Here is a 52130-nt window from a genome sequence, read left to right as displayed (position 1 = left end):
ATAGAATGTGGCTTTTTCGTTTTAACTGTCGCTTTATAATTTTCAGGCGAGTACTTACTGAGGCTGAGTAGTGTTAGCTTGACTCGCGGCAAATTTTTGCACTAATTTATTCGTTGGGTAGAGAAGTACAGTCTGTTTTAACAGTATCGCTGATTCTTCTTTTTTACCTAATTTTGCTAAGGCGCGACTCCAATTAATATAAATATTTGCTCTTGGTGTTTTTTGTGAAATCTCTGCAGCCCAATCCATATAGTGATTCAGCTCTGCTATATCGTTATTGTATATCGCGATTTGCAAGCGATACATCATAGTGTTGAACTCTAATCGTGTGATCCAAGCGACTGGATTGACGACTTTTGTCAGTGGCGTTATATTACTGCGATCACTGCGCTCATATTGGGTTAACAATTTATTCGTATGCAATGTCGTTAGCATAAATAACCCCGTAACTAAGGGGATAAATAATGCTAAGGTACGCAATAAAAAGGTGTAACTAAATTTGATTGTTTTGGTATTGCTATAACGACTGCAGATATACCAAACCAAGGTTAAGAATACCACCCAATGCACGACGGCATGATAAAACGGATATTCTGTCTGGCTATGTAAAACCAATGGAAATACCAGTCCTAATAACGCCATCGCTTGCCATAATGGCTGCTTGACGATAATACGTAAGAAACCAATCATTAATAACGCGATCCCAGCTAATGCAACAAGGCCACCTTCGATACCCCAATATAATAATTCATTATGTGGGTGGTCAAGATTTTCTGGTGATCCAGGTAATGCCAGCCCTTGGCTCAGTGCTTGGCTGTACGAATTGAGATACGCGACTTCAAAGCTACCGTAACCCCAACCGAGGAAAGGTTTCTCTAACCACATAGCTAACCCATGTAGATAGATAGGCACGCGTGCGCCTGGATCTGTTAGCGCGGCTGCAGAACGCGCTACTTTGTTTGCGGTTTCTAACGAGTAAGCACCAATGGCAACAGCGATAACACTACAAACTAACCAAATTAACAGACTTTCTGATTGTTCAGACTCCCGTAATTGTTGCCACACCCAAGGTAACATGAGCGCCGGTGCAATTAATAATGATAGGTAACCAGTTCGAGATTGCAGCAATACAACGGGAATAATGGCCATGAAAGTGGTGATATAGCAAAATAGACGTTTCTTTTTTTCATCCAATTTAGTTTGTGTCAGCAGGTATAAAGCGAGGGCAATACCTGTTGTTAAAAATGAAGCAGAGACATTGGGTTGTTGAAAAATACCATAGGGACGATTGGCGCTTTTATGATAACCAAGGGTATTATTAACCGGTAGCAAATAGTATTGGACGAGACTAAACAGTGCCTCGATAAATACGGCGCCTAAAATTAAATATAATAGCGTCAGGCGTTGTTGCTGAGCAAGCTGTAATTGCTGCAGAGCAACAAAAAACAGTAAACCACCGACTAAACCAAATAAGCGGGTATAACTGAGACCAGCAACGATAGGGTCGGCATATAATACCGGTAGTAGCATGACTAGCGTGGCAGCGATAAACAGTAAGCTCATTTGGGAGTAAACCAGTTTCGCTTGTAATGTCGCTTGCCACAAACCAATGCCGATTAAGGTTGAAATAAACATCCAACCAATCGCATTAAAAGGCAAGTGCAGTCCTGAACCGCCGCCGTTATGTTGAAAATAATGCATCCCGATCAACATATACACGGCGAACGTAATGAAAAATCCTTTTTTCAATGTTGTTAGATTCATACTATGACTCTTTGTTGATATTATTCTGTTAGTTGAAAGTACTCAGTTGTTTTGCGCGTTCTAACATGGGTTTTAGAAAACGTGCAGTATGACTGTCTGGATGTTCAGATACGGTTTCCGGTGTTCCGGCGACAAGAATCTCACCACCGCCGCTGCCACCTTCTGGACCGAGATCGATCACCCAATCTGCTGTCTTCACGACATCAAGGTTATGCTCAATAATGACGATAGTATTACCGTGATCGCGTAAGCGATGTAATACTTTCATGAGTAATTTAATATCATGAAAATGCAAACCTGTCGTTGGTTCGTCTAAGATATACAAAGTTTGGCCTGTATCGCGTTTTGATAACTCTTTCGCTAGTTTCACGCGTTGTGCTTCACCACCAGATAACGTCGTCGCAGACTGACCGAGGCGTATGTAAGACAGACCTACATCCATTAAGGTTTGTAACTTACGTGCGATAGGTGGGATTGGTGCAAAGAAGGTATTCGCTTCTTCGACGGTCATATTTAATACTTCGTGAATATTTTTGCCTTTGTAGCGGACTTCTAATGTTTCACGGTTATAACGTTGGCTTTTGCAGTTGTCACAAGGGACATAAACATCAGGTAAGAAGTGCATTTCTACTTTAATTAGACCATCACCTTGGCAAGCTTCACAGCGACCGCCTTTCACGTTAAAACTAAATCGACCTGGTTTATAACCACGCGAACGTGCTTCTTGTGTTCCGGCAAAGATCTCGCGGATAGCGGTGAAAATACCAGTATAAGTTGCAGGGTTAGAACGCGGGGTTCGGCCGATTGGACTTTGATCAATGTCGACAACTTTATCAAGCTGATCTAAACCTTCAATGGAGGTGTAAGGTGAAGGGACTGTCACCGTTGCGCCGTTCAATTCAATATGCGCGATCTTAAAGAAGGTATCATTAATGAGGGTTGATTTACCTGAACCTGACACACCTGTTACACAGGTCATTACGCCAACTGGCACGGACAAATCAACATTTTTAAGGTTGTTGCCGCTTGCTCCTTTTAAATGAACCCATTTGTCGGTTAATGGTGTACGTTGCGCTGGGATCTCAATTGCTTTACGACCACTGAGATAATCGGCGGTCAGTGAGTTTTCACTTTTCAAGATATCATCCACGTTACCTCGTGCCACGATCTCGCCACCATGCACACCAGCACCTGGACCAATATCTAGGACATAATCGGCCGCACGGATCGCATCTTCATCGTGTTCAACCACTATCACTGTATTGCCAAGATCACGTAGATGGATCAGGGTTTGTAATAAGCGTTCATTATCTCGTTGGTGCAAACCGATCGAAGGTTCATCGAGCACGTACATCACGCCAACCAGACCAGCACCAATTTGGCTAGCAAGACGAATACGCTGTGCTTCACCGCCAGATAGCGTTTCGGCGCTGCGCTCTAGGCTTAAATAATTCAGACCTACATTGACTAAGAAGCCAAGACGATCACCAATCTCTTTAAGGATCTTTTCGGCTATCTGGCCTTTTTGACCTGGTAGCGCCATTTTGGAAAAGAATTCGAATGCTTCACCTATGGCCATATGCGACACTTCTGGTAAGGTGGTTTCTTGAATGTAAACGTGGCGAGCTTCTTGACGTAGACGAGAACCTGAACAGGTCTCGCAAGACTTAGTGGTTAAGTATTTACCAAGTTCTTCACGTACCGCATTCGATTCGGTTTCTTTGTAACGGCGCTGCATATTCGGAATGATGCCTTCGAAAGCGTGGCAGCGAACGACGATATCACCGCGATCATTCACATAGTTAAATTCAATTTCTTGCTCGCCACTGCCTTGCAGAATATAACCTTGTACTTCACTGGCTAATGAATTAAATGGTTTAGTCAAATCAAACTTGTAGTGTTTCGCCAGTGAGCTGAGCATTTGGAAGTAATAAAAATTACGTTTATCCCAACCACGGATCGCGCCACCTGAGAGGCTCAGATCAGCATTAATGATAACACGATCGTGATCAAAGTATTGTTGAACACCAAGCCCATCACAGGTATGACAAGCACCTGCTGGATTGTTGAATGAGAAGATCCTTGGTTCAAGCTCTGCCATGCTGTAACCACAATGGGGGCAAGCAAAGTTAGCTGAAAAGACGATCGGTTCTGCATCGCTTTCATCCATATCGACAATGTAAGCGGTGCCGCCTGATAAGTTTAGTGCGGTTTCAAAAGACTCGGATAGACGTAATTGTAGATCATCACGAACTTTAAAACGATCGATGACAACTTCAATGGTGTGCTTTTTATGTAGATCTAAAGCTGGCGGATCGGATAGATCGCAGACTTCACCATCGATGCGTGCTCGTATATAACCTTGACTGGCTAAGCCCGCCAGCGTTTTAACATGCTCACCTTTACGTTCTTTCACGATCGGCGCGAGCAGCATAAGTTTACGCCCGGTCTCTAATTCCAACACATGATCTACCATTTGGGTAATGGTTTGCGCCGCTAAAGGTGCATTATGGGTTGGACAGCGTGGTTCTCCAACCCGAGCAAATAATAAGCGTAAGTAATCATAAATTTCGGTAATGGTACCGACTGTGGAGCGTGGGTTATGTGATGTGGATTTTTGCTCGATAGAGATCGCTGGTGACAAACCTTCAATATGATCGACATCGGGCTTTTCCATCAAAGATAAAAACTGTCGGGCGTAAGCAGAAAGCGATTCTACATAACGGCGTTGACCTTCTGCATAAAGCGTATCAAATGCTAATGACGATTTACCAGAACCCGACAACCCTGTGATTACAATCAGCTTATCACGAGGTAGTTCAACATTGATATCTTTAAGGTTATGGGTGCGTGCGCCCCGAACAATGATTTGATCCATACATAACTCACACTACATAAAATAATCAATCAGTATCGCATATTAGGACTTGTTAGGCATTACTTTAGAAGAAACTCTCTTCAATATTAAGAATGTCGTCAGGCGCAAGGTGGTGGGCAGGGGTAACCTTAAGTGTCTGGCTAAGATCGCTGTTATTAGACAGCATAATAGATTGTTTTGCTGCCCGCTCAGTGAAACCGCCTGCCAGTGCGATTGCTTGATCAACTGTTAACCCTGGTCTAAACGGGTATCCACCTGGGCGTTTTACTTCGCCTTTAATGTAAAACTGGCGGAAAGTCGCGATACTGACCATAACTTTAGGTGAGATTAAATAAGGCCCTTTTAAGCCAAGATAAATTTTTTGTTTGACCTCTGCTGGGGTTAAACCAGCGACTTTAATTTCACCGAGGTAGGGATAATCGATACTACCTGATGTATCAACTAATATGGACATGCTTAGATCGGCTTCGCCGTAGACCTTAATAGACAGTTCATCGCCGGCACCAAGTTTATAATTGTGGTGTTGTTCGTGTGCTCTGGTAGGACTCGCTAACAAGATTATAATGATGAAAATGGCGTGATGTAAGTGTGTGCAGCTTTTCATTTTAAATACTCCTTTCATTTAAAATACGAGGGAACTGGTTAATCCATAACTATTTTTGTCGTAGCCCAAGTGAGCTTCCGAAGATGATTTACTTTGATGTTCATAACTAAGACCAAATGCAAGCCAATACCTTAATTGATAAGACAGCATGATATTGATGGTATTGCTATTATCTTCACGAGTACTGTATTGGTATGTTTCATTGAGATGTTGATAAGCTAATGAACTCGATAAATTATAACGCCAAGTGTGCTTCCAGCTTATTGACTTTCGATTTGCTTCTATACTGTCTGTCCCTGTGACGGCATTGATGATCTTTTGACTGGCGTTGATATTGAAGATGGAATATGTTTTTGGACGCCAATTAATACCAATATCCCAGCTTGGGTTAGCTTGAGATTCTCGATGACTGTCGGCGAAATTAATTTTCTCATACCCTATTTTTACAATACCTTGCGTTTTACCACTTATGTCCCAGTGTATACCGGTATACAGCAGGCTATTATTACTGTCTTTTTTATTCGCGGTGCCTTGGTAATTGGTTACGCGATTACTGATATCAAGCAATAAATTTAAGCTAGCTCCGATGTGATAGTCAAAAGCGAGGCCGTAGTCATATTCGTCGAAATCAGCCATGGGTGTGTAGCTCGAGTTGTCCTCGTCGTAGCGTTTATTGTTAAAACTAAACCTAGGTTTGAGTCTGGCTTGTGAAGATTGACTGCCATAAACATAATTTAATGCAATTTGCTGGGTGTAAAACTTAGTGGGCGCAGTTACTTGCTTATTACCTTCTGATATTCCTGTATTGACGGTATCATGGCCAAGATTAAATTGGTATGAAATAGCAATTTGATGACGGCTATTGGATATTCGTCTAAGCGCAACTTGCAACTGATGATCGGTATAATTATTATCAGAGTTTTCACTATATAAGCTTTGCTGTCCCTCGTAATCGAAAGCAAACTCGGTGTTATATTTTTGTCCTTCAATGCGTAATGCCGGCATTATTTCAACCAAGTTAGAGGCCTGCTGATTATTTTTGGTGTTGGTAATATTATCGTCGTGTTTATAATTGATTGAAAGACTGGAGATCACGTTAAACCCAAGTTCTGAACTTGTCTCTAGACTTAGCCCTGATGCGGTCACTCGTGAACTTAATAGGGATAAGATTAATGTGAAGGACACTGTTAGTAATAAATATTTTAAGATTTTCATTGATTATGAAGCACGGCTATGAGGCTATGCAGTTTCCTTTTGGTACTGGTACTGATAGCGTTTATCATTTTTTAATGACTCTTGGTTTAGTATGATGCCATCGGTACAGACACCATGCTTCGCCAGTAATTTGATTGTACTGTTAAGTTCGCCAATCTTGGAGTTGTTTGAACGGGCCACTAGAATGTTAAAATCAGACTGTTGTCCGATAATTAGCGCGTCACTGACTAACTGACTAGGTGGTGAATCAATAATAATATAATCATATTGCGATCTTAAAATAGTCAGGCAACTGGCAAAGCGAGTTGAACTCAGTAAGTTGGATGGGCTTTCGGTTAACTCTCCAGCCGAGAGTACAGCCAAATTTGTTTGCTGATCACGCAATATATAGCTATTCAAACTGCCCCCTTTACTGAGAATATCAGCCAGCCCAGGTTGGCTATTTGGTATCCCCATTTTTCTTCTTACTGAGGGTCTACGCAAATCAGCCTCTAGAATAATAGTTCTGTGGGTTTGTGCTAATGCCATCGCGAGATAAATCGCAGATGTACTTTTACCTTCGCCTACGGTGTTGGAGCTGATCATGATGACTTGTAGTTTTTTGGCTCTAGCGGATAACTGCAATGATGTACGTAAACTTTGCGCGGCTTCAAAAATTATCTTATTGCCAATAAATAATTGCTGTGGGGATTGTTGATAGAATTTTTTATCAATCGCTTTAAAATTGGGGAGTGAGCCAAGTAATGGCGCTGGTAGATTCGTGATATTGTCTTGATTCACAAAAAATAGCGCCTGTAGTAGAGCATGCGCGACTAACAACATCAATGTTAATAAGATCACGAGCACTAAGATCAATGAGCGTTTGGGTTTAAAAGGGGATAAAGGCGTTTTAGCGATATCGATGATCGTGGCTGTAGATAGGTTAAGATTGTTGGTGAGGTTTGTTTCTTTCAAACGCATTAAAAACATATTATACAGTTCATTGCTTGAGGTTAATTCTCGATTGAGTTCTTTATAACGTGCTTTTTGTTTTATTAGGGTACGGTGTTCTGCTTTTTTACTTTCTAATACGGCGATTACGGCGGATTCATTTTGTTCAAGTAAGCTGAGGTTTTTTTTAAACCCGAGTGCGAGTTGCTGTAAGGCATTTTGGGCATTCTCTTCTGCAGCGCTGAGCTGTGCATTTGCCTGAATCATTTTGTCGTGTTGTGGACCATAGCGTTTGGATAATTCGGCGATATTGTGCCTTGCTTGGGTGTACTCATTTCTTAATTCAATTATCACTGCGTGATTGGATAATGCCTTAATTGAGGTTGAGGTTAGCAAGTTCAAATTTTCCGATTGACTTATTTGCTGATATAGGGTTTGCGCGCTAATTAATTCACTTCTAATTGTGTTTAATTTAGTGGTGAAGTTCTGTAATTCTGTTGCAGTGAAATTATCAATGCCACTATCATCAATTAAATTTTCCTGTTGAAGAAAATGAGTGAGATTACTCTCTGCTGTATCCAAGTTATCTTTGAGTGCTTGCACCCCTTCTTTAAGCCAGAGAGATGCGGCAACTGTCTGTTGGACTCGAAAATCACGGTTATGCTGGATGTACACATCGGCATAGGTATTCGCGATTAAAGCTGCTAATTCTGGCACGTTATGCTCATAACTGATGGTGAGTAACTGGGTATTGTTAATGAGTGATACGTTCATTGCTGATTTTATCTGGCCAATAAAAGCGTGTGGATTTATTGGTTTTATTTGTACCTGCTTGGTGGCTGGTGATACAAAATGAATGATGTTATCGAGTATCAAACTTAATTTACTATTCGGTTTATCTCTTGTGTAAGCAGGGTGTTGAGACAAATTGAGTTTAGTGATGACTTTTTCGGTTATCACGTCAGAACGTAAAATCTCAACTTGAGTTTGGAAGTCATCTTTGCTGTTTATATCGTTTTGTAATAGACCTTGGATGGCAATTGGCTTTGCTTGGTGTGTTTGTAACTGTAAAACTGTGCTGGCTTTATAGATAGGAGGAAGGTCAGAAATAAAGATCGCAGCAATAACACTAACAATAGTAGTGATAATACAGATCCGTAAAAACGAGCGCCTAATTATATTAAAGAGATGCGTAAGATCTATTTCGTCTTGGCCTCCCTGTGGGAATCCACTATGCGTGTCATATTTTTGCTCCACTTAAGATCCTTTGAATGGTAAGCCGTAAGGCTACGTATTCATACTTTTCCATTATATGAGTATTAGAGTATTAAAACTACGATATATATTTAACAGATAAAGGAAGAATAATAAGTGAACCAAGTCACAAAATTGGTAGTTTGAAGGTTTGAATCCATATTCTAGATGGATTTAAACCTTATTTAGTCTAAAGATTTTAGTTTAAGCGGGTTTATTAGATAAGATTTTCTTTTGCCCATGATACTGCTTGTAGGCGATTTTTTACTTTGATCTTTTTAAATACATTATATAAATGTGACTTGATTGTGTGCTCACTGACATAAAGTGCATCGGCTATCTCTAAATTTGATGAGCCCGTCATTAGCTGGCGTAATATCTCTTGTTCACGCGTTGTGAGTTCTGGCTTTTTGTCTAGATCAACGGCTTTGTTAGAGCGGTAAATGGAGATCAATGAACTGAGTGTACGTCGTGGCATCCAGAATTCACCTTCGGTGATCTTTTCTATGCCTTTGCAAACTACATCGAGTTCATCACGTTTATTAAATACGCCGAATATAGATGGCCAAGTGGAAATGTTTTCCATCGTGGTATCATCACTCAAATTAATTAAGGCTAAGCGAAACATACCATGGTATTGCTTTAATTTGTTTTTTAGCTGCTCTTGTGAGATTGCACTGAGATTGTCTGTATCAACGAGTAATAATAAATTGTCATCAATTGAGATACGTTCAACTTCGGCAACTTCACGTAACTGCTGTACCGGTATATCGAGCTTAGCTCTTAAACAAGAGACTAAAGTGGCAACTTGTAGACTCGGCTGAGACAGCAATACTACATTTGGGTAATCCGACATATGACTAAATCCTTTAGTTTGTGTGGTGATATCCATATCCATGCTAAATAGCATTATAAAACGGTTAAACTTAGCTAATGACTTAATTAAAGTGTTAATTTTAATACCTAAGTTCGATACGGCTTGATACTAAAGTATTAACTGATAGTGGAAGTCGCAAGCTAATCCCTTTGGAAAATAGCAATGTTAACCAGTTGTTCGTTAATACTTAACATATCGGTGTGCTATAAATGAGTCAAGTTCGCATTTAGTTTTATCTCGGCTCATACTTTATTCTTTAGCTATATTAGTGGTTTAATATTGGATCTTATTTTAATTATCATTGCGTTAAGTATTAATTTCGGTGTTTTATTTCAACCTATTTAGTTAATTCGGTATTTTACGGTTATTTTCGTTTTTTGTTAATGCTAAAGCATGGTGGACATTTATTGTGGCTGTTTTAAATGATTTTTATTTTCAGCTTAGATGATGTGTTAATATGGCGCCGTAAATATTGAGAGGTTGATGGATTAATTATGGATAATGTAGCTTTATCTAAATTAGAGCAAAAGACAGCGGTGTCATTAGCATTGGTATTTGGTTTAAGAATGCTGGGATTATTTATGATCATGCCCGTTTTTGCCATTTATGGGCGTGACTTGATTGGCTATTCGCCATTGTGGGTGGGGATCGTGATTGGTGCTTATGGATTAACCCAAGCCATATTGCAAATACCGATGGGACAGTTGTCCGATCGGATTGGTCGTAAACCGGTTATTATTGCGGGTTTAGGCTTATTTTGTTTAGGCTGTATTGTCGCTGGTCTTGCAGATTCGGTTTATGGCGTTGCTTTTGGGCGGGTATTACAAGGCACAGGGGCTGTTGCCAGTGCGATTCTTGCGTTAGCTGCTGATATTACCCGTGAACAACAGCGACCGAAAGTGATGGCCGTGATTGGTATGTGTATTGGACTTTCGTTTGCTTTTTCGCTGGTGGCTGGACCTGTATTAGCGCAGTGGATTGGTCTTAAAGGCATTTTCTTTGTAACCGCAGTACTTGCCATTATAGGTATACTTGTTGTGCATTTTATTGTGCCGAATGCAATATCCAAAGCACCTGCAGGCGATGCGAGTACCAATCGTGATAAATTAAGAGCAATGTTACGTGATCCGCAGCTATTACGTTTAGATGCCGGTATCTTTTTGCTACATTTAACCTTGACCGCTGTGTTTGTATCATTGCCATTTGAATTAGAATCGGCTGGGCTAGTTGGTGAGCACCACTGGTGGATATATTTCCCTGCTTTACTGTTATCATTTGTATTCATGGTACCAATGTTAATTATTGCAGCAAATAAGAAAATGAATAAACAATTTTTCTTATTTGCGATTGCATTAATGGGCCTTGCACTTTGTATTATGGGATTTGCAAATGGCAACTTATGGCTCTTTGCACTTGCTATTTTGTTGTATTTTACCGCATTTAACTTTTTGGAAGCCTCTTTACCCGCCATGATTTCGATGTCGGCACCGGCTGGCGCAAAAGGCTCGGCAATGGGGATCTACTCTACATCACAATTTGCAGGTGCATTTTGTGGTGGTATTATAGCTGGTAGCTTGTATTCTCAATTGGGGTCACAAGGTCTCTTTTTTATCATTGCTGCGGTAATGATAGTATGGTTTGTAATTTCTTTGGGGCTAGAAAATGTCGGGCAAGTGAAGGCTCATACAATTTCTGTTACTATCGCCAACCAAAGAGAAGCTGAATTAATCGCCGAAAAGCTAATATCGCTTTCCGGTATTAATGAAGCTGTAGTAGTATTAGAAGAGCAGGTTGCTTATTTAAAAGCGACCAAAGATTTTGAAATAGACCAGGCTTTGAACCTGGTTCGTGAACAGCACAGGAGCTAGCATGGCCAGTCGTGGCGTAAATAAAGTAATTATTCTTGGTAATTTAGGTAATGATCCTGAAATCCGCTCATTCCCAAATGGTGGCGCGGTTGCCAATCTAACGATTGCGACAAGTGAATCATGGCGTGATAAGCAAACTGGTGAACAGCGTGAAAAAACCGAATGGCACCGCGTTGCGGTATTCGGTAAACTCGCTGAAATTGCAGGTGAATATTTACGTAAAGGATCTCAGGTATATATTGAAGGCGCATTACAAACACGTAAATGGCAAGATCAAAATGGCCAAGATCGTTTTACAACAGAAGTTGTAGTACAAGGTTTTAACGGTGTAATGCAAATGATTGGTTCGCGTCAAGGCGGTCAACAGCAGCAGGGTGGCGGTTATAATAATAGTAACCAACAACCACAACAGCAGAACCAAAATGCCGGTTGGGGTCAGCCACAACAGCCAGCAGCGGCACCACAACAACAAGGTGGTTATAACCAGCAGCCACAGCAACAACAGGCACCGCAACAGCAAAGCTATGCTCCTAAACAGCAAGCTCCTGCTCCAGCGCCTCAACAACAAGCACCGCAGCAAGGTTTTAACGAACCGTCTGCAGACTTTGATGATGATATTCCGTTCTAGCATCGTCATTACTTGATTGCTTAAACAGATTATATAAGGCCCCGATTTTTCGGGGTTTTTTTGTATTTATCGTTATGTTTAACCCCGATAATTATTTATATTTTTTGTCCTATTTGTCCTATTTGTCCTATTTGTTCTTTTTATTCTGTTAATGCCACACGTGATTAGTTTTTTATATGTTATTAAAAGCAGAATGCAGTAGAATAATTAACTATATCGGCATTATATTGTCGTTATCATAATTTGTGTTTCATAATGAGATTCTGATATAGGGATGTATAGGAATATATGAAGTTTACCAACCAACTGATTGGTTTTATTATTGTGTGCGTGCTGTCATCGATTGGTGTGGTATTGCTGGGAGGCGGCGTTAGTTTACGTGGTCTTGCGATTGAGACTCAAAAGCAAAATATCTCGCGATTGATCGATGTGATGGATGAGCAACTGGCAATGGAAGACAGTGAACCCCGTTTTGCATTCTGGCTACCCGAGTTATTACGTGCGCATTCAGTATTACAACTGACAGTCGAAAAAAATGGCATTGTCAGTTACGACTTTGATGGACGAACGGCAGATGTTGGGGACGATACTCCTTTTCTCAAAGAGTATCATTTCGATTTAAAAGCGAATAGTGACTTTAAAGCGAAAATTATTATGCTTTCACCCTACTATGCGATGGAATACCCACCTGAATTATTTACTGGGGTAAGCACGGGTTTACTCATTGCTTTATTTGGTTTAGTCATTGCTATCTGGTTGCTTAAAAAAGGCATGTATGGCGCTGAATTACTCTCTACACGCAGTTATCAAATTCTCAACGGTGATCATATTAAAGTGGCTGTTGGCTCGGGAGCTGAATGGCCAAAAGCAACCAGTCGTGCGTTTGATAAATTAATTGCAGACTTGGAAGATACTAAACAAGAGCGCAGTCGTTTTGATTCTTATATGCGTACTAACGCGTTTGTTGATGCCTCAACTGGTATTGGTAATCGTGATTTCCTTTTAAATCAATTAGAAGCCATGTTATCTGATCCTGGGGTTATCGCTGGCACGATTATAAAAATAGAACTCTATGAATTATCGCAATTAAATTATAACCATGGTGTGGCAAGTGTTGATGAAATGGTTAAATCGGTCTGTGAACTGCTAAGTAAGTTTGTGGAGCGTTTTATTGGCTCTGTACTTGCTCGTTATCGTGGCGATCAATTTATTATTTTATTGCCTCGGATCACAGGCTCTGAATCTGAAATTGTGATGAAGCAGTTGTACAAGTTACTCACTCGAATCAGTTTGTTTACGCCGGTGGATTGTGATGAATTATTTTATACTGGTGTCGCAATTTATAATTATGCTGAACGCACAGAAGAAGTATTAGAAAACGTCGATCAGGCATTAAAGATTGCGGTATTACAAGGCTGCTCTGGTTGGTTCTTGTACGAACAAGAAGAGCAAACACCAGTTTATGCCAAAGGTACTGTCAGATGGCGTGGACTGTTTGATCGAACCTTCAAAAATAATGCATTCTATTATGAGCAACAACTCATTTTAAGCATGGAAGATAAGCTGGTATTAGGTTATGAAATCTACCCAAGGTTAAAAGACGAGAATGATGAATGGGTTCATGCAGGTGTCTTTTTACCAATGGCAGAAAAATGTGGGGTACTTAAACGCATTGATCGGCTAACCGTAGAGCGGGCAATCTCGAACCTAGAGCAAGGTGAACCTATTTCTTGTGGACTAAACTTAGATATTCAGAGTTATTTGGATAAGCGTTTTATGCGCGCTGTTTACCTCGATATTATCCGCTTGCCGGTGAGGTTACGCGCGATGCTGCATTTTGAAATCCATGAATATCAAATTAATCGTAATTTAGAGATGTTATTAGAGCCCGTTAAAAATCTAAAAGCACTAGGCTGTTGCATCGTTGTGGATATGGTTGGTCAAGATGTGGTTGATTCGTCTTATATTAAGAAATTAGATGTCGACGTTATCAAAATTCACCACAGTTTAGTACGTGATTTACATAAACGTCAAATTAATCAACTGGCTATTAGCAGTATTCTTGGTGGTACAATTAATTTGTCTACTATTGTTATTGCGGTTGGTGTGGAATCGAAGGGTGAGTGGGATGTATTAAATAAACTCGGAGTCTATGGTGCTCAAGGTTATTTTTGTAATAAAGTCAGTCTATTGAATGAGTCGTGAGGGACTTTAGTGTGATACTTTCGTTATTTAGGTATGATATTATAGTGCTAATATCACACTTTGCTTACTACTTAATCGCGATTAAAGTATGATAGTCATTGTTTAATTTATAAGCCATTATTCATTTATTTAGGTGCAACAGAATTTTTATGCGTATACCCTGGTTAAAAAATCGAAATATACCAACAAAACTGGGTATTTTCATTGCTAAACAGCGTGTCGATATCTGTGCATTATCGACAGATCATGAGGCGATATCAGTACTTGATTCAAGCGCATTTGGTGATTTTTCTGAACTTGTTAAAACACTGAGTGACATGATCTCGAAACACAACTTGCAGGCATCAACTTGTCATGTTGTGTTATCAAATCAACAGTATCAATTATTACAGATTGATAAGCCAAGTGTCCCTGATAATGAAATTGCCAGTACATTGCCTTTCATTGCGAAAGAATTTATTAACGAGTCTATTGATTCCGTGGTATTCGATTATTTTTCGGTACCCAATCAAAATAAGATTAACCTCGTTTATTGTGCGAAAAGTCTCGTAGAATTAATTGTTACAGCAACACAGCAAGCAAAGCTTGAACTGCTTACTATTGGTATTGAGGAATTAGCGACGGCAAACTTATTTAGTACCAGCGCCGATGAGAATCGAAAAAGTACACAAATGTTAATTACTCAGCAGGATTATCAAGAAGTAAATTTGACGATTATCCACGATAACCAGGTTTATTTCTCGCGCCGTTTACGTGGCTTTTCTCGATTACGCGATTTAAAAGAACATCAGCTTGATACTTCGCTGTTAGATAACTTTAGCTTAGAGATTCAACGCTCAGCCGACTTTGCGGTGAGCCAATTGAAATTACCGGAAGTGAAAGAAATTAATTTAGCATTACCGAGTTCTAGCTTAGAGCCGCTAATTACACGTTTGCAGCTTAATTTTACTATCCCTGTTATTTCATTAAAGCATGCCTATATTAGTGAACATATTGATACTGGTTTCTTACCTGCCATTGGCGGCGCTTTGGAAAAATTGTGATGAAAAATAGCGTAAATTTATATACTCAGGCGTTTAAGCCAAAAAAAGAATATTTAACATTAATGCAAGCGGTGGTAGCTATTACTAGTGCGCTTGTGGTGATGTTAGCACTTGTTTATATGGCTGAAAATGACAGGGCTGTATTAGAGCAAAAAGTTAAACTGGCAAAAAATCAATTAATTGAACAAGAAGCCGAAGTTGCTGATTTATCTAATCAAGTATCACTGCATGTTCAAAATCCGGCGTTAATCCAACAATTAACTCTGTTACAAACACGTTTACAATATCGTGATGAATTATTGGTGCAGCTATCAGATTTATCATTAGTACAATCAAGTGGTTTTGCTATTTTAATGTCTGATTTAGCACTGCAACGCGATAGGGATATTCGTTTAAATCAAATACGATTATCCGGTGATCGTATGACACTAACGGGGATTGCAAGAACACATGAAGCGATACCTCGTTGGATCCGTAAATTCTCACAGGGTAAATCATTACAAGGTCGAGAATTTAACTTATTAAATATTAATCGAAATAGTGATGATGTGATTGCATTCACCTTAACTAACCAACTCGTAGCGGAGGTAAGTGAATGATGCAGCAACATTGGCAGACAATGAAAGCTAAGTTTACTTTATTATCAATGCGTGAGCGTTCATTGCTGGTAGGCTCGCTGTTGATCGCGATTGTTTATCTTGTTTATAGTTTGTGGTTAGAACCTGTTTATTTACAAAACCAGAAGTCACAATCAAAACTTACTTCTTTGCAGCAGCAGCAACAACAATATGAATTTGATAAAGCAGAATTATTGCAAGCATTAGCGAGTGATCCAAATAAAATTGTTCAGTTACGTATTGCGCGTGCTGAATCCGAATTTAACAAGGCAAATGGTAAATTAACCGATTTAACGGCCGACTTAATTAACTCAAATCAAATGGCTTTGGTATTGGGTGATGTATTAAGCCGTGCCAAGAACGTAAAGTTGATATCGATTGAGTCATTGCCTGTGACGACCCTAACCGGTAATAATAACGCGCTTGATAAGGTCGAGGAAAAGGCTAAACCTAAATTTTCGAATGCAAGCGGGCAAGATCTGAATGCGGATAAGATCATTAAGAGTGATGAAATATCGAAAAATATTGATGCGGCGTTGGCTAATTCCGAAACACCGATAACCGTCACTGATGACTCGGAAGTATTACTTTATCGACATGGTTTACGTATCACCATGACGGGATCATTTTTTAATATTCAAGCCTATTTAACGCAGATTGAACAGTTACCCAAGAAATTCTATTGGGAGGTCTTTGATTATCAGATACAAGACTATCCAACCGCGCAGGTAGTGATGGAGATTTATACCTTGAGTATTAATAAGGAGTTTATTCGTGGTTAAATTATTACTGCCAATATTCATTTTATTGAGTGCTGGTATCGCGCAAGCGGGACAAGGTGTTATTAACGGTAATGTACTCGATGATCCAACGGGTCCTTGGGGGGCGATAGAGCCTGTCATTCGCCGTCAAGCTAAAGCAAAAGTAAGTATTCCGACCTTACAGGCTATCTTTGTGCGTGATCATACATATATTGCAATCATGAATGACAAAGAGGTGCAAGTGGGAAGCTGGATTTCAGGTTTCAAAGTACGTCGTATCACCACTGATTTTGTGTATTTTGTACGTAATGATAAAGAATTTAGATTGTCATTATTTGGCAGTAAAATTAAACATTAAGGCTCAAATTTAATTATGAACAAGTTGTATCTTGCTATTATTTTAGGTGTATTTTTAACGGGTTGTGAAACAACACGTAGTTCACTTGAGCCTGTAGTCATTAAAGAATCAATTCAAGCAGAGCTTGATCGTGCAGACGCTCAATCACAAACTTGGACTGTACCTGATGATGTCAATGCTGAACTGTTACCAGGATTTGACGGTAATGACAGTTTGAATACACCTGTTATCGAACCACGTATGGACGTTGCTGCTAAATCAGTATCTGCACGCCAGTTTTTTGGGTCCCTGTTAAAGGGCACTAAATATAATCTTATTGTGAGTCCAGACGTGTCGGGCCGTATCACTGTGGCATTAAATGATGTCACGATTGCCGAAACGATGGACGCTGTTGCAGATATGTATGGTTATGATATTCAACGTCAAGGTAATACCTATCGGATAAATGGTGCGGGACTGCGTACCGAAATTATCCCTATGAACTACTTATTGATGAAGCGTAATGGCTTATCAAACAGTTCGATCAGTTCAGGCTATTTAACTGATAGCGGCTCGTCGAGCAGCAGCTCGTCAGATGATAACGACGACTCATCAGATGATTCATCATCGTCGTCATCAAGCAGCGCAGGTACCGAAATATCGACGCAAACAGATACGGATTATTGGGCCGAATTAGAAAATACATTACTGGGCCTAACGGCAAATGAACAAAATACCCAAGTTGTAATTAGTCCGCAAGCGGGTTTGGTGACCGTTTACGGTTATCCGAAAGATATTCGTAAGATAAAAGACTTTTTAACTAAAGCAGAGGAACATTTACAGCGTCAGGTATTGCTTGAAGTGAAGATCATGGAGGTAACGTTGAATGACGGCTACGAACAAGGTATTGATTGGAATGTAAATAATTCGAAAGTTGCAACTGATTCATCGTTTAATTTTAGTGTTAAAGATATAACTGATATTGCTTCTGGTGGCGGTGTATTAACGTTGGCGGGTAACGATTTTAGTGCTGCAATTAAGTTATTAAAGACGCAAGGTGATGTGAACGTTTTATCTAGCCCACGCGTTACAGCGCTTAATAATCAGAAAGCGGTGATTAAAGTTGGTCGTGATGAATATTTTGTAACGGGTTATAGCACGACGACATCAACAGAAAGTAATACCGTAGATCAAGATGTTGACCTTACACCCTTCTTCTCTGGTATCGCCCTCGATGTAACGCCGCAAATTGATAGTGATGGTGGTGTATTATTACACGTTCATCCATCAATTATTGAAGTGACTGATTCGATTAAAACGATCTCAGGTTCAAAGGATATTGTACTTCCGTTGGCAAAAAGTGACGTGCGTGAAACGGATACCGTTGTGAAAGCTAAAAGCGGTGAGATCATTGTGATTGGTGGTTTGATGAAAACCGCGAATAAAGATTTGGTGTCGAAAGTACCTTTCTTGGGTGATATTCCTTGGTTAGGTGAACTCTTTACTCATCGTTCGCAATCAGTACAAAAAACAGAGTTAATCATTTTAATTAAACCTGTAGTCGTTGACCAAAATACATGGCGCTTAGAGTTGGAACGTTCGGCTGAATTACTTGAACAGTGGTACCCAACAGAACAAAAAAATGAGAAAGGCTAATGTATAACGCGCATTTTGGTTTGACGGAAGTGCCATTTGGCTTGACGCCAAATACGCAGTTTTATCACCCCTTGGTTCCGCACTTTGAAGCATTACAGGTTCTGACCACTGCACTTGCAAGTGGTGAAGGTTTTATCAAAGTGACGGGGGAAGTCGGTACGGGTAAGACGCTTATCTGTCGTAAATTACTTAATGAGCTAGGCGATGACTATGTGATTGCTTATTTACCTAATCCGTATTTAACACCCAATGAAATGCGTGCTGCGGTTGCCAGTGAACTCGGTATTGATGCTAGTTTGGATCAACACAAATTAACAGAAGCGCTTAACCATCAATTAATTTCGTTGTCGGCAGAAGCAAAACAAGTCGTCTTGTTGATTGATGAAGCGCAAATGCTGCCCCATGAAACTTTAGAAGCGTTGCGTTTAATCAGTAACTTAGAAACTGAAAGTAAGAAGTTAATGCAAGTTGTGTTGTTTGGCCAACCTGAGTTAGATACACGATTAAAACAAGATAACTTACGTCAATTACGCCAACGTATTACCTTTTCGTACCAACTTCGCCCGTTACTTATTAATGAAACGGCGAGTTATGTTGAACATCGTCTTACTGTGTCTGGCTATCGTGGTGCGTCTTTATTCGAACCTCGCGCATTACGCATGTTACACCAAGCAAGTGGAGGTATACCAAGGTTAATCAATGTGTTAGCACATAAGTGTTTGATGTTAAGCTATGGTTTGAACGATCACAAGGTCAGTGTCGCATTGGTTAAACTTGCCATTAAAGATACCGAAAGTGCAATTCAGCGACGTAATTTACGTTTGCCGATTTTAGCCGGTGTGCTTGTTATTGAAGTGATATTAGTTATTTGGTGGTTTGGAGAATCAATGCTGTGAGTGTTATTAATCAAATGCTGCAGGGGCTAGATAAAGGTGCCCAGCAACAACAAAGACAAGCTGAGCAAAGTGGGGTAGTCATTGTTGCGGCGTCAGCACGTAATAATAACGTCATTATTTGCTTATTTGTCGCAATTGTAATGATGGGGTTACTTGCTGCTTATTTGTTTGTCCAAAAACAAAATACGACTGTTTTAGTCGCTCCGGTTGTGAACGCGGCTGTATTACCTGGCAGAACAGAAAAAGCACGCATAAAACCTGAGCAAGTGCAGACAGTTGCGCGTGTAAATACAAATCATCACGACGTAAATGAAAAAGTGATCGCGAATCACTTACTCGAAAAACCGGTCGTTGTTAGCCCTGTCGTAAAGAAAGTAATGGTTAGTACGGCGCAACCAATCGCATTGCCTGTTACGCCGATTACTAAGGTTATTCATATTGAACCCAAAGCGGCAACTCCCGCAAAGCTTAAGCCAACCACTGAAATACAAAGCGTTGCGATCTCAGTTAACAATGACGCTGAGAAAGAAAATATAATTTCAATTAAAGCAATTACCCGTACACCTGTACAACAAGCTCAGTTATATGCGAAAAAAGCAGAAGCGGCATTACTTTATGGTGATAAGGTGCGTGCCAAGCACCTATTTAGCAAAGTGTTGACGTTGGACAAGCAACATGATTTATCTCGAGAAAAATTAGCCGCGATCTTATACGGTGAGCAACGAACGGAATCGGCAGTAACCTTGTTACAAGAAGGTTTAAGTGTATCGCCTGCATACACAAATTTTCGCCTAATGTTAGCGCGTATTTATTTAAAGAATAAAAATAAACAACAAGCTTATTATTATCTTAAGCCACACAAGCCAGAGATTGACGGTAATGTCGATTATTACGCCATGCTTGCAGGTTTAGCACAAAGTTTAGATGATTTAGATACTGCATTAATTGCGTATAAGCAATTGACCAACTATGAACCAAACCGGGCTAAATGGTGGTTAGGACTGGGGATTTCTGCCGACAAAGCGCAGCAAGTCCGATTAGCATTAACGGCTTATCACACCGCACAAAATATGGGGCAGCTATCTGCTTCTTCACGTAATTATATTAATGCGCGTATTGCCCAGTTGGAGAAACCGTAATGGCACAATTGAAATTAAAACAACGATTGGGTGATTTACTTGTTGGTGAGAACATTATCAGTGAAGCGCAACTTGGTTTAGCACTCAAAGAGCAACGTAGTAGTGGCGGAAAGTTAGGTTCGACACTGATCAACTTAGATTTTATTACCGAAGAGCAGCTGCTTAGCTTTTTATCTCGACAGTTAAATATTCCGTTTTTAGATATTTCGGCATTAAATATTCCACAGCAGACTGTACTGAAATTACCGGAAGTACATGCGCGTCGTCATCGTGCTTTAGTCGTTAAATCTGAAGATAATCATTTAACGGTGGCATTGAGTGATCCTGCTGACCTTTATGCCGTCGAAGCAATATCAAATCTACTTTCTCTTTATCAGCTAGATTTTGCTATTGTCAGAGAAAGTCAATTATTACCTGCGTATGACCGTTTATATCGTCGAACTAAAGATATTGAAGCATTTGCTGGTCAACTCGAAGATGAACATCGACCAACACAAGAGTTCGATATATTTCGCGATGTAGATGATGCATCTAACGAAGCAACCGTAGTTAAGTTTCTTAATTCAGTATTTGAAGATGCGGTGCAAGTCGGGGCATCAGATATTCACATTGAACCGGATGAAAAAGCATTACGTATTCGTTTACGTGTTGATGGTGTTCTACAAGAAAATATTCTTAATGAAGTCGCGATCGTACCGGCATTGGTATTACGACTCAAATTAATGGCTGGTTTGGATATTTCTGAAAAACGTTTACCGCAAGATGGTCGTTTTAATTTAAACGTGCGTAATCAATCGATTGATGTGCGGATGTCAACCATGCCGGTGCAGTATGGTGAATCAGTTGTTATGCGTTTACTTAATCAAGATGCGGGGGTTTTCCAGTTAGAAAGTACTGGGATGCCAGCAGAGTTAATTAAACGTTTACGTAGTTTGATCCGTCGTCCCCATGGCATGGTATTGGTGACTGGACCTACGGGGAGTGGTAAAACAACCACGTTATATGCGGCTTTAAGTGAACTTAACGAACCTGGTAAAAAGATTATTACAGTGGAAGACCCTGTTGAATACCGTTTACCACGGATCAGCCAAGTGCAGGTTAACCCTAAGATAGGTTTGGACTTTGCCCATATTTTGCGTACTTGCTTACGTCAAGATCCTGATATTCTATTAGTGGGTGAAATGCGTGACAAAGAGACTGCTGAAATTGGTCTGCGTGGAGCACTAACGGGTCACATGGTGTTATCAACGCTGCATACCAATGATGCAATTACTTGTGCATTACGATTAATGGATATGGGCGCGCCAGGTTATTTAATTGGCGCTGCATTACGTGCTGTGGTTGCCCAACGCTTAGTACGTAAATTATGTAGTCAATGTAAAAGCACCCATGATCTGGCTAGTAGTGAGCAATATTGCTTAGAAAAAATAGCCAAAGAACCACTGAGTAACGCCCATTTTTATCGCAGTGTGGGCTGTCAAAGTTGTAACTATACGGGTTATCGTGGCCGTATCGGTGTATTTGAATTATTAGAACTTAATGATGCAATGTGCGATGCATTGCGACGTGAAGCTCCTGATGAGTTTGCTGTTGAAGCACGTAAGACTAAATATTATCGACCACTTGTACTTTCGGCGTTGGATTTTGCGAAACAGGGTTTAACCTCTATCGAGGAAGTATTAAAGTTGGCTGATGAGCTTAGTCTCGATGACAGAAGCAGTGAAGATGATGCCAGCCAAGATGAATATAATACTGAACATGTGATTGTCAGTGACGTATTAACGTCTGAGACCTTCGGCGCTAATATTGCAGAAAATATTAGAGAGTTAGACAAAGTCGATAGCGGTGATATTGAAAAGATTTTACGCTTGGCTGAAGTGGTTAGGGCATTGGAGCGTAGTGGGCAGTGAATAGAACCGTAGTGGACAGTAAATAAGACTATTAAGGTTAGCAAATGCCAAATTTTAGTTATAAAGGCCGGGATATCCAAGGCAATGCTGTTTCGGGACAGCAGGAAGCACAAAATCAAGATGTGCTTGTTGAAGCATTAATGCGTAAAGGGATCACGCCCACGTCAATTAATGTATCGACTGGTAACCGAGATATTGATTTTAGCCAATTGTTTACACGGAAAGTCCCGCTTGAAGAGCTGGTTATTTTTGCGCGTCAGATGTATTCGTTAACCCGTGCTGGTATTCCTATGATCCGTGCGATTAAAGGGCTATCAGAATCGAGCTCTCACGTTAAATTGAAAGATGTATTAAACGATGTAGTGACGCGTTTAAACAACGGGACAACATTATCGGCCGCAATGCATGCATATCCACATGTATTTGCGTCTATTTTTGTATCGATTGTCCGTGTGGGTGAAAATACCGGTCGCTTGGATGATTCATTTTTACAGATTTCTAATTATCTTGAATTAGAAATGGATACTCGACGTCGTATTAGTAGTGCGATCCGTTATCCGATGTTTGTATTAATCTCGATTGCATTAGCGTTAGTGGTCTTAAATATTTTTGTGATCCCCACGTTTGCCGATATGTTTACTAAATTTGGCGTTGAATTACCGTGGGCGACACGTGCCTTACTGGCATCCTCCGCTTTCTTTGTCAATTATTGGCACTTATTAATCGTGGGTGTGATCGGCAGTATTTTTGCTTTCAAACATTATATTAAAACCGATAAAGGTAAATTGAAGTGGGGCTTGTTTTATATTCGCATCCCAATTGTAGGACCGGTTATCGAAAAAACCCTGCTATCGCGTTTTGCGCGTAGTTTTTCGTTGATGCTTAAAGGTGGTGTGCCACTGAACAATAGTCTCACCCTAGTGGCCTCAACGGTTGATAATGCATGGATGGAAGTACGTATTCTGTCTATGCGAACTGGTATTGAAGAAGGTAAGAGTTTAACGATTACGGCGATTGAAAGCGGCATGTTTACCCCGCTGATCTTACAAATGATTTCGGTGGGTGATGAAACAGGCCAAGTGGATGATTTGTTATTAGAAGCTGCGCAGTTTTATGAGCGTGAAGTAGATTATGAACTGCAATCGTTAACCGCTAAGATTGAACCTGTATTGATTGGTATCGTTGCCATCATGGTATTGATTTTAGCACTGGGTATTTTTGTTCCTATGTGGTACATGATGGGCGTTGTTCAAGGGTAATTTTAATTACTTATTTAGTAATTATTTTGTTTTTGTGTTTTTTATGGTTGTCGTCGTTATGTTAAACAATATCATGCGTAGTCGTTATATTACGATTTAGCCACATTAATTAAAAAAAACTAGTGAATCTGTATATTTTTTGGCATAGTATCAAAAAATATACAGATTCGTACATTAATGTAAATTATATGGATGTGTTAGTACTTATATGTCTATGTAATTTATCAACAAAGTGAATTGGAGTTTAAATATGAAAAAACAAAATGGTTTTACGCTAATTGAATTAGTGATCGTAATTATCGTACTTGGCATCTTAGCTGCAACTGCAGTACCTAAATTCATCAACTTGCAAGATGATGCTCGCGAATCTGTAGTGAAGGGGGCTGAAGCTGCTATCCATAGTGCTGCAAATATTGTTTATTCTAAAGCTGCAATTGAAGGTGTTGAAAACTCATCGTCTGCATCAGCGGCTGGTATTACGGTTGTTAATGGCTACCCTTCAGCATCAGGCCTAATTTCTGTTGTAGAATTAAGTGACGATTTTACTAGTGTTGCAACTGGTACGTCACCAACTGCGTCATTAGCGATTAGTTTTACAGGTACTACGTGTACATTAACTTATACTGAAGCTGCAACGTCTGCTGCCGCTTATACAGTTGTGAATTCGTGTGGCTAGTAACTAATATATTATGTTAGTTTAAAGGCTTACTTCGGTAAGCCTTTTTTATATTAAAAAATAAAAGGGTCAGATATGAAGAAACAAAATGGTTTCACACTCATCGAATTAGTGATTGTCATTATTGTACTCGGTATCTTAGCGGCAACAGCAGTGCCTAAATTTATCAATTTGCAAGATGATGCGAAAGAATCTGCGATGGCAGGCCTTGAAGCTGCAGTTAACAGTGCCGCTAACATTGTTTATTCTAAATCTGCAATCGATGGTACAGAAGGTCGCTCATCGACTGTTGAAGGTGTTGCTACTTGGTTTGGTTACCCCGCTGCAACATCTGCAGGTATTGCAACCGCGGTTGAAACGACAGGTTTTGATACAATGGCCGCTGTTCAAGAGATGAGTATTCTTTTTGTAGCTGGAAATGATAAAGAAGCGAATGATCTGTGTTTACGATATACGGAAGCTGCCTCATCTGGCGCTGTTTACACTGTATTTTCTGGAAAACTTAGTTCTGACGCGCGGAGTTGTATTGCGAAGTAATACATTCATAATCTAGCGAGTAATCGCATTAAAGACTTACTTCGGTAAGCCTTTGTTCACATTCAAAATATAGATGCTTCACTGTATTAACGGCGTAATAACACATTGAAAATGTTATAATAAGCCCACCTAAACGAACCCTCTCTAAGTCATAGTTTTGTATTGCAATAAGTGGTTTTTGGGTTAATGAAAAATTAACCGATTAAGTCGTAAGCAAACTGAGCTAGGGTCAAATTGAAACCAGTTATGGTTACCCTAAAGCAAGTGATGCTGGAATTAAATGGTTTCTCTCATTCAGATTATACTCATCAATCACTGACAGCCAAGGCCGTTATTTTTTATATCGATGGTGCAGATACGTTTGGTGCTTGCACATTGGTTTATCAAGAAGCGACGTCAAGTGCGGGCTATCAAATCTGGTTTGGTTCGGATACAAAAGCAACTAACCCTGACAGTAGTTAGTAACTCGATAAATTATAAGTAAAAACAAAGGTCTACTTCGGTCAGTTTTTTTATTAAAAGCATATCTATTTATAAATATTTTATTTTTTATCTTCATCAGTACCTTTATATTATCTAATTATACGTATTTAACCTTGATTAATACGCTGATACTAATGCAAGTGTATTAAATTTATAATATTATCAACATTCAGTATGGGAAGGGATCTAATACCTAGCATCCATTATCATGACTCTTACCAGGTGTTAAGCGAATGCGTACTAAGTTAGGTTTTACCCTCATTGAACTCGTGATTATTATTTTGCTAACTGGTACTTTAGCTGCAACCGCGATCCCTAAATTTACCGGTAGCGATGGCTTTGAAGCGCAAACGTATCGTGACCAGCTACAGCAATTACTCAAAACTGTGCAACAGCAAGCGATGAGCTGTGGTAGTGACTGTCGAACTTCCCGTGCAACCAATCCTTATGCCTGTAACCGTGTCGTTATTACCGCTGGTCGTTTTGGTATTCCCACTAATTGTGAAACTGGATTACCAACCTCATTTGCAGCGCCGCATTTGGGGATGAGCGCAGCCGAGGCGAATAGTACTAAAGTCAGTTTTAGCGTTACGAACACTGAAACTCTGGGTATTATTGAGTTTGATGAATTAGGTATTGCCAATGGTTGTAGTACCAGTAATAGCGGTTGTAATATCTTGATTATAGGCAAGCAAACATTATCACTGCGCATCGAAGCACAAGGTTTTATTCATGAAAACTAATTCAACGCCAAGACCACTTAAGACACGAAATCAACGCGGTTTCACCTTGATTGAAATTGTGGTTGGTATGGTAGTGTTAGCCATCTCGTTAGTGATTGTCACGGGTATCTTCTTGCCGCAAGCTAATAATACTGTCACGCCTATGTATCAAATTAAAGCCACGGCGTTGGGTAAGCGCATCATGGACCAAGTCTTGATCCGTTATTATGATGAAACGAGCACGAGTTCTGGTGGTTTTATTCGTTGTGGTGAACAAAATAGTGATGGGGTAGTTCTATTTCCTTGTAGTTCTGATTTAGGTACTGATGGTAGTGAAGTTAGCTCTGCACCTGGCAATTTCAATGACGTTGATGATTATAATATTTACTGTGGAAATAGTGATCCTGGCGCGGCATTGGCTTCTTTTACGAATGAATACCCTGGTTACGGCTTACGAATTTGTGTGTCGTTCGCGGCAGATAAATTTAATTCGAACCTTACTTCGGATGTTACCGATATAGCGAAAAGAATCCGAGTTACCATATCTATGCCTAATGATGAAGCCATCGAATTAACGTCATTTAAGGGGAACTATTGATGGCTAGACTTAAATTACCACAAGGACTTCATGCCGGATTTACCTTGATAGAATTAACCATAGTGATCCTTTTATTGGGTATTGTTGGTATGTTCAGTAGCCGTTTTATCAGTTCCAATGTCGTGTTGTATCAAACATCGATTAATCAGAATGAACGCTTAAACGATGCGCGATTTATCTTCAACCGAATGGATAAAGAACTTAACTCTGCCGTCGCGTTTAGTTTAAGAATTAATACCACAGGTAATAATACCTGCATCGACTTTGTGCCTTTTACCGCCGCGGGACTGTATATTGGTAATGTTAGCGGGGAGTCTACTATGTCATTAATCATGGACCGTCGAACAAGGGAAAATGCTGGCAGTAATACAGATGATTTTAGAGGCCAATATGTCAGTGTATTGACTACCAACGCAGATGATTTTTATTTATTGCCCTCAAGCTCGGTTGCGGAAATAACAAATTATGTCTCCGCGTCTGGTGCTAACCCAACCCAAGCAACTTTAACTTCTGGCAGTAACTTAAGCAGAGACTCATTAGTCTCACGGTATTTCATTGCCAAGAACAAAGTACAATATTGCTTACTCGCTATTGGTGATTCAATGCGTTTGTTCCGAAATCAAGCGCCATTATCAGCACAAAACTATACCTTAGACAATCGAGTCTTGATGGCTGATGATCTGAGTGTTGATAGTTCGATGAGGTTGTCATCGGCCAGTTTATTTAGTCATGCAATTTTAAATCTTAATTTTGGCTTTAAATTACGCGATGACAGTGTGCTTCGATTCGATCATCAATTGGTTATAAGCAATGTTCCATAATGATATGCCCCATAAAACAGTGAAGTTAACACTATGCAGATAAGTATCAAGCAACAACAAGGTAGTATGCTCGTTATCGCCTTATTTATTATTGTGGTTATGTCTTTATTAGCCGCAACCTTGAGTCGTGTTCTGAGCTCAAGCGCTGATAGTGTCGCGAACGAAGTGTATAGCGCTAAAGCCTATTATGCGGCTGAAAGTGGAATGGATTATGGTATCTATCAAATATTGCGAAATAATCGAATATGTGCGGATTTTCCTGCTGTAACAGCTATTTCAGGTGCGGCAAATGTACAGTTTGATATCAGTAATGAAACTGGATTGGAAAATTGCAGTGTTGCGATTACTTGCCAACGTATTCCTGTGGATAATAGTAGCCTATTTTATCTTACTTCCACTGGTACTTGTGATGGTGGCAAAATTATTGCTGAGCATAATATTGAAGCGGAAGTGAAATGATGAAATTGAGTTTGTATTTACAAAAAAGACCAGGCTCTAACCTGCGATTTGTTATTGCTTTTATTATTAGTTTATTATCCTCTCAATTTGCTTTTGCCGACGTAGTATTGAAGGGGAAAATGAAGATTGGTGATTATACCTATAGAGCGATGGGACCTCAATATCTTGTAACTGCAGACCGTACTTGGTACGGAAACTTGAAGAACCCTAAACCTAATAAACCTATACATTTCAATTTAACTGAAGCTATAACCCTTACCCAAATCAAGGTTCATAGAGCTTCAGGTATCGGGGGACAATTATATTTTGTAATATGGAAGGCTGGAAGTAATACACCTGTAGTCAATACTCGTTCAGAGCTGTATCGTTATAGCTCATCATTAGGATTATCTGTAAATTTGCCTAAAGGTGATTATGAACTCGCTATTGTTGGGCAATGTTATAATTGGCCTAACGGCCTTATAGGTTGGGATAAGGATTGTAGGAACTTTGATGATTTTAATTTTAAGAATATAACTTTAAAGACATCTGTTGGTAATACGGATAGCTTTTCTTTTCTTCAACGCCGTCATATCGGAGATAACGATGAGTATCCACGTGATGGTTATGCGGGGCGTTGGTATCCAGATAAAGATGAAGGCGATAATGCTAAATATGAATTCAAACCGCTTCGTGATGGTTCGGTAGATTCTATTATAATTTATAATTACCGTGATTTAGTTCGTCACGAAAATAATGTCCGCTTAACGCTAACAAATAAGAATACTGGTGAGGTTATTTCCCAACGTTATTTACGTAGTGGGACTACAACTGGTGATTATATTTGGAGTATCAAACGAAAATTTAAAAGTAAGAATACTTATGAGCTTAAAATTGATGTTAGTCGATTCGGTGATAATGACGATATGTCTTGGGATGATATTGTCGTTAAGTTTGAAGCAGATACACCTCCTCCCGCTATTGACCACTACAAATTAACCTATAGTGATCATGCATTAACGTGTGAAGCTGCTGTTGTCAAAGTGCAGGCTTGTACAAATACTTTCCAGTCGGGTTCAGCTTGTGTTGAATCAACGAATTTGACAAGTGCAACCTTAGTCGGTAATGCTAAGGTTGGATCTGGCTCTATATCGGAATCCAGCGGTCCTTTTATAGGCTCGACAGATATTAACTTAGGCTACTTAGATTCTGGTGACTTAACTCTGTCATTGACTGGTATCGGCAATAAATATTATAAGTGTAATGGTACGAGTAACTGTGATATTAATTTTGCTGATACCGGTTTTTTCTTTAGCTATGATAATGCAGATGGCAGTGACAATATTGCCAGTCAAGTGGCGGGTGTTAACTTTTCTAAACCGATTAAACTGGATGCTTTTTATAATAAAAATGGCCAATGTAAGAATATCTTCAAAAATAATGAAATAATACCGGTGAAATTGGGCGTTCAATGCCAAGAGCCAAATCGTTGCTCGTCTTTAAACTTTGTTGTGAACGGGGTGAATCTCGGTAAAAATGGTGGAAATGAAGAAAACGATTACAATGCGGTTAATTTAGCATTTAGTCACCATATCGCTCAGGTTAATACTGCACAATATCAAGATGCCGGTAAAATAAATTTAATCGCGAGCTATACGATCAATGATAATCGTAATGATTTGGATGGTTTAACAATTAAGGGGCAAAGTAATCAGTTTGCAGTGAGACCCTACAAATTCAAAATTAAAGCCACGCGTCATGATAACGCAATAAGAACAGAACTGACGGCGCAGGATAACAATGTATTAAAGCATGTACATAAAGCGGGTGACATTTTTGCATTTAAGATCCAATCGCTGAATGCAGACGGTAACATTACGTCTAATTATGTCCCTAATTCAAATGATAACTTACGTATAAAGTTAACTCGTTCTATGCCTACAGCAGACTTGTTTGAAGGGAAATTTAGTTATGCAAAAAATAAGACGCTATTAACTTCGACCTCGGCCACGTGGGCTGAAATACCTGACTTGCCAACCTTTGATAAAGGGGTCTATAGCTTTGCTGACTCGACTTATAGTGAAGTAGGTGCAATTCAGATAAATGTGAAAGACACTGATTACTATGGCATGGTATTTTCTGTTGATGATAATTTTTCGGCAAATTCTAATGGTACTGAGATAGGCCGTTTTATTCCCTCCCATTTTGAATTAGTGTCATCAAAAGTAGATAACTATGTTGGTGCGAGAGGCTATGTTCGTGAGGGACATGACTATGAATTTCCTAATGGCCTGAGTAGTTATGTTGCAGGAACAACTGTTTTACAGCCGAAGGACGGTAATGTTTATGAATGTCGAACATGGCCGAATAATGGTTATTGCGTGCAATGGAGTGAAGGTTCAAACCAATATGAACCTGGTATAGGCCGTAATTGGGAAATGGCCTGGATCTTATTAGCTTCACCAGGGGGCGGAGCTGTATTCACTTATATGGACCAGCCTGAGCTATTATTTGATTATCGTCTTGAAGCGCAAAATAGCGCAGGTTTCGTGACAAGAAACTACAATGGCGATGATAAAGCGACAGTTAGTTTTATTGCGAATGCTAATGGACGCGATTTATCATCCCGCTTAGTAGATTATGGTGGAGTTTGGAGTGATGGAGTCTATCAACCAATAGGTATGCAGGATCGTGGTTATTTTTCGCGACAATCAACTGGACCTGATGGTCCTATGATGAATACCCTTTTTGGCATCGGTATTACTGATAAAGATGATGTTGTGCTTAACGACTTAAATCTTCCTGCTACGCCAGATACAGCAACGGCACGTATGTTATCTCTACAAACTAGCGAATTACGCTATGGCCGTTGGACAATTGCTGATGGATACGGTCCGATATCGAATGATTTTGCCACAACCATGCAAATTGAATATTTCAATGGGACAAACTTCATTAAGAATAATGATGATTCTATAACGGACTTCGATTTTGTAGATGCGACGCTAACTGATATTTCTTTAGGCGGAATACTACCTGCGCTTTCAGGAAACGGAAATTTTACTAACGGTATTACGCAAGAGTTAATCATTGCTGCACCGAATCGAAATGGTGAGGTTAAACTTGATTATACCGTTGATAATTGGTTTAAATATAAGTGGGTGGATGGTCATGTTGGTTTTGATCAATCACCGTCGGCGAACATCGTATTCGGCTTTTTCTATGGCAATGATCGAGTTATTTACCGAAGAAGGTTAAATTAATAGTTTGTCGGTCATAAAGTCTGATAAACTTGCCACATTCATTGCGCATTGGTAAAGTTAACCGATCCTGCAACATTTTACTTTTAGGAATGCCCATAGCCATGTTTAAGAAGTTAAGAGGCGTATTCTCTAGCGATTTATCAATCGACTTGGGAACAGCAAACACCCTGATTTATGTTAAAGGTCAAGGTATTGTCCTTGACGAGCCTTCTGTTGTTGCGATCCGCCAAGAGCGTGGTGCAAATAAGAGTGTTGCCGCAGTTGGTACAGCTGCAAAGCAAATGCTAGGTCGTACACCTGGTAATATAGCCGCTATTCGTCCAATGAAAGATGGGGTAATTGCCGACTTTTTCGTGACAGAAAAAATGTTACAGCACTTTATTAAACAAGTGCATGACAATAATTTTTTCCGTCCAAGCCCACGTGTTTTAGTGTGTGTACCATGTGGTTCAACACAAGTAGAACGTCGTGCGATTCGTGAATCGGCACAGGGTGCGGGTGCGCGTGAGGTATTTTTGATTGACGAGCCTATGGCGGCGGCAATCGGTGCTGGTTTGCCTGTTTCTGAAGCAACCGGTTCTATGGTTGTTGATATAGGTGGTGGTACTACCGAAGTGGCAATCATTTCATTAAATGGTGTTGTTTACTCTTCATCAGTTCGTATTGGTGGTGACAAACTGGATGAAGCAATCATCAGTTATGTGCGTCGCAACTATGGTAGCTTAATTGGTGAGGCTACTGCTGAACGTATTAAGAAAGAAATTGGTTCTGCATACCCACTCGACGAAGTTGTTGAAATTGAAGTGCGTGGCCGTAACCTTGCAGAAGGTGTACCGCGTAGTTTCATCCTAAACAGTACTGAAATTCTAGAAGCCTTACAAGAACCATTATCGGGTGTTGTGAGTGCTGTAATGACAGCGTTAGAACAGTCTCCACCTGAGTTAGCGTCGGATATTGCTGAACGTGGTATGGTGCTAACCGGTGGCGGCGCGTTAATCCGTGGTCTTGACCGTTTATTACTTGAAGAAACTGGTATTCCTGTTGTTATTGCTGAAGATCCACTTACCTGTGTGGCTCGTGGCGGCGGTACAGCATTAGAAATGATTGATATGCACGGTGGCGATCTGTTCCATTACGATTAAGCACCTGATTCAATAATCCTATAGGGTGGCGGGCGCGCCATCCTTTGAGAACTCCACTTAATGAAACCTATTTTTGCTACCTCAACATCGTTACAACTGCGCTTATTTTTTGCGGTTATCGCTTCTTTCTCATTAACTATTTTTGATTCTAAATTTGATTCATTTTCAAATGTACGTGTCTATTTAAATACCGCGGTATCACCACTCATTTATGCGGCCGATATACCCAGTGAAATGCTGAAAGGTGTATCCAATACAGTTGTTACTCGCCGAGATTTGAAAAAACAAGTTCAAGAACAGCGAGACAAACTATTTATTCAACAAGTTCAGCTGCTTGAATTTAAGCACTTAAAAGAAGAAAATAAACGTCTACGAGCTTTACTTAACTCACCTGTACATGCCGACCAGCGTAAATTAGTGGCTGAGATTATTACCGTGAATTCGGATCCTTTTTCCTTGCAAGTGGTGATTAACAAGGGGGCGGTAGACGGTACTTATATTGGTCAACCGATATTAAATGAACAAGGTGTTGTTGGCCAGATAGTCGATGTGTCCGCTACATACAGTCGTGTATTACTGATTACTGATATTACGCACGGTATTCCGGTCCGAGTTCAGCGTAATGACATCCGTGCGATTGCCAATGGGAGCGGTGAATTAAACAGTCTTACGCTACCTTATGTCCCCCATAGTACCGATATTCAAGTTGGCGATGTGTTAGTTACCTCTGGTCTTGGTGGTGTATTCCCTGAAGGCTATCCGGTCGCTACGATCACCGATTTCACTTATCAAATGGGCCAACCTTATGCACAAGTTGAAGCAAAACCGATTGTGGCATTAGAACGGATCCGCTATGTATTACTTATTTGGGATGATAAAGAAAATACAGCTGAAAATAATAATGTTAAATCGATGATAAACGCAGACAAGGAAGGAACATTATGACATATGCTAACGGTCGTTTTAAAATCATCCTAACTTTAATCATCGCGTTATTACTCACTGTATTACCTGTACCAGAGCCTTTAAATAACTTTCGTCCTGATTGGCTGTTTTTGGTACTAGGTTATTGGTGTATGGCACTGCCATATCGCGTGAATATTGGTTATGCGTGGATCACGGGATTAATGCTCGATCTATTATTAGGTGCGCCGCTCGGTATTCATTCTTTAGCGCTGTCAATTGTCATCTATATTATTGTGATGAATCATCGTTTGATCCGGAATCTATCATTGTGGCAACAAGCGTTAGTTGTAGGCTTTTTAGCGGGCTTAAACAAGTTGGTGGTATTTTGGGCTGAAAAATTACTTTTTGACATAACAATAACACCTATGTACTTATGGTCAATCCTAACCACAATGTTAATATGGCCATGGATATTCTTGATTTTACGTAAAATTCGCCGTCAGTTTGCTATTAGTTAGTGGGCATAAGATAGCTTAATCGTGCAGAAGATAATAAGATGAAACAGATAAATATGTACTTAGCATCACAGTCGCCGCGTCGCCGTGAATTACTGACGCAAATTGGTGTCGAATTTTCGGTGTTAGCCGTTGAGGTTGAAGAGCAGCAACAATCGGGCGAACTTGCTGCTGATTATGTTGCTCGATTAGCACGCGATAAAGCCCAAGCCGGTACTGTGGTTCTAGAAAATGCTAACGTCGAGCAGGGATACTCTCACGCAGCTGCTGAATATGTAGTGTTAGGTGCCGATACCATCGTGGTATATGCCGGACAAGTGTTAGAAAAACCAGTTGATGAAGCAGATTCGAAACGTATGTTGAGTTTATTATCAGGTCATGAACATGAAGTGATGACCGCCGTTGCACTTGCCGATACCAGCCGTTGCTGGGTTGAAGTTGTGACTACTCAGGTACAGTTTCGAGAAATATCAGCCACTGAAATGCATGATTACTGGTGCACCGGTGAACCCACTGATAAAGCGGGTAGTTATGCGATCCAAGGTATTGCAGGTAAATTTGTTAGCCATATTAGCGGCAGCTATAGCGCTGTTGTTGGCTTACCATTAATGCAAACAGAGCAGTTAATTCAAGCCTTTAAGGCAGAACAGAATAAGTAATGAAGGGCTAAATAATATGGGTCTAACGACAGAGTTATTAGTAAATGTTACCCCGAGCGAAACTCGTGTTGCCTTGATTGAAAATGGCATATTACAAGAAATACATGTAGAACGTGAAGCGAAACGTGGCATCGTGGGTAATATCTATAAAGGTAAAGTAAGTCGGGTATTACCGGGCATGCAGGCTGCATTTATTGATATTGGTCTTGATAAAGCGGCATTTTTACATGCGTCAGATATTGTCCCGCATACAGAGTGTGTTGCCGCGGGTGAAAAAAAGCATTTTAAAGTCGCAGATATTTCTCAGCTGGTGCGTCAAGGCCAGGATATCACAGTACAAGTGGTGAAAGATCCGATGGGTACTAAAGGTGCGCGTCTCACCACCGATATTACGTTACCCTCTCGCTATTTGGTCTTTATGCCGGGCAGTTCTCATGTGGGTGTCTCACAACGTATTGATTGTGAAGAAGAGCGTGATCGCTTAAAACGTGTTACCGAAGCCCAGATTGATGAATTGGGTGGTTATATCATTCGTACGGCAGCAGATGGTGTCCGTGATAAAGAAATTGAACAAGACATTGCTTACTTAAAACGTTTATGGACCAAAGTGCTACAACGTCAGAAAAGTAATCCAAGTGCGAGTATGTTGTATCAGGATCCATCATTAGCATTCCGTATTATTCGTGATTTTGTTGGTTCGCCATTGGATAAAATTCGAGTCGATTCTCGTCTTGCTTATACTGAGTTATGTGAATTCACGGAATCCTATGTGCCTGAGTTAGTCAGCTCATTAGAGCTCTATACGGGTGAGCGTCCTATTTTTGAAATGTACGATGTTGAAAATGAATCGCAGCGTGCTTTAGAGCGTAAAGTCACTTTAAAATCAGGTGGTTATTTAATCATTGATCAGACGGAAGCGATGACGACGATTGATATTAATACTGGTGCTTTTGTCGGTCATCGAAACCTTGAAGATACTATTTTTAATACCAATGTTGAATCAACCCAAGCGATTGCACGACAACTGAGATTACGTAATCTGGGTGGCATTATCATTATCGATTTTATTGATATGCAAAGTTCTGAGCATCGCCGCCGGGTGATGGAATGTTTAGAGGCCGCATTAAGTCATGATCGCGCTAAAACGAATACTCATGATTTCTCGGCGTTAGGATTAGTCGAAATGACCCGTAAACGTACCCGTGAATCATTAGAACACGTGCTATGTTCGGATTGTCCAACGTGTGATGGCCGTGGTTCAGTGAAAACAGTTGAAACGGTATGTTATGAAATCTTCCGTGAAGTAACCCGTGTTAATCGTGCTTATGATGCGGATCAGTTTAACGTTTATGCCTCTGTCGCTGTTGCTGAGTATATTGAAAAAGAAGAGTCACACAGTATTGCTGAATTGGAATTGTTTATGGGTAAGCAGGTGAAGATAAAGCCTGAACCGTTATATTTGCAAGAGCAATTTGATGTGGTAATGATGTAGCGTGACAGCTAAACGAAATTGGCTAAGAAGGTGTGGTAAAGCATGCCTCTATACTTTCGCCTGCTTAGCTGTTTTCTCTGCAGTCTCAATTAGCCTATTACGGGCGAGTTTACCTTACCTGAATCAATATCATGATCGGGTTATTGATTGGTTGGTGGCGGATCAATCGGTAAGTATTGAAGTAGAAAGTATTGATGCGGGCTGGTATAAATTCGGCCCGGTATTAATTATTAATACTTTAGACGTTAAGTTTGATGAGTCATTGCCGTATGACTTTGACGTTGAGCGCATCAAGATCAGTATTGATTTTTGGAATAGTTTATTAGAGCGGAAATTACTACTCAATAATCTAATTTTAGATGGAGCCCAGATCAAGCTTCCGATCTCTCCCTTCGAACGCTCCACGGAACAAGAAACTAATCTTGCCACTCCTGAATTAACCCGCTTACTGGATGTGTTTTTTCGTCAACTCAAAAATTTCGAATTAACCAATAGTAACTTACGGGTATTAACGCCTGCAGGTGAAGAAAAAGTTATTCATATCCGTGAATTTGCTTGGTTAAATCAAGGTCGTCGCCACCGTGGAGACGGTTGGGCATACATTAATGATGATATTGCCGATAATAATTTACGTATCATGGTCGATGTGACGAGTGCCAAAAATGATTTAACCAATGTCAGTGGTCAAGTGTATGTTCAGGCAGAGAACATGAGTTTGTCTAATTGGTTTGAAAAAGTATTGTTTAAACGCGAAGGCTTAAAACAAGGCGTATTAAGCTTCGAAAGTTGGATTGATATTGTCAATAACAAACCGACATCGGCATTATTACAATTACAGCCTTCAACCTTCACTTGGCAAAATGAAACTCGACAACAAAGTTTGAATATCTGGGGTGGTTATTTACAATGGCAATTAACCGATTCTGGGTGGCAATTAGACAGTCATGATCTGGCGCTGGTCACCAATGGTATTATGTGGCCGCAACTTGATATACAAGTCAGACAGCAAAAAGGTGAAATACTTGCCGCTGTAAATCAACTTGAGCTGTCTAACTTGGCACCTATGGTGGCCCTGTCTCGTCATGTTGATGAAGCCTTGTTTAAAGATCTTAAAACCCTATATCCACACGGATTAGTCCATGATATTAAGGTTAAAGTACCACTGCAAGACTGGACTCAGTTAAGCTATCAATTGAAGGTTGATGGTCTACAGCTACAAAGTTGGCAGGGTTTTCCTAGTATTGAGAATGCCGATATTGCACTAACGGGTAGTTTAGAGGCTGGCAAGGTCAGCATTGATATGACTGATGCGGAATTAGATCTTAGCCACCACTTAGAGCATCCTATTCGGGTTAATCAATTTTCGACAGACTTTATCTGGCGTCGTTACAGTAATACAGAAGATGTTGATAGCAAGAATGGCAATGGTATTGAGATCATCGCCGATAAAATTACCCTTGATACTCCAGAGATTGTCCTCGATAGTCAATTTTTATTAGATATCCCCACTAACGCTAATGCTTTTTTAAGCCTTGCAGGTGATCTTAAATTACGTGATGCCAGTAAAGCATTTTATTACTACCCAAGCGAATATATGGGTGAAGCATTAATTGATTATCTTCGTGGTGCATTAAAACAAGGCTATGCCGATAATGGCCAATTGTTGTGGTTTGGTGAATTTGCTAATTATCCTTATCGTAATGGCGATGGAATATTCCAAACTAAGCTGAATGTCGTTGATGCTGTGTTTGCTTTTGATTCACAATGGCCAAGCGTAACCGACTTAGAACTTGAGTTATTATTTAAAAACGATGATTTATTTATGTCATCCCGAAAAGGTAACTTGGATCAAGTCGCGATCTCTCGTGTGGACTTGCAACTGCCTCGTTTAGGGGATGTGAAAGCGCTTGGTATTCAAGCGCAATTTAAGACGACGGGCGCGCAAGCCAAATCCCTTATTGATTCCAGTCCGTTACCTGAAGTGACTAATGCGTTAAACAGTCTCCAAGTTTCAGGTGATATTAATGGGAAAATAGATATTGTTATTCCATTTACCGATGATGCTCAAGTGGTGGTAAAAGGGGACATAGACTTAGTTAATGACCGTATGTACTTGCCTGCGCTTGATTTGACCTTTACTGATGTTAACGGCAGTTTCACATTTGATGATGATGGTTTGTTATCGACACCGTTAACGGCAAAATTACTCGGCGAACCACTTGATGTTCGCTTTCGTAGTGGGCAGAAAAATGCGCATTATCAGGTAAATGTTGAACTTGCTGGTCAGTGGCAAAGTAATAATATTATGGCTCAGTTAATGCCACAATATCAGCAATATGCTTCTGGTGGTATAGACTGGAAAGGCTCATTAAACATGGTGTTTCCTGAACAAGGATTTAACTATGAATTTGATGTGCAGAGTGACTTACAAAACCTAACACTCGATTTACCTATGCCATTAGAAAAAATAGCTACTCAGGATTGGCCAACTAATATTTCTGTGGTTGGTAATGATAAGCAAGCGAGTATTCAATTAACCGCCAGTGATGCGATGTATTTTTCTGGACAGGTTAATTATGCGAAGGAACAGCTAGAACTTATTCAATCATTAGTACAGATTGGTCATGCTGATGAACTGCTGATAAGTGATTCGGCCAATGCTATCGTTGTCAATGTTGATCAGCTTGATATTGCCGAGTGGCTATTATGGTATGGCGGATTACCTGACAGTGAATTTGATGTGAGTAGTACGGTGGAACCCTTATCCTCAATAAAAATCTCGGTAGCAAATACGGTTTACTATCAACAGCCTTTGAATGATTTAACGATAACGGCGACAAAAAGTTATCATAACTGGGGTATTGATCTTAAAGCGAGTGAGTTTAATGGTTCGGTTGTTATTCCGGATACCGGTAATATAAATATCGACTTTGATTATCTTTATTTGCCTGATCTGGTACTACCGTCAGATGCAACTAATGATGCAGACGTTGCACAAGAAACCAAATCAGCAGCACTTGTCTGGCAAGATGTTCCCGGTTTCAATTTCAATTGTGGAGCTTGTATTCTGGGAAAAATTAATTTAGGAAGTACATCTGCAAAAGTGATTAAAAGTACGTCTGGCTTAACACTTAAAGCTCTTGATATTGATATGGAACATTCAAAAGTCGCCATGACTGGGCGTTGGTTCACAGATAAAGAAGGTAATCAATCGACTCAATTACAGGGTGAGTTAAAAACCAAAAGTGTTGAAGAATTTATGACGGGCTTAGGATTAATTAGCCCGTTAGCGAAAACGCCTGCCGATGTGGACTTTAGTCTTGCTTGGCAAGATCAACCTTTTAATATTGATGGTGACTCGTTGAGTGGTCACGCCACGATAATAACGAAAGCAGGGCGGATCTCTAATGTTAGTGATAAAGGTACTCGTTTTTTAAGTGTGCTGAGCTTACAGTCATTAGTGAAACGATTAAGTTTAGATTTTAGTGATGTGTATAATGATGGTTTACCGTATTCATCAATGCAGGCATCATTACAGATTGCTGATGGTGCGATTCATAATCGTGATTTTTTGTTGAATTCAAGCAGTGGTAAAATTACCGGTAGCGGCTACCTTGATTTAGTGACTCGCACCATTAATTATAATTTAAGCTTTTTTCCTGATGTGACGTCGAGTTTACCGGTATTGACTGCGTTTGCAGTCACGCCAACAACAGCATTGGCTGTATTTGCCTTATCGAAGATCTTGGAGCCTGTGCTTGAAGTGATCACTGAGCTTAAATTTAATGTCAGTGGTGACGTTGACAATCCGGTATTTACGGAAGTAAAACGGAATAAAAAACAGATTGCAGTGCCCGATAAATTAATCAACGCTGCAGAGTCGGAAACTACAAGGAATAAGTGATGCAATTAGTGGCGATTCAAATGACCTCTGGTGCTGATATTACGGTAAACTTAGCGTATGTAGCCTCGCAACTTAGGCTGATTAATACTGGTGTTGAACCGACCTTAGTATTATTGCCAGAGAATTTTGCATTATTTTCTAATCGTGATGATTATTTCTCTCATGCAGAGTCCTTAGGCCAAGGGCCTGTACAGCAGCAACTTGCAGACTGGGCTAAGCAATATAAATGTTGGCTGGTGGCGGGTTCTTTTCCTATTCTTAGTCATAGTAATGAGCGTATTTATACCACCAGTTTAGCATTTGACCCGAATGGGGAATTGGTGCAACATTACAACAAGATTCACTTGTTTGATGCCCATGTACCTGCAGTATTAACCGCCGCGAGTAATAATCAAGAGAAGACCGTCATAAACGTTCAAGCGTATAAAGAGTCGGATAGTTTCATACCTGGCGACAGCGTCGCCACCTTTACCGTTGGTGATGTTAAGTTTGGTATGGCTATTTGTTATGACTTACGTTTCCCAGAGCTATTTCGGGTACTCAGTGTCGCCAAGGTTGATGTGTTATTATTGCCAGCTGCATTCACTTATGCGACAGGTAAAGCGCACTGGTTACCACTGTTACAAGCCCGAGCGATAGAAAATCAATGTTACGTGTTAGCGGCGAATCAGGTGGGTGACCATGGCCAAAATCGCCATACTTGGGGACATTCTGTTATCTTAGACCCTTGGGGTGAAATTCTGGCGCAACAAACCTTTGCGTGTGGTATTAGTTGTGCAAAATTAGACAAAGAAAAGTTAGTACAAGTACGTACTGATATACCTATTTTACAACATGCGCGCTTTACGGCGAGCTTGAAAAATAAAGAGTAAAAACTCAGATGATATTTGAACAAGTCGAAAATTCAATTTTACTGCCAGCCGATTTAAATATCGATAAGCTGCAGAGTACACTGTCATTATTGATGGGCAATCAGCTTGATTATGGTGATCTTTATTTCCAAGCTTGCAAACATGAATCTTGGGGTTTAGAAGACGGTATCGTCAAAGAAGGGTCGTTTAATATCGAGAGGGGTGTTGGTGTTCGAGCTGTTTCTGGTGAGAAAACTGGTTTTGCTTATTCTGATGATATCAATCTACAAGCATTAATCCAGTCTGCGAAAGCGGCACGAGGTATTGCTGCTAGCGGCGGTGAAGGTAAAGTTAAAGCATGGAGTAAACCTCAAGGCAGTGAAATATATCAGCCATTAGATCCATTAGTGAGTATGGATAAGCAACGTAAAATAGCCTTGTTGCACGAGGTTGATGTGTACGCTCGGTCATTAGATTCACATGTTACACAAGTGAGTGTGAGCTTGTCGGCAGTATACGAAGAGATCTTGGTTGCTGCAACTGATGGCACTCTTGCGGCGGATATTCGACCATTAGTACGCATGAACTGCTCTGTGCTGATTGAGAAAAATGGCAAACGTGAACGTGGCGGCGCGGGTGGCGGTGGCCGTTATGGTTTTGATTATTTCTTAGATGATGTAGATGGTGTACAGCGTGCATTCAGCTATGCCAAAGATGCAGTGCGCCAAGCATTAGTTAATATTGATGCAATTGATGCACCTGCTGGTGCAATGCCTGTTGTTCTTGGTGCGGGTTGGCCGGGTGTATTACTACACGAAGCCGTGGGTCATGGTCTAGAAGGTGACTTTAACCGTAAAGGTACGTCTGCTTATGCGGGTAAGATTGGCGAGAAAGTAGCATCTTCACTGTGCACAATTGTTGATAATGGCACGCTAGCTAATCGCCGTGGTTCATTGAACATTGATGACGAAGGTACTGTGGCACAAAATACCATGTTGATTGAAAATGGTATTTTGAAAGGTTACATGCAAGATAAGCTTAACGCCCGTTTGATGGGGGTGGAGTCTACGGGTAACGGTCGTCGTGAATCATTCGCGCATTTACCTATGCCGCGTATGACTAATACGTATATGTTACCTGGTGAGAGTACACCAGAAGAGATCATTAGCACGGTTGAGAAAGGTATTTATGCACCTAACTTTGGTGGTGGTCAAGTTGATATTACTTCGGGTAAATTTGTATTCTCTGCATCTGAAGCGTATTTAATTGAGAACGGTAAAATCACCACCCCAATTAAAGGGGCGACTTTGATCGGTAATGGTCATGAAGCAATGCAGCATATCTCAATGGTTGGTAACGACCTAGCATTAGATAAAGGTGTGGGTATTTGTGGTAAGGAAGGTCAGAGTATCCCTGTTGGTGTTGGTCAGCCTACACTGAAATTAGATAGCATGACTGTGGGTGGCACTGGTAGCTAATTTGCTATCTGTGTTATTCATTTGATAAAAATAAAGCCCTAGCAAGTATATAAATGACTTGTTAGGGCTTTATTGTTTGTGCAGACTAATATTATAGACCCGCTATCTCGCGTAGGTGTTTAAAGATTTCTTTGCTTGGTTTAGCTGCTTTCAGCGGCTTTTCCGCTTTAAGTTCTTTATTCACTTGGCGAATCAGTTGACGTAGTTTTTGACGATCAGCGTTTGGATATTTTTCCATTAACACTGTGATCGCAGCATCACCACCGGCAATTAATTCATCACGAACAATCTCTAATTTTGTTAACTCAACCGTTGCTTGGTTATGTTTATTAGTGATCTTGTCGTATGCCAATTGAATCGGCTCGAGACCATCGCTACGCATAATTTTGCACATGTACGATAGATGTCTGCTGTAAGCATCTGTACGTACAGCAATTTTTCTTGCCGTCACAATTGCCGCGAGTAAGTGTTCAGAAAAATCCATTTTGGCAATCTCTGCTTTACTTAGTAAAGAGATCGCGCCAGCAAGTTTAAGCGTCTTAGCTATTTCAATTTTGTTTTCTGCACGACTTTGATATAGCTCGTCGTCTTCAGCACGTCGGTAAGACTTTTCGCTGGTAATATTCCGTTCTTTTACGCTCATAATATTCTTTTTCAAAACGATTGATATGTTAATTGTATCAGTTTATTGCTAATTGCGCAGTTGCTGCAGGAATTTTTATCGCAACATGGTATGCTTAATCTAGTATAACTTATTGAAATGAGCCCATGAACTTAAAACAGCAAATTACATTAGAACAAAATAAATTGGAATTAGCCGTTACTCAGGCACTCGATATCGCGAAAAAGGCAGGCGCGACTGATGCTGAAGTAGCTATTTCACGACAAACGGGTTTGTCTGTGAGTACACGCATGGGCGAAGTTGAAAATGTTGAATTCAACCATGATGGGGCATTAGGTATCTGTGTATACCGCGGTCAACGTAAAGGTAATGCATCAACCTCTGATTTAAGTGAAGCGGCAATTAAAAGCACCGTTGCTGCGGCGTTAGATATCGCATTACATACAGCTGAAGATGAATTTGCTGGTCTTGCTGATCGTGACCTAATGGCGTTTGAACCAGAAGACCTAGATTTATGTCATCCAATTGAAATTGAACCTGAGTATGCCATTGAGCAAGCTTGTCTCACCGAACGTTTAGCCTTGGCGCAAGATTCTCGTATTGTGAACAGTGAAGGTGCATTTACCAGCCATAGTAGCATTAAAGTTTATGGGAACAGTCATGGTCTCGTGAATGGCTATGCAAGTACCCGCCATAGTATGAGTTCGGTATTAATTGCAGAGCAAGACGGCGCAATGGAACGTGATTACGGCTATTCAATGGCGCGTGACGCAAGTAAATTGTGGACACCTGAGCAAGTAGCTACCGAAGCGGTTAATCGTACTGTAGACCGTTTAGGCGCGCGTAAAATAGATACCTGTAATGTCCCGGTTATTTTCCATCATGATGTTGCAAGTAGCTTAATGGGTCAGCTAGTCATGGGTATTAGCGGTGGTAGCTTATATCGTAAGTCATCATTCTTATTAGATAAGTTAGGCGAACAAATTTTCCCTGACTGGCTAAATATCCAAGAACGTCCGCATATTAAAGGTGGTTTAGCCTCATCTATGTATGATGCTGAAGGTGTGCGTACTAAAGATTTAAATGTTGTAGAACAAGGTATTTTAAAGAGCTACCTATTAACCAGCTACAGCGGTCGTAAATTGGGTATGCAAACAACTGGTCATGCTGGAGGTATCCATAACTGGAATGTCACTGGTAAAGGCGAGACATTAGGTCAACTGTGTCGTCAAATGGGCACTGGTTTATTGGTGACTGAATTGATGGGGCAGGGGGTGAATATTGTAACGGGTGATTATAGCCGTGGCGCCTCAGGTTTCTGGGTTGAGAATGGTGAGCTGCAGTATCCAGTACACGAGATCACAATCGCAGGTAATTTAACTGATATGTTCAAAAATATTGTTGCCGTCGGTAACGATATCGATGTTCGTAGCAGTATTCTGATGGGCTCAACGCTATTAGAATCAATGCAGATTGCTGGTAACTAATATCCCCCAAGTTTAAATGAAAAAGCCAGTGTCATGATGACACTGGCTTTTTACGTTATAGGTTATTCACTTTACTTTATGATCTCTGCTTCCGTTAAAAAGGCTAACCGTAAACCAGTGTTGCCATGCCTAAGAAGGCAAATAGACCGACGACATCGGTAACGGTTGTGAGAGCCATACCGCCAGCTAATGCAGGATCGATATTGTATTTCTTCATTGCCAGTGGAATGACAACGCCAGCAAGTCCGCCCATCGCCATGTTGATAAACATTGCGCCACCAATGATTAGGCCTAGAGATGGGTCGCCTTTCCATAATGATACTATGATAGCAATAGATATTGCCCAGATAGCACCGTTCAGTGCGCCTACCATGGCTTCTTTACCAATTAGCCAACGGCTATTGTCGTCATTAATATGGCCAACAGCCATACCTCGAATAACGAGTGCGAGGGTTTGATTACCAGCAATACCGCCCATACTCGGCACTATGGTCATTAAAATAGCCAGTGTAGCGAGTTGTTCCAAGGTTGCTTCAAACATGTTAGAGACGGATGCAGCAGTTAGTGCGGCAATTAAATTAACCCCAAGCCAGAGTGTTCGACGTTTGGTACTTTGCATCACTGGCGCGAAGGTATCTTCATCGTCATCCATACCGGCCATACCCATCATGTCATGCTCGGCATTTTCACGAATAATATCAACCACGTCATCGATGGTAATACGTCCGAGTAGTTTGCCTGAATCATCAATTACAGGCGCTGAGATCCAGTCATGACGTTCAAATAGCTTTGCAATCTCAGAGGTATCCATATTGGCAGGTAAGGTTTCTGCTTCGCGATCCATAATAGTGCGAATCACACTGTTTGGATCTGTTGTTAATAACATGGCTAAGGGTACATCGCCAATTAAGCGATCATCTTTATCAACCACGTATAAAGTATCTGTAGCTTCGGGCAATTCACCGCGTAAACGGATATAACGTAAGATCACATCGACAGTCACATCAGGTCTTAAAGTAATTGTGTCTGTGTCCATGATACTGCCTGCAGTATCTTCTGGATACGCCATCGCGGTTTCTAAACGTTGCCGATCCTGAGTATCCATTTGGGTGATAACTTCTTGATAGATACTGTCTGGTAAACTACGGAGTATATTTGCTAAATCATCGGTATCTAAACCTTCTGTTGCAGCAACAAGGGATTCCGTATCCATCATTTTGAGAATACTGGTTTTGGCATCTTCATTAAGTTCGTCAAGGATCTCACCCTGCATTTCTGAGTCGGTCAAACGCCACAGTACTTTACGACAAGCTGGTGGTGATGATTCCAGTAATAACGCAATATCACAAGGGGGAGTTTGGTAGAGCATTCGTTTCACGTGAACAAACATACCACTATCAAGTGCTTCGTTCACTTCGCTTAAACGTAGGTGTGTGCTGTCATGCTCCATCTTTTCTGGCATATGTAGTCCCCATTCTTATCATTCTTCTGCAAGACCTTGCTCGCTGGTGCTGCGTAATTCTAGCTTAATCTGTATTTATAATCAGCATTAACAATAAAGTATAATAATTAACTGTATAGATTGTTAAAGCCATTGCAAATGAGTCCTAGCTAATTTTATGTTTGTTTTTTTCTAAGGTTTGATGGCGAGTTTGCACTACACGATTTTGTAGTTTAAAGCTCTTTGCTAATTGTTCAGCAATGAATACTGAACGATGTTGGCCACCTGTACAACCGATAGCAACTGTGACATAACTGCGGTTGTTTTTTTCTAACATTGGTAACCAAGTCGTGAGTAAGTTTTCAATTTGTTGGGAAAAGCTCATTACATCAGGTTGTTGACTCAGGTATTTAATAACTGGTTCATCAAGACCTGTATAAGGTTTTAATTCAGGGATCCAATGGGGATTTGGTAGAAAACGGACATCAAATACATAATCGGCATCCATAGGTAGGCCATGTTTAAAACCAAACGATTGAAATACTAAGACAAGTTGGTTGTTTTTCTTTCCTAAAATGCGTTCTTTAATTTGTTCACTAAGTTCATGAATGTTGAGTTCAGTAGTATCGATTTTTAAATCAGCGAGTAAAGCTAAAGGGCTTAATCGTTTCTCTTCTATTTCAATGGCTTGCGATAGGGATAGTTCGTCTTTTGTGAGAGGGTGAAGACGTCTGGTTTCACTATAACGTTTGATGAGCACAGATTTATTGGTATCAAGAAATAAACTAGTTAACTCGGTGCTCGCTCTTAACTCAGCAATGATGTCGTTTAATTCTTTTTTTTCTGTTGGTAAGTTACGGACATCAATACTCACAGCCATTTTTTCGGTTTGGTCATTTAAGGTTTGTAGAAGTTGCGGTAGTAATTTTACTGGCAGGTTATCTACGCAATAGTAGCCTAGATCTTCAAGTACGCGTAATGCAATGGATTTTCCGGACCCTGATTGGCCGCTGACTATTATTAATTTCATCTTTTGTCCTCACATCTGCGCAGTAAATATATCGTGACCATAGTCAACACTAGGTTGCTAATTTAAAACTTACAGCGATATAAAATAATGGGGTCATTATCCCGCAATTGATTTGGATATGATATGTTTTAATTATGTCAGAAGCATTAATACCTAAAGGAAAAATGGTTTTCCTTTAGGTTATTTGTGGCGAGGTTAAAATTAATGGCGAATCAACTTCTCTTTATGCTTAATCACTTGGCGATCGAGCTTATCCATTAAGCCATCAATTGCGGCATACATGTCATTGTGTTCATGCACGGCAAAGATCTCACCCCCATTTAAATGTATTTTTGCTTCTGCAATTTGAAGTAATTTTTCAACATTTAAAATCACATGAATATTGTTTATATGATCAAAATGCCGTTCTAATTTGGAAAACTTGCTATCAACGTAATCTTTCAGTGAGTCTGTAATGTTTACATGTCTACCGGTTAAATTAATTTGCATATATGTCTCCCCTATGAAGGTTGGATTAGCCCTATAATAGGCTTTTACGCTGATTAGACGGTGGTATACTTAGTGCCTCTCGATATTTTGCAATCGTACGTCTAGCCACTTTGATACCTTGATCAGCAAGTAAATCAGCAATCTTGCTGTCACTTAATGGTTTAATGGCATTTTCTGCCGCGACCAATTTTTTTATTAATGCACGAATAGCGGTTGATGAACATTCTCCGCCATTGTCAGTACTGACATGGCTTGAAAAGAAAAATTTAAGTTCAAAAATACCACGTGGTGTATGCATAAACTTCTGCGTTGTTACCCGTGAAATCGTTGACTCGTGCATCTCCACTTCTTCGGCAATATCATTTAAAACCATAGGTTTCATGGCTTCATCGCCATATTCAAAGAAATCAACTTGGCGTTGAACAATACTTTTCGTTACTTTTAGTAAGGTTTCATTACGGCTTTCTAAGCTTTTAATAAACCATTTAGCTTCTTGTACATGGGTTCGAATAAACTGCCCGTCGCTGCTATTACGATTGCCTGTCGACAAGTTTGAATATTCATTGTTCACTTTTAATCTTGGCACAATGTCAGGATTTAACTCTACTACCCATTGATTATTTTTTTTCTTTACTAAAACATCGGGAATAACATACAGCCCTTCAGTCTGATCAATTACGTTGCCAGGTCTGGGTTCTAGACTCTGTATTAATTGCATGATCTCTTTAAGTTGTGGTTCTTTTAATTTTGTCTTACGGCTTAATTGACGGTAGTCGCGATTGCCCAATAAATCCATGTGAGACTGAATTATTTGCTGACATTCTGTTAACCAAGGTGTGTTTTTAGGTAAATGCTGGAGTTGGATCAATAAACATTCTTGTAATGAGCGCGCAGCAACGCCGATGGGATCGAAATGCTGAATACGCTTCAATACAGCTTCGATTTCATCTAATTCAATTTGTTCTTCACTACTGCTACTGTCGCTGAGTTCTTGGTGATCGCTATTGACGCTAGACAGGATATCTTCACAAGTCTGATTAAGGTAACCATGATCATCAATGCCATCAATAATCGCAACAGCAATAGCACGATCAGTGTCAGTAAAGGGGGTTAATTCCATTTGCCACATGAGATGCTCATATAAGCCTTCGCTAGTCTCACCTTGATAGACTTGGTCTAAGCCATCAATACCGCCACCCGCACTGCCGTGAGTCTGTATTTGAGGAGTGTAGACATCATCCCAATTACTGTCATTAGGTAGTTCATCTGGCATTGCTTCACTGGCGAGCGCATCACTCACTTCTATTTGGCTGGCATCGGTAACAGTGTCGTTATTATCCAGATTATGCTCATCGCTACTTTCTGCACCATTTGGCTGAGCTGTATTGGGATCTTCTTGTTCCAGTAGCGGATTACTGTCTAATGCTTCTTGAATCTCTTGTTGTAACTCCAAGGTCGATAATTGTAATAATCGAATCGCTTGTTGCAACTGTGGCGTCATTGCCAGAGATTGACTCATACGAAGTTGTAATGATGGCTTCATCTAACGACTACTCTCTCTCTTCCTTAATGCGGTAACGTATCAATATCAAACTATAGTCGGAATTGATCTCCAAGGTATACTTCTTTTACTTTTTCGTTGGATAAAATCTCTTCAGAAGTACCTGATGCGATCAAATGTCCATGGCTCACAATATAAGAGTGTTCACATACATCGAGCGTCTCACGTACGTTATGGTCGGTAATTAATACCCCTAAACCACGATCTCGCAGATGTTGAATAATTTTTTTAATATCACCAACCGAGATTGGATCAACGCCAGCAAACGGTTCATCTAATAAAATAAACTTTGGATCTGCTGCGAGTGCGCGGGCAATCTCAACGCGGCGGCGTTCACCACCCGATAAGCTCATTCCTAAACTATCGCGAATATGGGTGATATGAAATTCTTCTAATAATTCTTCTAACTTTTCTTCACGTTCGAAACGCGTTAGTTCAGTTCGTAACTCTAAGATTGCCATGATATTTTTCGTTACCGATAAACGACGAAAAATAGATGCTTCTTGGGGTAAGTAACCAATACCTTGTTGTGCACGAATGTGCATTGGCTCATGCGTTAATTCTTGGTCATCAATGAAGATTTGTCCATGATCTCGCTTAACCAAACCAACTACCATGTAAAAGGTGGTGGTTTTACCTGCGCCATTAGGCCCAAGTAAACCAACAATTTGGCCTGATTCAACTTCGAGACTCACATCTGACACAACTTTTCGTTTGTTATAACTTTTTGCTAAGTGTGATACTTTTAAACGTGCCATATGAATTCATTTACTCTAATTAGTTTTGTTGTCTTCAGGAGTGAAAATAGTGATCACTCGATCGGATTCATGCTTGCCGCTTTCGGCTATCATTTCTTGTTTGTCAATTTGGTAGATGATCTTGTCACTTTTAACTTCGCTATCAGCTTGGCGTAAACGTGCATTTTTTGACAAAGTTAAGCGTTTTTTACCCAGTTCGTAGCGGATCTCATCAGATTCGGCCTTAATTTTTTTACCGTCATCAAGCTCTTGATAAAAAGTAGCTGGCGACCCTGTGGCAATCATTACTTCTGTGCCTTTTTCGCCCGAGCTTAATACCGTGAGTTTATCGGCATTTATTAATATCGTCCCCTGAGTAACCACTACACTGTCATAAAATATTACTCGGTTCTCTTTAATAAATACTTCTTGACGTTTGGAATTAACGACAACATTTTCTTTAAAATCAGACTCTAATGCGAGAGCTGAATTACTCATGAATAATGTTAATAGTAAAACTTTATATTTTTTCATCATTAGTATAAATCGCTTCAACTTGCTTAAGGATTGTCATGTATTCTTGCTTTAAATCACCTTCAAGTCCGACACCTGTTTGATGAAATAAGTCCCCTGAAATGGTAATCAATTGATCGCTACGCACCAAGTTTTTGGCAAGCTCTAATTGTAAATAACTGGTAGTTATAACATCAATATAATCATTTTTGTTCATGTTTTTGATAACAACATCATTTCGTAGTGTTGCTACATCGTCACTACTGAAGTTACCTTCTTTTGCTTGGATTTTCCATGTCGCTTGCGCATTTTCATCATAAATAATAATAACGGGGTTAGTAAACATTGTCATGCCTAACTCACCATAATGCTCCATGCTATCTGCAAAAATGCGACGTATAATTTTTCCTTCAGTACTAAACTCAACGCTACGTAGAATTTGAGCAGTGAAATCAGGCTGATATTCGGTTGACGTTGCAGTTGTAGACTCGTCATCAGGTGAAAAAAAACGCCAAATGCCAAGCGCACAAAGAAAAAGGACCACAAACCCCATATTTTGACGACTCATACAGAGGTGCCCTGTGCTTGGTCTAAAATCCCTTTGGCCAATAGAATTAGATCTGCTAATTCTCTTACAGCACCAAAACCACCGCGAATGGAGGTGCTAAAGTCGGCACTTTTTTTAACAAGGGGGTGGGCATCGGCAACGGCAACGCTGAGTCCACAAAGATTCATTACCGGTAAATCAATAACGTCATCACCAATATAACCAACATGCTCTGGCGATATTTTTAGTTCTTCGATCAGCATATTAAATGCGATGACTTTATTGTCTTGGCCTTGATAGATATGTTTAACACCTAAACCTTGCATACGGTTAGCTACAATCGTGGATTGACGGCCAGTGATCACAGCAACTTCGATATCGGCATTAAGGAGTGATTTTACGCCAAAACCATCGCGAGTGTGAAAGGCTTTTAGTTCTTCACCGTCGTTACCCATGTATACGCGGCCATCAGAAAAAACGCCATCTATATCACAAATGAGCAGTTTTAATGTTTTTGCTTTGGTTAAGATGTCTTGTGAGATTGGGCCGTATAATGTATTAATCATTTTATAGTACACCTGCGCGTAGTAAGTCATGCATGTTGAAGGCGCCGACGGGCTCTTGTTGTTCATTGATGACAATTAAACCGTTAACTTTTTTGTTTTCCATGACGGCAAGGGCTTCTGCAGCCAAGATATGTCCATTAATAGTAACACATCTGTGTGTCATTACTTCACTGATTGGGGTTTGGTGAATATCTATACGTGCATCAAGGATACGGCGTAAATCACCATCTGTGAAAATACCAACTAGCTTAGTCCCGTCATTAACAGCCGTCATACCAAGACCTTTGCGAGAGACTTCTAATAGTGCGTCAGAGATAGTCTCGGTTTGTTGTACGCTTGGTACGTCGTCACCTTTATGCATAATGTCTGAAATACGTAATAATAATTTTCTGCCTAGGCTACCGCCGGGATGAGATAGTGCAAAATCATTTGCGGTAAACCCTTTTGCTTCGAGTAAGGCCACTGCGATAGCATCACCCATCACTAGGCTTGCTGTGGTACTCGATGTCGGTGCTAATCCCAGTGGGCAAGCTTCTTTATCAACTTTAATACATAAACTAATTTTTGCTTCGCGCGCCATGGTTGAATTAGTACTACCTGTCATTGCAATAATAGGAATGCTTAAGCGTTTAAGCACCGGATATAATGCTAGAATTTCATCTGATTCACCTGAATTAGATAACGCAATAACCACATCACCACGTTCAATCATACCAAGATCACCATGGCTTGCTTCGGCAGGATGTACAAAGAACGCAGGGGTTCCTGTACTGGCTAATGTCGCGGCAATTTTATTAGCGATATGCCCTGA

The 52130-nt window shown here is 40.2% G+C and carries 45 protein-coding genes (1 of these 45 only partly in view); 29 read left to right on the top strand and 16 right to left on the bottom strand.

The window, feature by feature from the left end; all coding sequences use genetic code 11:
• Positions 1–54 precede the first annotated feature (54 nt).
• The 6 genes from BT797_RS12845 to BT797_RS12820 all read right to left on the bottom strand — a co-directional run bounded on the left by BT797_RS12845 (position 55) and on the right by BT797_RS12820 (position 9501).
• Positions 55–1764: a PglL family O-oligosaccharyltransferase gene (locus BT797_RS12845; RefSeq protein ID WP_045112189.1), complete on the bottom strand. Its 1710-nt coding sequence runs from the start codon at positions 1762–1764 to the stop codon at positions 55–57.
• A gap of 28 nt (positions 1765–1792) precedes the next feature.
• On the bottom strand, positions 1793–4642 hold the full coding sequence (gene uvrA / locus BT797_RS12840; RefSeq protein WP_045112188.1) for an excinuclease ABC subunit UvrA: 2850 nt from the start codon (positions 4640–4642) through the stop codon (positions 1793–1795).
• 64 nt (positions 4643–4706) lie between these two features.
• Positions 4707–5246 carry a polysaccharide biosynthesis/export family protein gene (locus BT797_RS12835; protein ID WP_045112187.1) on the bottom strand — a complete coding sequence of 180 codons (540 nt, stop codon included), beginning with the start codon at positions 5244–5246 and terminating at the stop codon, positions 4707–4709.
• An 18-nt stretch (positions 5247–5264) separates the two neighbouring features.
• The gene (locus BT797_RS12830) at positions 5265–6461 is read right to left on the bottom strand and encodes an outer membrane beta-barrel protein (protein ID WP_045112186.1); all 1197 of its coding nucleotides are present in this window, start codon (positions 6459–6461) and stop codon (positions 5265–5267) included.
• 24 nt (positions 6462–6485) lie between these two features.
• Positions 6486–8648 (bottom strand): GumC family protein, encoded by a 2163-nt coding sequence (locus tag BT797_RS12825; protein WP_082293703.1) that lies wholly within the window; start codon positions 8646–8648, stop codon positions 6486–6488.
• A 214-nt stretch (positions 8649–8862) separates the two neighbouring features.
• Positions 8863–9501 carry a LuxR C-terminal-related transcriptional regulator gene (locus BT797_RS12820; RefSeq protein WP_045112185.1) on the bottom strand — a complete coding sequence of 213 codons (639 nt, stop codon included), beginning with the start codon at positions 9499–9501 and terminating at the stop codon, positions 8863–8865.
• Positions 9502–10016: 515 nt separating this feature from the next.
• Here BT797_RS12820 and BT797_RS12815 point away from each other — a divergent pair.
• From BT797_RS12815 to tldD, 28 genes are all read left to right on the top strand, one after another.
• Complete coding sequence (locus BT797_RS12815; RefSeq protein ID WP_045112184.1) at positions 10017–11390, top strand: MFS transporter; 1374 nt, start codon at positions 10017–10019, stop codon at positions 11388–11390.
• Between the two features lies 1 nt (position 11391).
• Positions 11392–12018 (top strand): single-stranded DNA-binding protein, encoded by a 627-nt coding sequence (gene ssb, locus BT797_RS12810; RefSeq protein WP_075472308.1) that lies wholly within the window; start codon positions 11392–11394, stop codon positions 12016–12018.
• 288 nt (positions 12019–12306) lie between these two features.
• Positions 12307–14223, top strand: coding sequence for an EAL domain-containing protein (locus tag BT797_RS12805; RefSeq protein WP_075472306.1), 1917 nt, complete (start codon positions 12307–12309; stop codon positions 14221–14223).
• A 149-nt stretch (positions 14224–14372) separates the two neighbouring features.
• On the top strand, positions 14373–15266 hold the full coding sequence (locus BT797_RS12800; protein WP_045112181.1) for a biogenesis protein MshI: 894 nt from the start codon (positions 14373–14375) through the stop codon (positions 15264–15266).
• Positions 15266–15865, top strand: coding sequence for a PilN domain-containing protein (locus BT797_RS12795; RefSeq protein ID WP_075472304.1), 600 nt, complete (start codon positions 15266–15268; stop codon positions 15863–15865). Before BT797_RS12800 ends, BT797_RS12795 begins: the two co-directional genes overlap by 1 nt.
• Entirely contained in the window at positions 15862–16665 is an 804-nt protein-coding gene (locus tag BT797_RS12790; RefSeq protein ID WP_075472302.1) for a type II secretion system protein M, read from the top strand. The genes BT797_RS12795 and BT797_RS12790 overlap by 4 nt, the downstream gene beginning before the upstream one ends.
• Positions 16658–17002, top strand: coding sequence for an MSHA biogenesis protein MshK (locus tag BT797_RS12785; protein ID WP_045112178.1), 345 nt, complete (start codon positions 16658–16660; stop codon positions 17000–17002). The genes BT797_RS12790 and BT797_RS12785 overlap by 8 nt, the downstream gene beginning before the upstream one ends.
• A 15-nt stretch (positions 17003–17017) precedes the next feature.
• The gene (mshL, locus tag BT797_RS12780; RefSeq protein WP_045112177.1) at positions 17018–18637 is read left to right on the top strand and encodes a pilus (MSHA type) biogenesis protein MshL; all 1620 of its coding nucleotides are present in this window, start codon (positions 17018–17020) and stop codon (positions 18635–18637) included.
• Positions 18637–19533, top strand: coding sequence for an ExeA family protein (locus BT797_RS12775; protein WP_045112176.1), 897 nt, complete (start codon positions 18637–18639; stop codon positions 19531–19533). Before mshL ends, BT797_RS12775 begins: the two co-directional genes overlap by 1 nt.
• Positions 19530–20672 (top strand): tetratricopeptide repeat protein, encoded by a 1143-nt coding sequence (locus tag BT797_RS12770; RefSeq protein WP_045112175.1) that lies wholly within the window; start codon positions 19530–19532, stop codon positions 20670–20672. The genes BT797_RS12775 and BT797_RS12770 overlap by 4 nt, the downstream gene beginning before the upstream one ends.
• Positions 20672–22582, top strand: a complete 1911-nt coding sequence (locus BT797_RS12765; RefSeq protein ID WP_045112174.1) for a GspE/PulE family protein — start codon at positions 20672–20674, stop codon at positions 22580–22582. Before BT797_RS12770 ends, BT797_RS12765 begins: the two co-directional genes overlap by 1 nt.
• Positions 22583–22626: 44 nt before the next feature.
• Complete coding sequence (locus tag BT797_RS12760) at positions 22627–23841, top strand: type II secretion system F family protein (protein WP_075472300.1); 1215 nt, start codon at positions 22627–22629, stop codon at positions 23839–23841.
• A gap of 250 nt (positions 23842–24091) precedes the next feature.
• On the top strand, positions 24092–24517 hold the full coding sequence (locus BT797_RS24585; RefSeq protein WP_075472299.1) for a type II secretion system protein: 426 nt from the start codon (positions 24092–24094) through the stop codon (positions 24515–24517).
• A 75-nt stretch (positions 24518–24592) separates the two neighbouring features.
• Positions 24593–25054 carry a type II secretion system protein gene (locus BT797_RS12750; protein ID WP_075472297.1) on the top strand — a complete coding sequence of 154 codons (462 nt, stop codon included), beginning with the start codon at positions 24593–24595 and terminating at the stop codon, positions 25052–25054.
• A 234-nt stretch (positions 25055–25288) separates the two neighbouring features.
• On the top strand, positions 25289–25516 hold the full coding sequence (locus tag BT797_RS12745; RefSeq protein WP_139291675.1) for a hypothetical protein: 228 nt from the start codon (positions 25289–25291) through the stop codon (positions 25514–25516).
• A gap of 254 nt (positions 25517–25770) precedes the next feature.
• Positions 25771–26280 (top strand): prepilin-type cleavage/methylation domain-containing protein, encoded by a 510-nt coding sequence (locus BT797_RS12740; RefSeq protein WP_075472293.1) that lies wholly within the window; start codon positions 25771–25773, stop codon positions 26278–26280.
• The gene (locus BT797_RS12735) at positions 26270–26857 is read left to right on the top strand and encodes a type IV pilus modification PilV family protein (RefSeq protein WP_075472291.1); all 588 of its coding nucleotides are present in this window, start codon (positions 26270–26272) and stop codon (positions 26855–26857) included. The genes BT797_RS12740 and BT797_RS12735 overlap by 11 nt, the downstream gene beginning before the upstream one ends.
• Positions 26857–27678, top strand: a complete 822-nt coding sequence (locus BT797_RS12730) for a prepilin-type N-terminal cleavage/methylation domain-containing protein (protein ID WP_075472289.1) — start codon at positions 26857–26859, stop codon at positions 27676–27678. The genes BT797_RS12735 and BT797_RS12730 overlap by 1 nt, the downstream gene beginning before the upstream one ends.
• A gap of 33 nt (positions 27679–27711) precedes the next feature.
• The gene (locus BT797_RS12725; protein WP_045112164.1) at positions 27712–28137 is read left to right on the top strand and encodes a pilus assembly PilX family protein; all 426 of its coding nucleotides are present in this window, start codon (positions 27712–27714) and stop codon (positions 28135–28137) included.
• Positions 28134–31379, top strand: a complete 3246-nt coding sequence (locus tag BT797_RS12720) for a DUF6701 domain-containing protein (protein ID WP_045112163.1) — start codon at positions 28134–28136, stop codon at positions 31377–31379. The genes BT797_RS12725 and BT797_RS12720 overlap by 4 nt, the downstream gene beginning before the upstream one ends.
• A gap of 101 nt (positions 31380–31480) precedes the next feature.
• A complete protein-coding gene (locus BT797_RS12715) occupies positions 31481–32521 on the top strand; it encodes a rod shape-determining protein (RefSeq protein WP_045112162.1) in 1041 nt (346 codons plus the stop codon).
• Positions 32522–32581: 60 nt separating this feature from the next.
• Complete coding sequence (gene mreC / locus BT797_RS12710; protein WP_045112161.1) at positions 32582–33466, top strand: rod shape-determining protein MreC; 885 nt, start codon at positions 32582–32584, stop codon at positions 33464–33466.
• On the top strand, positions 33463–33945 hold the full coding sequence (gene mreD / locus BT797_RS12705) for a rod shape-determining protein MreD (RefSeq protein WP_045112160.1): 483 nt from the start codon (positions 33463–33465) through the stop codon (positions 33943–33945). Before mreC ends, mreD begins: the two co-directional genes overlap by 4 nt.
• A gap of 38 nt (positions 33946–33983) precedes the next feature.
• Positions 33984–34601, top strand: a complete 618-nt coding sequence (locus tag BT797_RS12700; protein WP_075472287.1) for a Maf family protein — start codon at positions 33984–33986, stop codon at positions 34599–34601.
• 16 nt (positions 34602–34617) lie between these two features.
• Positions 34618–36093 carry a ribonuclease G gene (gene rng / locus BT797_RS12695; RefSeq protein ID WP_045112158.1) on the top strand — a complete coding sequence of 492 codons (1476 nt, stop codon included), beginning with the start codon at positions 34618–34620 and terminating at the stop codon, positions 36091–36093.
• A gap of 1 nt (position 36094) precedes the next feature.
• Entirely contained in the window at positions 36095–39997 is a 3903-nt protein-coding gene (locus BT797_RS12690; protein WP_075472285.1) for a YhdP family protein, read from the top strand.
• Complete coding sequence (locus tag BT797_RS12685; protein WP_045112157.1) at positions 39997–40869, top strand: carbon-nitrogen hydrolase family protein; 873 nt, start codon at positions 39997–39999, stop codon at positions 40867–40869. Before BT797_RS12690 ends, BT797_RS12685 begins: the two co-directional genes overlap by 1 nt.
• Before the next feature lie 8 nt (positions 40870–40877).
• On the top strand, positions 40878–42326 hold the full coding sequence (gene tldD / locus BT797_RS12680; RefSeq protein WP_045112156.1) for a metalloprotease TldD: 1449 nt from the start codon (positions 40878–40880) through the stop codon (positions 42324–42326).
• A gap of 91 nt (positions 42327–42417) precedes the next feature.
• On the opposite strand, the gene yjgA is transcribed toward tldD, so the two are convergent.
• Positions 42418–42969, bottom strand: a complete 552-nt coding sequence (gene yjgA, locus BT797_RS12675) for a ribosome biogenesis factor YjgA (protein WP_045112155.1) — start codon at positions 42967–42969, stop codon at positions 42418–42420.
• A 125-nt stretch (positions 42970–43094) separates the two neighbouring features.
• Here yjgA and pmbA point away from each other — a divergent pair, with 125 nt between their 5' ends.
• Positions 43095–44435, top strand: a complete 1341-nt coding sequence (pmbA, locus tag BT797_RS12670) for a metalloprotease PmbA (protein WP_075472283.1) — start codon at positions 43095–43097, stop codon at positions 44433–44435.
• A gap of 103 nt (positions 44436–44538) precedes the next feature.
• On the opposite strand, the gene mgtE is transcribed toward pmbA, so the two are convergent.
• From mgtE to BT797_RS12625, 9 genes are all read right to left on the bottom strand, one after another.
• Positions 44539–45897 carry a magnesium transporter gene (mgtE, locus tag BT797_RS12665; protein ID WP_045112153.1) on the bottom strand — a complete coding sequence of 453 codons (1359 nt, stop codon included), beginning with the start codon at positions 45895–45897 and terminating at the stop codon, positions 44539–44541.
• A gap of 145 nt (positions 45898–46042) precedes the next feature.
• Complete coding sequence (gene rapZ, locus BT797_RS12660; protein ID WP_045112152.1) at positions 46043–46906, bottom strand: RNase adapter RapZ; 864 nt, start codon at positions 46904–46906, stop codon at positions 46043–46045.
• A 201-nt stretch (positions 46907–47107) separates the two neighbouring features.
• A complete protein-coding gene (hpf, locus tag BT797_RS12655; protein WP_045112151.1) occupies positions 47108–47395 on the bottom strand; it encodes a ribosome hibernation promoting factor in 288 nt (95 codons plus the stop codon).
• Positions 47396–47426: 31 nt separating this feature from the next.
• The gene (locus tag BT797_RS12650; RefSeq protein ID WP_075472281.1) at positions 47427–48938 is read right to left on the bottom strand and encodes an RNA polymerase factor sigma-54; all 1512 of its coding nucleotides are present in this window, start codon (positions 48936–48938) and stop codon (positions 47427–47429) included.
• Between the two features lie 50 nt (positions 48939–48988).
• On the bottom strand, positions 48989–49714 hold the full coding sequence (gene lptB / locus BT797_RS12645) for an LPS export ABC transporter ATP-binding protein (RefSeq protein WP_045112149.1): 726 nt from the start codon (positions 49712–49714) through the stop codon (positions 48989–48991).
• A gap of 15 nt (positions 49715–49729) precedes the next feature.
• A complete protein-coding gene (lptA, locus tag BT797_RS12640; protein WP_244534188.1) occupies positions 49730–50191 on the bottom strand; it encodes a lipopolysaccharide transport periplasmic protein LptA in 462 nt (153 codons plus the stop codon).
• Positions 50192–50213: 22 nt separating this feature from the next.
• Positions 50214–50774 carry an LPS export ABC transporter periplasmic protein LptC gene (lptC, locus tag BT797_RS12635; RefSeq protein WP_075472279.1) on the bottom strand — a complete coding sequence of 187 codons (561 nt, stop codon included), beginning with the start codon at positions 50772–50774 and terminating at the stop codon, positions 50214–50216.
• Complete coding sequence (gene kdsC, locus BT797_RS12630) at positions 50771–51319, bottom strand: 3-deoxy-manno-octulosonate-8-phosphatase KdsC (RefSeq protein WP_045112146.1); 549 nt, start codon at positions 51317–51319, stop codon at positions 50771–50773. The genes lptC and kdsC overlap by 4 nt, the downstream gene beginning before the upstream one ends.
• 1 nt (position 51320) lies before the next feature.
• Positions 51321–52130, bottom strand: partial view of a KpsF/GutQ family sugar-phosphate isomerase gene (locus tag BT797_RS12625; RefSeq protein WP_075472277.1) — the 3' portion only. 162 nt of this gene lie beyond the right edge of the window; only the last 810 of its 972 coding nucleotides appear in the window; the start codon falls outside the window, past its right edge — the gene reads right to left on this strand; the stop codon is at positions 51321–51323.

This window comes from Moritella viscosa, assembly GCF_900120065.1.
Lineage (GTDB): Bacteria > Pseudomonadota > Gammaproteobacteria > Enterobacterales > Moritellaceae > Moritella > Moritella viscosa.
The sequence above is the reverse complement of the archived record's forward strand: the minus strand, read 5'-3'. Positions and strand labels throughout refer to the sequence as shown.

What these genes read in the sequence shown, in the direction of transcription:
- BT797_RS12820 (WP_045112185.1), bottom strand. Translation starts at nt 9,501, where the DNA reads ATGTCGGATTACCCAAATGTAGTATTGCTGTCTCAGCCGAGTCTACAA.
- BT797_RS12735 (WP_075472291.1), top strand. Translation starts at nt 26,270, where the DNA reads ATGAAAACTAATTCAACGCCAAGACCACTTAAGACACGAAATCAACGC.
- mreC (WP_045112161.1), top strand. Translation starts at nt 32,582, where the DNA reads ATGAAACCTATTTTTGCTACCTCAACATCGTTACAACTGCGCTTATTT.
- rng (WP_045112158.1), top strand. Translation starts at nt 34,618, where the DNA reads ATGGGTCTAACGACAGAGTTATTAGTAAATGTTACCCCGAGCGAAACT.
- lptA (WP_244534188.1), bottom strand. Translation starts at nt 50,191, where the DNA reads ATGAGTAATTCAGCTCTCGCATTAGAGTCTGATTTTAAAGAAAATGTT.
- pmbA (WP_075472283.1), top strand. Translation starts at nt 43,095, where the DNA reads ATGAACTTAAAACAGCAAATTACATTAGAACAAAATAAATTGGAATTA.
- BT797_RS12760 (WP_075472300.1), top strand. Translation starts at nt 22,627, where the DNA reads ATGCCAAATTTTAGTTATAAAGGCCGGGATATCCAAGGCAATGCTGTT.
- BT797_RS24585 (WP_075472299.1), top strand. Translation starts at nt 24,092, where the DNA reads ATGAAAAAACAAAATGGTTTTACGCTAATTGAATTAGTGATCGTAATT.
- mgtE (WP_045112153.1), bottom strand. Translation starts at nt 45,897, where the DNA reads ATGCCAGAAAAGATGGAGCATGACAGCACACACCTACGTTTAAGCGAA.
- BT797_RS12720 (WP_045112163.1), top strand. Translation starts at nt 28,134, where the DNA reads ATGATGAAATTGAGTTTGTATTTACAAAAAAGACCAGGCTCTAACCTG.
- BT797_RS12805 (WP_075472306.1), top strand. Translation starts at nt 12,307, where the DNA reads ATGAAGTTTACCAACCAACTGATTGGTTTTATTATTGTGTGCGTGCTG.
- tldD (WP_045112156.1), top strand. Translation starts at nt 40,878, where the DNA reads ATGATATTTGAACAAGTCGAAAATTCAATTTTACTGCCAGCCGATTTA.
- BT797_RS12790 (WP_075472302.1), top strand. Translation starts at nt 15,862, where the DNA reads ATGATGCAGCAACATTGGCAGACAATGAAAGCTAAGTTTACTTTATTA.
- ssb (WP_075472308.1), top strand. Translation starts at nt 11,392, where the DNA reads ATGGCCAGTCGTGGCGTAAATAAAGTAATTATTCTTGGTAATTTAGGT.
- BT797_RS12685 (WP_045112157.1), top strand. Translation starts at nt 39,997, where the DNA reads ATGCAATTAGTGGCGATTCAAATGACCTCTGGTGCTGATATTACGGTA.
- uvrA (WP_045112188.1), bottom strand. Translation starts at nt 4,642, where the DNA reads ATGGATCAAATCATTGTTCGGGGCGCACGCACCCATAACCTTAAAGAT.
- BT797_RS12795 (WP_075472304.1), top strand. Translation starts at nt 15,266, where the DNA reads ATGAAAAATAGCGTAAATTTATATACTCAGGCGTTTAAGCCAAAAAAA.
- BT797_RS12730 (WP_075472289.1), top strand. Translation starts at nt 26,857, where the DNA reads ATGGCTAGACTTAAATTACCACAAGGACTTCATGCCGGATTTACCTTG.
- BT797_RS12700 (WP_075472287.1), top strand. Translation starts at nt 33,984, where the DNA reads ATGAAACAGATAAATATGTACTTAGCATCACAGTCGCCGCGTCGCCGT.
- BT797_RS12835 (WP_045112187.1), bottom strand. Translation starts at nt 5,246, where the DNA reads ATGAAAAGCTGCACACACTTACATCACGCCATTTTCATCATTATAATC.
- BT797_RS12740 (WP_075472293.1), top strand. Translation starts at nt 25,771, where the DNA reads ATGCGTACTAAGTTAGGTTTTACCCTCATTGAACTCGTGATTATTATT.
- BT797_RS12800 (WP_045112181.1), top strand. Translation starts at nt 14,373, where the DNA reads ATGCGTATACCCTGGTTAAAAAATCGAAATATACCAACAAAACTGGGT.
- BT797_RS12650 (WP_075472281.1), bottom strand. Translation starts at nt 48,938, where the DNA reads ATGAAGCCATCATTACAACTTCGTATGAGTCAATCTCTGGCAATGACG.
- rapZ (WP_045112152.1), bottom strand. Translation starts at nt 46,906, where the DNA reads ATGAAATTAATAATAGTCAGCGGCCAATCAGGGTCCGGAAAATCCATT.
- BT797_RS12765 (WP_045112174.1), top strand. Translation starts at nt 20,672, where the DNA reads ATGGCACAATTGAAATTAAAACAACGATTGGGTGATTTACTTGTTGGT.
- mreD (WP_045112160.1), top strand. Translation starts at nt 33,463, where the DNA reads ATGACATATGCTAACGGTCGTTTTAAAATCATCCTAACTTTAATCATC.
- lptB (WP_045112149.1), bottom strand. Translation starts at nt 49,714, where the DNA reads ATGGCACGTTTAAAAGTATCACACTTAGCAAAAAGTTATAACAAACGA.
- BT797_RS12725 (WP_045112164.1), top strand. Translation starts at nt 27,712, where the DNA reads ATGCAGATAAGTATCAAGCAACAACAAGGTAGTATGCTCGTTATCGCC.
- yjgA (WP_045112155.1), bottom strand. Translation starts at nt 42,969, where the DNA reads ATGAGCGTAAAAGAACGGAATATTACCAGCGAAAAGTCTTACCGACGT.
- BT797_RS12845 (WP_045112189.1), bottom strand. Translation starts at nt 1,764, where the DNA reads ATGAATCTAACAACATTGAAAAAAGGATTTTTCATTACGTTCGCCGTG.
- kdsC (WP_045112146.1), bottom strand. Translation starts at nt 51,319, where the DNA reads ATGATTAATACATTATACGGCCCAATCTCACAAGACATCTTAACCAAA.
- lptC (WP_075472279.1), bottom strand. Translation starts at nt 50,774, where the DNA reads ATGAGTCGTCAAAATATGGGGTTTGTGGTCCTTTTTCTTTGTGCGCTT.
- BT797_RS12830 (WP_045112186.1), bottom strand. Translation starts at nt 6,461, where the DNA reads ATGAAAATCTTAAAATATTTATTACTAACAGTGTCCTTCACATTAATC.
- BT797_RS12775 (WP_045112176.1), top strand. Translation starts at nt 18,637, where the DNA reads ATGTATAACGCGCATTTTGGTTTGACGGAAGTGCCATTTGGCTTGACG.
- BT797_RS12815 (WP_045112184.1), top strand. Translation starts at nt 10,017, where the DNA reads ATGGATAATGTAGCTTTATCTAAATTAGAGCAAAAGACAGCGGTGTCA.
- BT797_RS12715 (WP_045112162.1), top strand. Translation starts at nt 31,481, where the DNA reads ATGTTTAAGAAGTTAAGAGGCGTATTCTCTAGCGATTTATCAATCGAC.
- mshL (WP_045112177.1), top strand. Translation starts at nt 17,018, where the DNA reads ATGAACAAGTTGTATCTTGCTATTATTTTAGGTGTATTTTTAACGGGT.
- hpf (WP_045112151.1), bottom strand. Translation starts at nt 47,395, where the DNA reads ATGCAAATTAATTTAACCGGTAGACATGTAAACATTACAGACTCACTG.
- BT797_RS12750 (WP_075472297.1), top strand. Translation starts at nt 24,593, where the DNA reads ATGAAGAAACAAAATGGTTTCACACTCATCGAATTAGTGATTGTCATT.